The sequence below is a fragment of the Pseudomonas sp. RL_105y_Pfl2_101 genome (genome assembly GCF_963970585.1).
Classification (GTDB): domain Bacteria; phylum Pseudomonadota; class Gammaproteobacteria; order Pseudomonadales; family Pseudomonadaceae; genus Aquipseudomonas.
This window is the reverse complement of the sequence record NZ_CAXAPG010000004.1, coordinates 57,672-114,626: the sequence shown is the minus strand read 5'-3', so window position 1 is coordinate 114,626 and position 56,955 is coordinate 57,672. Positions and strand designations below refer to the sequence as shown.

Annotated in this window: 53 protein-coding genes and 1 pseudogene (2 of these 54 running past the window's edge); 23 read left to right on the top strand and 31 right to left on the bottom strand. The window is 60.7% G+C overall.

Annotated features, from left to right (window positions below):
* The 5 genes from AACY31_RS06890 to AACY31_RS06870 all read right to left on the bottom strand — a co-directional run.
* On the bottom strand, positions 1-762 hold the 5' portion of the coding sequence (locus AACY31_RS06890; protein WP_339479343.1) for an HlyD family type I secretion periplasmic adaptor subunit. Its footprint begins 573 nt before the window's first position; 762 of the gene's 1,335 nt are visible here — the first part of the coding sequence; its start codon is at positions 760-762; the stop codon falls past the left edge of the window.
* Positions 759-2,558, bottom strand: a complete 1,800-nt coding sequence (locus AACY31_RS06885) for a type I secretion system permease/ATPase (RefSeq protein WP_339479342.1) — start codon at positions 2,556-2,558, stop codon at positions 759-761. Before AACY31_RS06885 ends, AACY31_RS06890 begins: the two co-directional genes overlap by 4 nt.
* A gap of 139 nt (positions 2,559-2,697) precedes the next feature.
* Positions 2,698-3,120, bottom strand: coding sequence for an AprI/Inh family metalloprotease inhibitor (locus tag AACY31_RS06880; RefSeq protein WP_339479341.1), 423 nt, complete (start codon positions 3,118-3,120; stop codon positions 2,698-2,700).
* 146 nt (positions 3,121-3,266) lie between these two features.
* The gene (locus AACY31_RS06875) at positions 3,267-4,724 is read right to left on the bottom strand and encodes a serralysin family metalloprotease (RefSeq protein WP_339492930.1); all 1,458 of its coding nucleotides are present in this window, start codon (positions 4,722-4,724) and stop codon (positions 3,267-3,269) included.
* Positions 4,725-5,056: 332 nt separating this feature from the next.
* A complete protein-coding gene (locus tag AACY31_RS06870; protein ID WP_339504205.1) occupies positions 5,057-5,962 on the bottom strand; it encodes a LysR family transcriptional regulator in 906 nt (301 codons plus the stop codon).
* 132 nt (positions 5,963-6,094) lie between these two features.
* Between AACY31_RS06870 and AACY31_RS06865 the strand changes: the two genes are divergently transcribed.
* Complete coding sequence (locus tag AACY31_RS06865) at positions 6,095-7,558, top strand: MFS transporter (RefSeq protein WP_339479335.1); 1,464 nt, start codon at positions 6,095-6,097, stop codon at positions 7,556-7,558.
* Positions 7,559-7,749: 191 nt separating this feature from the next.
* Complete coding sequence (locus AACY31_RS06860; protein WP_003201764.1) at positions 7,750-8,028, top strand: DUF1652 domain-containing protein; 279 nt, start codon at positions 7,750-7,752, stop codon at positions 8,026-8,028.
* Between the two features lie 431 nt (positions 8,029-8,459).
* On the opposite strand, the gene AACY31_RS06855 is transcribed toward AACY31_RS06860, so the two are convergent.
* Positions 8,460-9,068, bottom strand: a complete 609-nt coding sequence (locus AACY31_RS06855; RefSeq protein WP_339479334.1) for an FMN-dependent NADH-azoreductase — start codon at positions 9,066-9,068, stop codon at positions 8,460-8,462.
* 129 nt (positions 9,069-9,197) lie between these two features.
* On the opposite strand from AACY31_RS06855, the gene AACY31_RS06850 reads away from it, so the two are divergent.
* Both AACY31_RS06850 and AACY31_RS06845 read left to right on the top strand, forming a co-directional pair.
* Entirely contained in the window at positions 9,198-10,106 is a 909-nt protein-coding gene (locus AACY31_RS06850; RefSeq protein ID WP_339479332.1) for a LysR substrate-binding domain-containing protein, read from the top strand.
* Entirely contained in the window at positions 10,103-10,453 is a 351-nt protein-coding gene (locus AACY31_RS06845) for an MmcQ/YjbR family DNA-binding protein (protein WP_339479330.1), read from the top strand. Before AACY31_RS06850 ends, AACY31_RS06845 begins: the two co-directional genes overlap by 4 nt.
* A 4-nt stretch (positions 10,454-10,457) precedes the next feature.
* Here the strand turns inward: AACY31_RS06845 and AACY31_RS06840 are convergent, their stop codons facing one another.
* Complete coding sequence (locus tag AACY31_RS06840) at positions 10,458-10,877, bottom strand: DUF1294 domain-containing protein (RefSeq protein WP_339479327.1); 420 nt, start codon at positions 10,875-10,877, stop codon at positions 10,458-10,460.
* Entirely contained in the window at positions 10,874-11,704 is an 831-nt protein-coding gene (locus AACY31_RS06835) for an undecaprenyl-diphosphate phosphatase (protein WP_339479325.1), read from the bottom strand. The genes AACY31_RS06840 and AACY31_RS06835 overlap by 4 nt, the downstream gene beginning before the upstream one ends.
* A 272-nt stretch (positions 11,705-11,976) precedes the next feature.
* Here AACY31_RS06835 and AACY31_RS06830 point away from each other — a divergent pair, with 272 nt between their 5' ends.
* From AACY31_RS06830 to AACY31_RS06790, 9 genes are all read left to right on the top strand, one after another.
* Positions 11,977-13,611 carry a methyl-accepting chemotaxis protein gene (locus AACY31_RS06830; RefSeq protein WP_339479324.1) on the top strand — a complete coding sequence of 545 codons (1,635 nt, stop codon included), beginning with the start codon at positions 11,977-11,979 and terminating at the stop codon, positions 13,609-13,611.
* Between the two features lie 203 nt (positions 13,612-13,814).
* Positions 13,815-14,378, top strand: coding sequence for a nicotinamide riboside transporter PnuC (gene pnuC, locus AACY31_RS06825; protein WP_339479323.1), 564 nt, complete (start codon positions 13,815-13,817; stop codon positions 14,376-14,378).
* Complete coding sequence (locus AACY31_RS06820) at positions 14,375-14,899, top strand: AAA family ATPase (protein ID WP_339479451.1); 525 nt, start codon at positions 14,375-14,377, stop codon at positions 14,897-14,899. The genes pnuC and AACY31_RS06820 overlap by 4 nt, the downstream gene beginning before the upstream one ends.
* Positions 14,900-15,220: 321 nt before the next feature.
* Complete coding sequence (locus AACY31_RS06815) at positions 15,221-15,667, top strand: hypothetical protein (protein WP_339479320.1); 447 nt, start codon at positions 15,221-15,223, stop codon at positions 15,665-15,667.
* Between the two features lies 1 nt (position 15,668).
* Positions 15,669-16,247, top strand: coding sequence for an adhesin (locus AACY31_RS06810; protein ID WP_339479318.1), 579 nt, complete (start codon positions 15,669-15,671; stop codon positions 16,245-16,247).
* A 59-nt stretch (positions 16,248-16,306) separates the two neighbouring features.
* Complete coding sequence (locus tag AACY31_RS06805) at positions 16,307-17,293, top strand: heme utilization protein (protein WP_339492935.1); 987 nt, start codon at positions 16,307-16,309, stop codon at positions 17,291-17,293.
* Between the two features lie 100 nt (positions 17,294-17,393).
* On the top strand, positions 17,394-18,074 hold the full coding sequence (locus AACY31_RS06800; RefSeq protein ID WP_339479315.1) for a C39 family peptidase: 681 nt from the start codon (positions 17,394-17,396) through the stop codon (positions 18,072-18,074).
* A gap of 59 nt (positions 18,075-18,133) precedes the next feature.
* The gene (locus AACY31_RS06795) at positions 18,134-18,880 is read left to right on the top strand and encodes a hypothetical protein (RefSeq protein ID WP_339479313.1); all 747 of its coding nucleotides are present in this window, start codon (positions 18,134-18,136) and stop codon (positions 18,878-18,880) included.
* Between the two features lie 46 nt (positions 18,881-18,926).
* Positions 18,927-20,210, top strand: a complete 1,284-nt coding sequence (locus AACY31_RS06790) for a hypothetical protein (protein ID WP_339479312.1) — start codon at positions 18,927-18,929, stop codon at positions 20,208-20,210.
* A gap of 159 nt (positions 20,211-20,369) precedes the next feature.
* Here AACY31_RS06790 and AACY31_RS06785 read toward each other — a convergent pair whose 3' ends face one another.
* Positions 20,370-21,695: a sigma-54 dependent transcriptional regulator gene (locus AACY31_RS06785; protein ID WP_339479311.1), complete on the bottom strand. Its 1,326-nt coding sequence runs from the start codon at positions 21,693-21,695 to the stop codon at positions 20,370-20,372.
* A 341-nt stretch (positions 21,696-22,036) separates the two neighbouring features.
* On the opposite strand from AACY31_RS06785, the gene AACY31_RS06780 reads away from it, so the two are divergent.
* Positions 22,037-22,303, top strand: coding sequence for a hypothetical protein (locus AACY31_RS06780; protein ID WP_339479310.1), 267 nt, complete (start codon positions 22,037-22,039; stop codon positions 22,301-22,303).
* Positions 22,304-22,670: 367 nt separating this feature from the next.
* Complete coding sequence (gene nhaA, locus AACY31_RS06775; RefSeq protein ID WP_339479307.1) at positions 22,671-23,879, top strand: Na+/H+ antiporter NhaA; 1,209 nt, start codon at positions 22,671-22,673, stop codon at positions 23,877-23,879.
* An 80-nt stretch (positions 23,880-23,959) separates the two neighbouring features.
* On the opposite strand, the gene AACY31_RS06770 is transcribed toward nhaA, so the two are convergent.
* Genes AACY31_RS06770 through gnd form a run of 3 tightly spaced genes read right to left on the bottom strand, consistent with a single transcriptional unit; the run spans position 23,960 to position 27,299 of the window.
* Complete coding sequence (locus tag AACY31_RS06770; protein WP_339479306.1) at positions 23,960-24,781, bottom strand: HAD family hydrolase; 822 nt, start codon at positions 24,779-24,781, stop codon at positions 23,960-23,962.
* On the bottom strand, positions 24,778-26,298 hold the full coding sequence (gene zwf, locus AACY31_RS06765) for a glucose-6-phosphate dehydrogenase (RefSeq protein ID WP_339504202.1): 1,521 nt from the start codon (positions 26,296-26,298) through the stop codon (positions 24,778-24,780). The genes AACY31_RS06770 and zwf overlap by 4 nt, the downstream gene beginning before the upstream one ends.
* A complete protein-coding gene (gene gnd / locus AACY31_RS06760; RefSeq protein ID WP_339492940.1) occupies positions 26,295-27,299 on the bottom strand; it encodes a phosphogluconate dehydrogenase (NAD(+)-dependent, decarboxylating) in 1,005 nt (334 codons plus the stop codon). Before gnd ends, zwf begins: the two co-directional genes overlap by 4 nt.
* 250 nt (positions 27,300-27,549) lie before the next feature.
* Between gnd and AACY31_RS06755 the strand changes: the two genes are divergently transcribed.
* Together AACY31_RS06755 and AACY31_RS06750 are read left to right on the top strand one after the other, a co-directional pair.
* Positions 27,550-27,723, top strand: coding sequence for a DUF6026 family protein (locus AACY31_RS06755; RefSeq protein ID WP_339479303.1), 174 nt, complete (start codon positions 27,550-27,552; stop codon positions 27,721-27,723).
* A gap of 380 nt (positions 27,724-28,103) precedes the next feature.
* Complete coding sequence (locus AACY31_RS06750; RefSeq protein WP_339492937.1) at positions 28,104-29,843, top strand: phosphoethanolamine transferase CptA; 1,740 nt, start codon at positions 28,104-28,106, stop codon at positions 29,841-29,843.
* A gap of 23 nt (positions 29,844-29,866) precedes the next feature.
* Here AACY31_RS06750 and AACY31_RS06745 read toward each other — a convergent pair whose 3' ends face one another.
* The 4 genes from AACY31_RS06745 to AACY31_RS06730 all read right to left on the bottom strand — a co-directional run bounded on the left by AACY31_RS06745 (position 29,867) and on the right by AACY31_RS06730 (position 32,811).
* Positions 29,867-30,361: a GNAT family N-acetyltransferase gene (locus AACY31_RS06745; protein ID WP_339479301.1), complete on the bottom strand. Its 495-nt coding sequence runs from the start codon at positions 30,359-30,361 to the stop codon at positions 29,867-29,869.
* Between the two features lie 57 nt (positions 30,362-30,418).
* Positions 30,419-31,540 (bottom strand): cell division protein ZapE, encoded by a 1,122-nt coding sequence (gene zapE, locus AACY31_RS06740; RefSeq protein WP_339479299.1) that lies wholly within the window; start codon positions 31,538-31,540, stop codon positions 30,419-30,421.
* A gap of 161 nt (positions 31,541-31,701) precedes the next feature.
* A complete protein-coding gene (locus AACY31_RS06735; protein ID WP_339479298.1) occupies positions 31,702-32,043 on the bottom strand; it encodes a nuclear transport factor 2 family protein in 342 nt (113 codons plus the stop codon).
* 51 nt (positions 32,044-32,094) lie between these two features.
* Positions 32,095-32,811 (bottom strand): helix-turn-helix transcriptional regulator, encoded by a 717-nt coding sequence (locus AACY31_RS06730; RefSeq protein ID WP_003202404.1) that lies wholly within the window; start codon positions 32,809-32,811, stop codon positions 32,095-32,097.
* A gap of 281 nt (positions 32,812-33,092) precedes the next feature.
* Between AACY31_RS06730 and AACY31_RS06725 the strand changes: the two genes are divergently transcribed.
* Positions 33,093-33,563, top strand: coding sequence for an LEA type 2 family protein (locus AACY31_RS06725; protein ID WP_339479296.1), 471 nt, complete (start codon positions 33,093-33,095; stop codon positions 33,561-33,563).
* On the opposite strand, the gene AACY31_RS06720 is transcribed toward AACY31_RS06725, so the two are convergent.
* Complete coding sequence (locus AACY31_RS06720; protein ID WP_339479294.1) at positions 33,564-34,487, bottom strand: carbon-nitrogen hydrolase family protein; 924 nt, start codon at positions 34,485-34,487, stop codon at positions 33,564-33,566.
* A gap of 86 nt (positions 34,488-34,573) precedes the next feature.
* Here AACY31_RS06720 and AACY31_RS06715 point away from each other — a divergent pair, with 86 nt between their 5' ends.
* Positions 34,574-35,482 carry a LysR substrate-binding domain-containing protein gene (locus AACY31_RS06715; protein WP_339504200.1) on the top strand — a complete coding sequence of 303 codons (909 nt, stop codon included), beginning with the start codon at positions 34,574-34,576 and terminating at the stop codon, positions 35,480-35,482.
* A gap of 3 nt (positions 35,483-35,485) precedes the next feature.
* Here AACY31_RS06715 and AACY31_RS06710 read toward each other — a convergent pair whose 3' ends face one another.
* Entirely contained in the window at positions 35,486-35,740 is a 255-nt protein-coding gene (locus tag AACY31_RS06710; RefSeq protein WP_339479291.1) for a hypothetical protein, read from the bottom strand.
* Between the two features lie 160 nt (positions 35,741-35,900).
* Here AACY31_RS06710 and AACY31_RS06705 point away from each other — a divergent pair, with 160 nt between their 5' ends.
* Positions 35,901-36,218, top strand: coding sequence for a DUF883 family protein (locus tag AACY31_RS06705; protein WP_014338130.1), 318 nt, complete (start codon positions 35,901-35,903; stop codon positions 36,216-36,218).
* A gap of 181 nt (positions 36,219-36,399) precedes the next feature.
* On the opposite strand, the gene AACY31_RS06700 is transcribed toward AACY31_RS06705, so the two are convergent.
* From AACY31_RS06700 to AACY31_RS06690, 3 genes are all read right to left on the bottom strand, one after another.
* Complete coding sequence (locus AACY31_RS06700) at positions 36,400-38,277, bottom strand: feruloyl-CoA synthase (RefSeq protein WP_339479290.1); 1,878 nt, start codon at positions 38,275-38,277, stop codon at positions 36,400-36,402.
* A gap of 141 nt (positions 38,278-38,418) precedes the next feature.
* Positions 38,419-39,867: an aldehyde dehydrogenase gene (locus AACY31_RS06695; protein ID WP_339479289.1), complete on the bottom strand. Its 1,449-nt coding sequence runs from the start codon at positions 39,865-39,867 to the stop codon at positions 38,419-38,421.
* Positions 39,868-39,974: 107 nt separating this feature from the next.
* Positions 39,975-40,805, bottom strand: a complete 831-nt coding sequence (locus tag AACY31_RS06690; protein ID WP_339479287.1) for a p-hydroxycinnamoyl CoA hydratase/lyase — start codon at positions 40,803-40,805, stop codon at positions 39,975-39,977.
* Positions 40,806-41,018: 213 nt separating this feature from the next.
* On the opposite strand from AACY31_RS06690, the gene AACY31_RS06685 reads away from it, so the two are divergent.
* On the top strand, positions 41,019-41,504 hold the full coding sequence (locus tag AACY31_RS06685) for a MarR family winged helix-turn-helix transcriptional regulator (RefSeq protein WP_339479286.1): 486 nt from the start codon (positions 41,019-41,021) through the stop codon (positions 41,502-41,504).
* A 180-nt stretch (positions 41,505-41,684) separates the two neighbouring features.
* Here the strand turns inward: AACY31_RS06685 and AACY31_RS06680 are convergent, their stop codons facing one another.
* Complete coding sequence (locus AACY31_RS06680) at positions 41,685-42,992, bottom strand: OprD family porin (protein WP_339492888.1); 1,308 nt, start codon at positions 42,990-42,992, stop codon at positions 41,685-41,687.
* Positions 42,993-43,302: 310 nt separating this feature from the next.
* Between AACY31_RS06680 and mhpT the strand changes: the two genes are divergently transcribed.
* Positions 43,303-44,526 carry a 3-(3-hydroxy-phenyl)propionate transporter MhpT gene (gene mhpT / locus AACY31_RS06675; RefSeq protein WP_339479283.1) on the top strand — a complete coding sequence of 408 codons (1,224 nt, stop codon included), beginning with the start codon at positions 43,303-43,305 and terminating at the stop codon, positions 44,524-44,526.
* Positions 44,527-44,851: 325 nt separating this feature from the next.
* On the opposite strand, the pseudogene AACY31_RS06670 reads toward mhpT, so the two are convergent.
* From AACY31_RS06670 to AACY31_RS06640, 7 genes and pseudogenes are all read right to left on the bottom strand, one after another.
* Positions 44,852-44,914: pseudogene (locus AACY31_RS06670) on the bottom strand (nucleoid-structuring protein H-NS); the annotation flags it as partial.
* Between the two features lie 87 nt (positions 44,915-45,001).
* Positions 45,002-47,422 (bottom strand): efflux RND transporter permease subunit, encoded by a 2,421-nt coding sequence (locus tag AACY31_RS06665; RefSeq protein ID WP_339504198.1) that lies wholly within the window; start codon positions 47,420-47,422, stop codon positions 45,002-45,004.
* Positions 47,423-47,474: 52 nt separating this feature from the next.
* Positions 47,475-48,578: a WD40/YVTN/BNR-like repeat-containing protein gene (locus AACY31_RS06660; RefSeq protein ID WP_339504196.1), complete on the bottom strand. Its 1,104-nt coding sequence runs from the start codon at positions 48,576-48,578 to the stop codon at positions 47,475-47,477.
* A gap of 69 nt (positions 48,579-48,647) precedes the next feature.
* A complete protein-coding gene (locus AACY31_RS06655; RefSeq protein WP_339479278.1) occupies positions 48,648-50,009 on the bottom strand; it encodes a DUF1329 domain-containing protein in 1,362 nt (453 codons plus the stop codon).
* Positions 50,010-50,024: 15 nt separating this feature from the next.
* Positions 50,025-51,674: a DUF1302 domain-containing protein gene (locus AACY31_RS06650; protein WP_339479277.1), complete on the bottom strand. Its 1,650-nt coding sequence runs from the start codon at positions 51,672-51,674 to the stop codon at positions 50,025-50,027.
* 88 nt (positions 51,675-51,762) lie between these two features.
* The gene (locus AACY31_RS06645) at positions 51,763-52,530 is read right to left on the bottom strand and encodes a coniferyl-alcohol dehydrogenase (protein WP_339504194.1); all 768 of its coding nucleotides are present in this window, start codon (positions 52,528-52,530) and stop codon (positions 51,763-51,765) included.
* A gap of 70 nt (positions 52,531-52,600) precedes the next feature.
* Positions 52,601-54,073 carry a benzaldehyde dehydrogenase gene (locus AACY31_RS06640; protein ID WP_339479273.1) on the bottom strand — a complete coding sequence of 491 codons (1,473 nt, stop codon included), beginning with the start codon at positions 54,071-54,073 and terminating at the stop codon, positions 52,601-52,603.
* A gap of 284 nt (positions 54,074-54,357) precedes the next feature.
* Between AACY31_RS06640 and AACY31_RS06635 the strand changes: the two genes are divergently transcribed.
* Positions 54,358-56,133 (top strand): sigma 54-interacting transcriptional regulator, encoded by a 1,776-nt coding sequence (locus AACY31_RS06635; protein WP_339479272.1) that lies wholly within the window; start codon positions 54,358-54,360, stop codon positions 56,131-56,133.
* Here AACY31_RS06635 and AACY31_RS06630 read toward each other — a convergent pair.
* A complete protein-coding gene (locus AACY31_RS06630; RefSeq protein ID WP_339479271.1) occupies positions 56,130-56,429 on the bottom strand; it encodes a hypothetical protein in 300 nt (99 codons plus the stop codon). The genes AACY31_RS06635 and AACY31_RS06630 overlap by 4 nt on opposite strands.
* An 11-nt stretch (positions 56,430-56,440) precedes the next feature.
* Positions 56,441-56,955: the 3' portion of an AraC family transcriptional regulator gene (locus tag AACY31_RS06625; protein WP_339479269.1), read on the bottom strand. It continues 388 nt past the right edge of the window; only the last 515 of its 903 coding nucleotides appear in the window; its start codon lies off the right edge, out of view — the gene reads right to left on this strand; it ends in the stop codon at positions 56,441-56,443.

Here is a 56,955-nt window from a genome sequence, read left to right as displayed (position 1 = left end):
CTTCAAGCGCGACTCGACGATCCCCTGCTCCACTCGCCCACTTTCGCCACTGTTCTGCGCCAATTCCTGCTGCACTTGCGACAGCTGGCGTTGATAGTCCAGCAGGCGGTTGCGCGGGATGTAGCCGTTGTCGGCCAAGGGTTGCAGGTTGCCAAGTTGCAGACGCAGGGATTCGGCCTGGGCGGTCAAGTCGCCGCGGGCCCGACGCATGCCCGCCAATTGCGCCGTGGCACCCTCGATGCTGGCGCGCAACGCCGCCTGCTCCCGGGCGAAGGCTTCGCGGCGGCTGCTGAACAGTTGCCGCTGGCCTTCAAGCACCAGGGCCAGGCGTGGATCGGGATCGCGACTCAGCTCAGCCGGGAAACTCACCTGCAACAGGTTGTCCCGCTCGCTTTGCCAGCGCGCCAGGCTCGCCCAGGTCATCCGGTACTGTGCCTGCAGTGATTGCACATCGGCGGCGGCCTGGGTCTGGTCCAGGCGGAACAGCGGCTGGCCCTGCTTCACCGCTTCGCCTTCGCGCACCAGGATCCGGCTGACCACGCCACTGCTCATCGATTGCACCGCCTTGCGCTTGCCTGAAACCACCACGGTGCCTTGCACGGGGATGCCCTGGTCCAGCGGTGCCAGGCTGGCCCAAGTGAAAAAACTGCCCGCGCCAACGAGCGCCAGTGCCCAGCCCATGCGCGTGAAGAAACGGGCGTCGCGCTCCGAGTGCTCAACGTCCTGAGAATGTTCAAGATTCATGTCGCGCTCCTTGCTCATACGCCACCCGGTTTGCTGGCAGCCTGATACTGGCGACTCATGCTCAGTCCGTTGGGGGTCGCCTGGGGACTGTTCGGCGGTGAGCTGCGCGACGCGTTGTCCTGTGAGCCCGAGTGGCCGGAAAGCGCCCGCAGCACTTGCTGGCTGGGGCCGAAGGCTTGTAGCCGGCCTTCGTCGAGCACCAGCAACTTATCGGCCTGGGCCAGTGCCGAGGAACGATGAGTGACCAGCACGACGCTGGTACCCTGGGCCTTCATCTGCGCGATGGCACTGGCGAGCGCCGCTTCGCCAACCATGTCGAGGTTGGAGTTGGGTTCGTCGAGCACCACCAGGCTCGGCCGGTCGTACATCGCACGGGCCAGCGCAACCCGTTGTTTCTGCCCGCCGGACAAACCGCCGCCGTCCTCCCTCAACACCGTGTCATAACCCTGGGGCAAGCGCAGGATCAACTCATGGACCCCGGCCTGCTGCGCGGCGGCGACGATTTTTTGCGGATCGGCTTGGCGAAACCGGGCGATGTTCTCGGCAATGCTGCCGCTGAACAGCTCGATGTCCTGGGGTAGATAGCCGATGTGCGGGCCGAGTTGCTCGCGATTCCAGCGATGAATGTCGGCCCCGTCGAGGCGCACCGTACCCGCGAGGGTCGGCCACACACCCACCAGGACTCGGGCCAGGGTGGACTTGCCGGAGCCGGACGCCCCCAGCACACCGAGCACTTCCCCGGCAGCCAAGCTGAAGCTGAGCTGCTGCAGCGTCGCGTGGCGTTGCCCTGGTGGCCCTGCGCTCACTTGTTCGAAGCTTACCTGGCCCTTGGGTGCTGGCAGCGTCATGCCGTCATCCTGGGGCGCAAACGCCTGCAACAGCGCGTCGAGACGACGGTAAGCCAGCTTGGCGCCGCTCCACTGCTTCCACACGGCGATCAACTGGTCGATGGGGCTCAATACCCGTCCCATCAGGATTGAGCCGGCAATCATCATCCCGGCGCTCATGTCGCCCTTGATCACCAGCAGTGCCCCCAAGCCCAGCACCAGCGATTGCAGGCACAGGCGAAGGGTCTTGCTCAGGGAACTGATTAGCGCACCGGTGTCGCTGGCCTGGTTCTGCTGGCCGAGAAACCGTGAGTGCACGGCAAACCAGCGGCTGCGCAGCGCGCCGAGCATGCCCATGGCCTGGATCGTCTCGGCGTTGTGCAAATGGCTGGTAGCCAGTTGAGTGGATTGTTGCGAGTAGACGCTGGCCTGCCCCAAGGCTTTTTTGGTCATGGCCTCGTTCAGGCAGGCCAGGCCGATCAGCAGCAGCGTGCCGACGGAGGCAAACACACCGAGCCACACGTTAAACAGGTAGATCACCAGCAGATAGATGGGAAACCACGGCGCGTCGAAGAACGCGAACAACGCCGGCCCGGTGAGGAATTGGCGAATATGCGTGAGGTCGCCCAGCGATTGCCCGGCATTGCCTTCACCCTGGCGCAGATTGCGCTCGAACGCGGCCTTGTAGACCTGGAGATTGAAACGTCTCTCCAACTGGCTGCCGATGCGGATGACCACGAAGCTGCGTACCATTTCCAGCAGCCCGATGAATACGAAGAAGCCGACGACCATCAATGACAACATCGCCAGCGTGGTCTCGTTCTGCGATGACAACCCGCGGTCATACACTTGGAGCATATAAATCGAAGGCGCGAGCATCAGGACATTAATCAGCGCGGTAAAACATCCGACACTGATCAGAATATTTTTGTAATCGCCCAGCGCTTTAAACAGCGGCGCCGCCGCAACGCTCCCTACCCTATTCATGATCTTCCTTGCTGTTGGCTTCACCCGCGAACGGACCGTTATTCAACTTACCAATCTTTGTTTTTCAATTCGGCCCACACCGAAACGCACGCCTGCTTAAACAAGCGCACTCTAATCAAGACTCAGCGGTACTCACTCGTTAATGAGCACTCTGGGATTTATTGCGCTCAAGCCTGAGTATCAAACCGGACTTCAACGTCATCTGATAATGATCTCCCTGATGCAACCCCAAGTGCGTTCGGGAGTTTTGTTTACCGATCAGGGAAAGTCCGTCGGGTTCGGTAAACCAACGCACCGGCTCATCCCCCAACCATTGACCCAGGCAATCGGTTTGCCCGCCCAGGGTCTGGTCCGCCTTGAGTTCGACGAGGCAACTGTTCGACGGTTTGTCCTGCATCGCCTGGGTTTGCGCATTGTCCTGCGGGCTCGACAAAACGGCCTGCCACTGACCGGCCAACTGCGAGGGTTCTGCTAACAACAGGCTGCGTGCCATGGCGACTTCTCCACAAAACATCATCAGCGTAGCGAGTAACCCGGCGGTTGCCTGGACGCTACTGGGCATGAATTTTCTACGCCTTTTTTTATCCTGGCCCGGGTCCTGTAGGCGCTGTCGAGCGAAGCGAGGCTGCGATCTTTTCGCTTGAGACTCAGGTGCCTGGGGAAAGATCGCAGCCTCGCTTCGCTCGACAGCGCCTACAGGGTTTGGCATCAGGCCACGATATCCGAGAACGCTGCCTGGCCAACGGTGGCGACCAGGAAGTCAGCCACGCCATGCCCGGAGAAGTCCACCGACAGCAGACTGTTGCCACCCGATGTCGACAACACCGCATCGCCCGCCGCACCGGTGAACGCGCTCACGAAGTGCAGGCCCGCGCCCTGGGTGATACCGGTCAGGTCGATCTTGTCCAGGCCACTCACAAAATCGAGGATCTGGTCCATCGTCCCCGGTCGCGAATCGGAACTGGCGGCGAACACGAACGTGTCCGCCCCCGAGCCACCCCAGAGCTTGTCTGCACCGCCGCCGCCCCAAAGGATATCGTTGCCCGCGCCGCCCTTGAGTTCGTTGGCCACCGTGTTGCCGATCAGCAAATCGCTGCCCGAGCCGCCGATAGCGTTTTCGATGACGGCCCCCTTGGCGATGGATACGTTGCCTACCATGCCGCCAACGTCGGAGAACGAGGCGTCATTTAGGTTGATTTTCTGGTTCTGGGTGAAACCGGAGAAATCCAGGGTATCGCGGCCGCCCGCGTCCCACACCGAAAACACCACTTTGTCCGACGACGAAGACGCGCTGAGAAAATCGCGACCGGTGTTGGAGTTGAAACCATAGGTCGAATCGCCAGTACGGGTCGTGGTGTTGGCACCGTAGAGTTTCTGGATGGCCGCGATGTCATCCATCAGCGGACCGGAGGCGTAGGCTTCAACGCCGCCCTTACTGAAGTTCTGATTGGTATTGCTTTCGCTCCAGTAGCTCATGATGCTGTAGCCACGGGTGTCCTGACCATAAGTGGCGTCATCGTAGGTCGGGCTGCCTTCGCCTGCGTTGTAGTCACCGGGGTGGGCCAGGCCGAGGCTGTGACCGATTTCGTGGGTCAGGGTCTGGCGGCCGTAGTTGTTCAGCTCCGGGTTCTTGTTCTGGGTGTAGCTTCTGTTGATCAGGTACCAGGAGGTCCCGTCATAGCCGGCTCCCGTCCCCGGCAGATAAGCGAACGCCGCCGCGCCATCCTGGCCGCCGCTGTAGTTGCCGAAGGTCATGTGACCGTCGCCGCCGCTGGCTTTTTCGGTGAAGGTGAGATTGGCCACGTCCGCCCAGGATTGCATGGCCAGGACCGCCTGGCCTTTCTGCTGGGCACTGAACTGACTGAAGCCGCTGATCCCATGCTTGTACATGGTGCTGGAAGAGGCGGAAGTCAGGAAGGTGTAGGTCAGCTCGATCTTGCCGCTGCCGTCCCGGTCCTGGTAAGCCGCGCCGTCGCGCAGCAACTGAGTGGCCGCCTCGTCGACAGAGTACGACGGTTTGCCGTTGACGGTCAGGTTACCGCCTCGGTCGTATTGGTGGCTGAAACTATTGATCTGGTTGAACGCATTACTGGCCGCCGCCAATGATTGCGGTGCCCAGAGGAGTTGTTCTGCAGAATCAATAGCGCTGCTTTTGAGTTTCGACATAAACACACTTCCTTGTTTGCAAATGGAACAGTTTTAGTCAGACAGACAATCTCTGGCGAGATCGTCCTATCACTCGCCCAATGAGGACGTAAGAAACCTGACACAATTGGAAATCAAACGTCTAGCACTTTTTTTCATTCAATTTCACGCCCTGCCCTTAACGCCCACAAACAATAGGGTTCTGCCTCGTTAGTGCCAACACCCAACTTCAAGAATTGAGGATTGTCGGACAAAACTCTATTTAAATATTAAATATCGATAACTATCAATTTGCGGACGGTGTCGCACTTTCACCAACTAAGTGCCAGCGAAGTGCCATTAACCGACATCAACTAAACCTCTACGGTTTTACGTGCGCACACTTCCCGTAGGCAACCTCGGAGCCAACGATGCACAGGGTCGGCATCCATTCGCGGATGCCAGAGCATGGCGATCGTGAACCCAGGCACCGCAAACGGCAGTGCAAAACTGTACAGGCCCGTCCGCAGGCTTGCGGTGTAGCGTTCAGGCACGCTAGCGATCAGTTCACTGGAGCGGGCCAGCCCCAGCGCCGAGGAAAAACCTGGCACGGTGGTGACGATTTCCCGCGACAGATTCAACGCCGCCAGGGCCTGGTCGATGAGACCATGATCCAGGCCTCGCATCGACACACCCACATGCCCGCCTGCGGCATAACCGGCGGCACTCACCGCTGCCTGGCTCAGCGGGTGTCCCGCGCGGACCACGCCAATCAAGCGGTCGCTGAACAACGCCTGGGTTCGCAGTTCGGGGCTGGTGCCCTTGTCCACGACGGCGGTCTCCAGGTCCACGGCGCCTTCACGAAGCGCCGTGCTGTCCCGGTCAGTTTTTTCCACGAAACGCAGCCGCACGCCGGGCGCTTGCTCATGGATGCGAGTGATCAGGTCAATGGCAAAGTTCTCCACGAACCCTTCACGGGTGCGCAACGTGAACGTTCGGCTCAAGCGCCCGAGATCCGGGGTCGTCACTGGCCGCAGCACCGCCTGGGCCTGTTGCACCAGCTGGCTGACCTGTTCGCGCAACTCGAGCGCGCGGGGTGTCGGTACCAGCCCTCGCCCGGCCCGCACCAACAGGGGGTCGCCGGTGGTTTCACGCAACCGCGCCAGTGCCCGGCTCATGGCCGACGGGCTGAGCTGCAATCGCCGGGCGGCCCGGGCCACGCTACCTTCCGAGAGCAGCACATCAAGGGTGACGAGCAAATTGAGGTCAGGCGAGGACATAGCGGTATCTCGAATCGAACAGATGGCGTTTGTTGCAGCTATAACGTGCAAATGCTGCGTCTTCCGCCATGTTATGCCCAGGCGTAACGTTCTGACAGCTCCGTTTCGAGCGCCATGGATACAGGTGACACGATGAAACCCGTCAACACGCTACAAAACCGGCCGGCAACCGCGCCCGCACACCCACGCCTTTCACCTCGCTGGGCCCTGACCAGCCTTGGGCTCTCGACGCTGCTGGCCTCCCTTGGCGCCAGTGTGGCTGCGGTGGCGCTGCCGACGCTGGCCCATGCGCTGGGAGCCTCTTTCCAGCAGGTCCAATGGGTGGTGCTGGCCTATCTGCTGGCAATCACTACGCTGATTGTCAGTGTCGGCCGCTTGGGAGACCTGATGGGCCGTCGCAAGCTGCTATTGGCGGGTATCGCCCTGTTCACCTTGGCATCGGCGGTATGCGGCCTGGCGCCTTCGTTTTGGCTGCTGGTCGCAGGTCGGGCGCTGCAAGGCCTGGGGGCTGCCGTCATGATGACGCTGACCCTGGCACTGGTTGGCGAAACGGTCGTTCAGGAAAAAACCGGTAGCACCATGGGGCTGCTGGCAACGCTGTCGGCAGTGGGCACAGCCCTTGGACCGTCCTTTGGCGGCATGTTGATCAGCGGGTTCGGTTGGCCGGCCTTGTTCCTGGTCAACATCCCCCTCGGCCTGCTGACGCTAGGGCTGGCGTGGTACTCACTACCCGTGCGTGAAGTGCCGCCGAAGCCCGAAGGAGCCCACTTCGATGTAACCGGTACATTGCTGTTGGCAATGACGCTCGCCGCCTATGCCTTGGCCATGACCTCCGGTCGCGGGAGCTTTGGCGGATTGAACATTGCACTGCTGCTGATCGCGCTTGTGGGTGGCGGACTGTTCATCCGGGCCCAGTCCCGGGCCGCATCGCCGCTGATGCCCTTGACAGTGTTTCGCGACAAATCATTGGTATCAGGCCTGGCGACGAGCGCCCTGGTCGCGACGGTCATGATGGCGACGCTGCTGGTGGGGCCGTTTTACTTGTCCATCACCCTCGGACTGCCGGCGGCCTTCGTAGGGTTGGCGCTGGCCGCAGGGCCGTCGGTGGCGGCGCTGGCCGGAGTGCCTGCCGGACGCCTGACGGATCGCTTCGGTGTGCAGCCCATGCGGCTCGCCGGCCTGGCCACCATGGTCCTCGGCTGCCTGATGCTGTCACTGGTTCCCCCTGCCCTTGGCACCGTCGGCTACCTCACAGCGATCGTGGTAACGACCCTCGGCTACGCGTTCTTCCAGACGGCCAACAACACGGCAGTCATGGCCGATGTAGCGGCTCAAAGGCGAGGTGTCATCGCCGGGCTGCTCAACCTGTCGCGCAACCTGGGTTTCTTCACCGGCGCCTCCCTGCTCGGCGCGGTGTTTGCGGCGACGGTGGCGACGAATGACATCACCCGTGCCAGCCCTGCGGCCGTGACGAACGGCCTGCACATCACCTTCGCCGTCGCCTTGGCGATGGTGACCCTGGCCCTGCTCATCACCTGGAAAGGCCGCGAGCCAGAGGCATCGCCCAAGCCCCAGGACAACCCCAGTCAAGCGTGATGGCATTCTGGACATTACCGCTTAAGTCGTGATCCAGATCAAAAAAAGTGAACCAATCGCAAAACGGACTGAAAAAACCCGCATGAGTTTCATTTGCAGGTGCTATTTTTAGTTCTCACTGGTAGAGCCATGAAGGCTCTTCCTTCCTGACATGAGCAAAAGGAAGCGCTCGATTGAAGAAGGCGGGCAACATGAATAAAGGATCTTTCAGCAAGGTTACGTTCCCCAACGCTTGCCAGTTGATGCGCTGGCACTTCCATCCCATGGGATTCGAAGCGAGCATGGATGCGCCTGGCAGCATGGTTGCCCGGTTGTTTGACCGCGCCAGCGGCGAGACCATGATCGCCATTGCCGGTATCCCCTGCGCGACCGTGATGAATGCCCCGGATGTTGAACGAATAATCGAGGCGGTAGAGGCCGAACTGGAAGCCTTCGTACCACCAGTGGGGCTGCGGCGGTTTGCCTCTTAAGTCCACTTCATGTGGCTATACCGTTCACCTAGGCTCCAAAAGCGGCACCTCCTTTTTTCCAAGAGCAGGTGCCGTTTTTTTGAAAAGGCTCGGGATTGACTTGCTTTGGCGTGTATCTCCGTTGCTGCGGTAACGGCGGCTCAGGGTTGCGCCCATGCGACGGGTCACTTTGGGAAGAGCCGGGAGCCGGACCATCCAAAAGTGACCAAAAGCGCCTCTGCCCCACCACTCGACACCTCGCTCCAGATCAAATCGTCCACCTGCACCCGCGTACGGGAAGGCCCCGTCGATCGCCGTCTTGGCCGTCATGACCTGCGCCATAAAGCCCGGCGCCGAATGCAGTAAAACCCTGCATCCTAGCCCTCCAATGACGACGAGAATGCAGGGTTTCACGAAGGTTGCCCGAATCGCTCGGCGCCTTTACGCAAGCCTTACGCAGCGGCGAACTGTTCGCCGATCTGCGCCTGGGCTTCGTTCATGCCTTTGGAACGCATGTCGTCACCCTTGGCGAGCCCCTCTGCACGAACGAATTCGATATCGGTGATGCCCAGGAAACCGAACATCACGTTCAGGTAATCCTCATGGCCTGCGCCACTCGGCTGGCCGGCATGCAAGCCGCCCGCGGTGGAAACGATCACCAGTTTCTTGCCGCCGCACAGCCCTTCGAACCCGGCTTCGGTGTAGCGGAACGTCTGGCCAGCCACGGCAATGCGGTCGATCCAGGCCTTGAGTTGGGTCGGAATGCTGAAGTTGTACATGGGGGCTGCGATAACCAGCGCGTCCGCCGCTTGGAATTCTGCCATCGTCTCAGCGCTCAGGTCGGCTTCGTACTTGAGAGCGGCGTCGCGCAATTCGGCGCTGGTACCGGCGGCAACCAGCGTCTGGGCGGAAAAATGGCTGATGGCATCAGCGGCCAGATCACGGTAGGTCACCGTGATGCTTGGCTCGGCAGCTTTCCAGGCTTCAACCACTTCACGGCTCAATTGGCGGGAAGCGGAGTTGTCGCCGAGGATGCTCGAATCGATGTGCAGCAGTTTCATGTCAGTGCTCTCCAAGTGAGGACCGCAACTAGGCGATCAGTTGGCGACAATCCTACCGATGAAGCCAATGATCGATAAGTCAGCATAAATGCGATAGTTTGTCCCACTGACAGGACAATCGAGTTGAACATGCAAGACCTCAATGACTTGTACTACTTCGCCAAAGTCGTCGAAGCCGGCGGTTTTGCTGCCGCCGGGCGCTTGCTGGGCATTCCCAAGTCACGACTGTCGCGGCGTATCGCCGAGCTGGAAGAACGCCTCGGCGCCCGGTTACTCCAGCGCACCACCCGCCAGTTGAAATTGACCGCGGTCGGCGAACGTTATCTGCGCCATTGCCAGGCCATGTTGCTGGAGGCCGAGATGGCCGACGAAGCGGTGGCGAGCATGTCCAGCGAACCCCGTGGCCGATTGCGAGTATCGAGTCCGGTGGGCCTGGCCCACCAGTTCCTGCCAGCGATAATCGAAACCTTCCTGGTGAAATATCCTTTGGTGCAACTGGAGATGACCCTGCTCAACCGGCGTGTGGACTTGATCGGCGAAGGCATCGATGTGGCCTTGCGCGTTCGCGACCTGGGGGACGAAGACCCATTGCTGATGACCCGGCGCCTGCGTCAGGCGCGGCTGATGATCGTTGCCAGCCCGACCTTTGTCGAAGGACGGCAGATCGAAACCCCGGACGATCTCAAACAGCTGCCGGTGCTGGGGGCATTGGAGCCCGATCGCCAGGTGCACCTGCGCCTGGTCAGCGCCGATGGGCAGCGTGTGGAACTGAGCCTGGAAGCCCGCCTGGGCATCGACGACTTCATTGTGCGCCGCGCGTGCACCCTTGGCGGGCTGGGCTTCACTTTATTGCCGAGCATGTATTGCGAGCAGCAATTGCAGGACGGCACACTGGTGGAGCTCCTGCCTGGATGGTCGTCGCCCGATGGCTGGCTCCAGGCGGTCTATCCGCATCGGCGCGGCATGCTGCCAGCGGTGCGGGCATGGATCGATCATTTGGTGGAAGCCTTCGAGGGCAGTGGAGATAGAACGATATGAGGTTGAGCGAAGAGGATGTCGCGCAGTTTTGCCTGGGCCTGCCCGGCGCCAGGGAGGACTACAAATGGGGCGGCGTGCGAGTGTTTTCCATTGCCGGGAACAAGATGTTCGCCCTGCAGGGCCTGCGAGGCGACTCGCTGGCGTTCAAGGTCGACAAGGATCTGTTCCTGGGCCATTGCGACCGGCCGGGCGTTCATCCCGCGCCTTATCTGGCGCGGGCCCAGTGGGTCATCATGCAGGTGCCCTACCCGCTGGGTGCCGAAGAGCTGCGTGGCCTGCTGCAACGCTCACATCAATTGGTGGTCAGCAAATTGCCCAGGCGCACGCAGGTAGGCTTGTTGCTCTAGTCATTCAGAACAGATAAATGCCCAGGAACAACTGGTCGATCCAGAACACCTGGTGCAACAGCACGATGAACCAGAACACGACCTGAAACGATACTTTGCGGGTCTTGTGGCGAAACAGCTGCTGGGCCAGCAAGGCCCCGGGCCAACCGCCAGCCAGCGCCACCGCATGCAACACGTTCTCCGGGGTGCGCCAGGCGTTGGTGCGTGCCTTGCGCTTGTCGTTCCAGTACAGCAGGAACGCCACCACGCTGACAGCCCCATAGGCCACCATCGGCACCCACGACACCGCCCGCAACCCGAACAGCAGCGAACCGAACAGCGGCAAGGCGCAGACCAGCGCAAATACCGTCAGTTTGAGCCGCAGGTACTGCACGGTGCCTTCGGCATTGCGCCCGGCGCGTTTGCGGCTGCCTGAGTTGTTCATGACTTGGCAGCGGTCCAGTCCACCCAGCCGAACTGCCAGGTTGCCAGGATCAACAAGCCAAAGGCGATTCGATACCAGGCGAACACGGCGTAGCTGTGGCTGGCGATGAATCGCAACAGGCCCTTGACCGCAATCATGGCAAAAATGAACGCCGTGACGAAGCCAATGGCGAACACCGGGAAATCCGCCGGGACGAACAGCTCACGGTATTTGTAGCCCGAATAGACCGCCGCACCGACCATGGTCGGCATGGCCAGGAAGAACGAAAACTCGGTAGCGGTTTTACGCGACAGCCCGAACAGCAGGCCACCGATGATGGTCGCTCCGGAACGGGAGGTGCCTGGGATCATCGCAATGCATTGGGCCAGGCCGACCTTCAGTGCATCCTTCCAGGAGATCTCGTCCACCGTTTCGGCGTGCACCTGGTGCTGGCGTTTTTCCGCCCAGAGCATCACCAGGCCGCCCACCACCAGCGCTGCGGCCACCGTGATCGGGTTGAACAGGTAGTGGTGGATCAAGTCGGCAAACAGCACGCCCAAGACCACCGCGGGCATGAAGGCGATCAGCAGGTTGGCGGTAAAACGGCGGGCGCTGGGTTGCGTCGGCAGGCCCAGCACCACGTCGAATATCTTGCGCCGGAACTCCCAGACCACAGCCAGGATCGCGCCGAGCTGGATAATAATGTTGAACGCCATCGCACGTTCGCCACCGAACTCAAGCAGGTCGGCAACAATGATCTGGTGCCCGGTGCTGGAAACCGGTAGAAATTCCGTCAAGCCTTCTACTACGCCAAGAATCAGTGCCGAAAAGGCGGTCCACAAATCCATTCATCCCCCAAAAAAGACGCAGCTCATGCAGGTCTTATCAATATTCAAGTGTCATGCAGGTGCCCCGCGGCGGCTGCACGATAACCGCGACCTTTCAAAAAAAACCAATGAAAAATGAGAACCGGCTCAGGTTTTGCGCTGCGGGGCCGAAATCCTATCAGACAAGCCCTGATAACGCTGCCGCGTTGTGACTCAGGTCAATTACGGATAGCTGGCGGGCGCTACAGTGCCGGCCGTCGATATGACAAGAATAAAAACCGGAGTGACAGCGTATGAATAGCTTGCGCAGTGTGTCGATCAGCCGACGCTTATGGCTCATCCTGGTCGTGTCCATCGTGATGTTGTTCACGCTCGGCGCGTTGATGCTTAAACAGATCCACACCGACCTCTACCAGGCCAAGGTGCAGAAAACCCAGCACGTGGTACAGACCGCCAGTGGCCTGCTGACCTACTATCACGGCCTGGAAACCGCTGGCACCCTGACCCGCGACGCTGCGCAAAAGCAGGCCCTCAGCGCCGTACGTGGCCTGCGCTATAACCAGAGTGACTATTTCTGGATCAACGACCTGACGCCGGTCATGGTCATGCACCCGACCAACCCGAAGCTTGAAGGCCAGAACCTCTCGGCCATCCGTGACCCGGACGGCTATGCGCTGTTCAACGAAATGGTTGCCATCGCCAAGTCCAAAGGCGCTGGCATGATCAATTACCTCTGGCCGAAGCCTGACGCCAAGGCTCCGGTGGCCAAGACTTCCTACGTCCAACTGTTCGAACCTTGGGGCTGGATCATCGGCTCAGGCGTGTACGTGGATGACGTCCAGGCCGAGTTCCAATCCCAGGTGATCAAGGCCTCCGTGGTCGGTCTGGTCATCACCCTGCTCATGGGCTTGCTGTTGACCCTGATCGTGCGCAGCATCGTCGGCCCACTCCAGGAAACGGTCAACGCCATGGCCAACATCGCCAGCGGCGAGAGCGACCTGACCCGCACCCTCGACACCCACGGCCAGGATGAAGTCACTCAACTGGCGCGGCATTTCAACGCCTTTACCGCCAAGTTGCGGCAAGTGGTGACCCAACTGCAAGCTTCGGCCAGTGCACTGGGGCAATCCTCCAGCGAATTGGGCAACGATGCAGCGCAGGCTCAGGAACGCAGCCAGCAGCAGTCGCAACAAATGGAGCTGGTGGCTACCGCGATCAATGAAGTGACCTATGGTGTGCAGGACGTGGCCAAAAACGCCGAGCACGCGGCCAGTGAGATGCGCGACGCCGAATCCCAGGCCCAGCAAGGCCAGGTCAACATCGATGGCAGCTTGCAACAGATCGACCACCTGTCCCAGACCATCGACCAGGCGGTGGAAGTGATCCGCACCCTGGCGAGTGAAAGCACCCAGATTGGCAGCGTGCTGGAGGTGATTCGCTCCATTGCCGAGCAGACCAACCTGCTGGCCCTCAACGCCGCGATTGAAGCTGCCCGTGCCGGCGAACAAGGCCGGGGCTTTGCGGTGGTCGCCGATGAAGTGCGGCTGCTGGCCCAGCGTACACAGAAGTCCACTGCAGAGATCCAAGCGATGATCGAGCGCCTGCAAACCCATTCCGAAGCCGCTGTGAAAGTCATCAGCGACAGCAGCCGTGCCTCACAACTGACCATCGAACAGGCCGGCCTGGCCGGTGCCAGCCTCAACGCCATCGGCCAGGCCCTGCGCAATCTCAACAGCCTGAACGCCTCCATCGCCAGCGCCACCCTGCAACAGGCCCACGTGGTGGAAGACATCAACCAGAACGTCACCCAGGCAGCCGGACTGTCCCACAGTACCGCCATGGCCGCCGAGCAATCCAGCCAGGCAAGCACCCGCCTCAAGGCGCTGAGTGAACAGTTGAACGGGTTGCTCACGCAGTTCCGGGTCTAAAGATCGGTAGACCACCCTGTGGGAGCGGGCTTGCTCGCTCCCACATTGGTTCTGTGTTGGTCTCTGGATTGGTGTTCACCGCAAATCCCTTGTGGGAGCGAGCCTGCTCGCGATAGCGGCGGCACATTCAATATTGGTGTTGGAGCTCTCCACACCATAGCGTTTACAATCGCTGCCCTCTTCTTTTTCCCCAAGGAACCGCCATGTCCGGGCTTGAACTGTTTGCCGCAGCCCTCGGCGTGATCGCTGTCTGGTTGACCGTCAAGCAGAACCCCTGGTGCTGGCCGATCGGCCTGGTCATGGTGTTGCTGTACAGCTGGATTTTTTTCGAGGTGAAGTTGTACTCGGACATGCTGCTGCAGGTTGTCTACGCGGTGCTGCAACTCTACGGTTGGTGGCAATGGACCCGTGCCGGGCACAATCATGATGGACGCCAGGTCAGCCGTCTCGGCGGGTCGTCAGTGCTGTTCGGCCTGGCTATCGGTGCGGCAGGCAGCCTGCTGTTGGGCGCCGCCATGGCCCACTGGACCGATGCCGCCCAGCCCTGGCTCGATGCCGCACTCACCGGTTTCAGCCTCGTGGCTCAGTGGTGGATGGCGCAAAAACGTGTGCAATGCTGGCCGCTGTGGATTGCCCTGGACGTAATCTTCGTCGGCCTGTTTATCTACAAGGGCTTGTACCTGACTGGCGCGCTCTATGCCCTGTTCACCCTGCTGGCCGTGCAAGGCTGGCGGGAATGGCGCGTCGACCCGGCCCTGCGCGCATGAAAGTGGTGGTGCTGACCGGCCCGGAATCCAGCGGCAAGAGTTGGCTGGCGGCGCAATTGCAGGAACACTTTGGTGGCGTGCGGGTGGATGAGTACGTGCGCCATTTCATGGAGCAGACCCAGCGCGATACTTGCCTGGCCGACATCACCGACATCGCCTCTGGCCAACTGGCTTGGGAAGATGAGGCGCGTACCCGCCGTCCGGCGCTGTTGATCCTCGACACGCACCTGCTGAGCAACATCCTCTGGAGCCGGACCCTGTTCGGCGATTGCCCGGATTGGCTCGAGCAGGCCCTGCTGGCCCGTCATTATGATCTGCACCTGCTGCTGAGCCCCGAGCAGGTTGAATGGACCGACGACGGTTTACGTTGCCAGCCCGAGCTGGGAGAGCGGCTGGCATTTTTTGAAGCGATCGAGGCTTGGCTGAACCGACACCAACAACCTTTCCAGATCATTGAGGGTGATTGGGTACAACGCAAACAACAGGTATTCACCGCCATTTTCCACCTGTTTGAAGCCTGACCGAAGGCTGAGCTGTTCCATTGCTGAAACAGCCCGGTCGCACCAAACCCCGATCCAAGCCGCTTTTCATAATTGCCATCAAGACTGTCAAGCTTCTGAAACACCCGACCAAAAGCCTGGATCCAGAGCCCTGGAACAGTAGGTGGCCGGATGGTCGCCATGCCCTTTGTCTCCGTGCTGAAACACTCCCCGCTCCTGGCACGCCATCAAAAAAATACAACCCATTGAATTAAAAGGCATATCAAAACTCGGCACGACATCTGCTGTGCCCCACTTCACAACGCTGACTAGGGCCAGCGTACCGAAGAAGGAGTCGATGCCATGGGGATTTTCGATAGGGGCATGACCTGTCTGCTGTTGATCGGCTGCGCCGCCAGCGCAACGCTCAGCCTGCCAGCGCAGGCCGAGGGCAACGGCGTCATTGTGCTCAGCCGTGACGTACAGCCCATCGCAATTGGTCGCAACGGTGGCAAAGACCCCTACCCGACCACCGTCAATGCCAACCCCTCCGAACGAATCAACCAGGCGACCGCCAGCACCGAACTGAGCGATGGCGAGTTCGCCAGCGTGGCCAGCGGCTCGTCGATCCGCAACACCATCAACCCGAACACGGGCGTGCAGGGCCTGAACGTCGTGACCAATCCCAACGGCATGCCGGGCATGAGTGCCGGTCACGGGGGGGGGAGCGGCGGCGCGATCTCCGGCACCATCAACCGTTCGCTGAGTTCAGGCCTGGCCCCGCTAGGTCGGCTGACGGGAGGCCAGTGAGATGAAGCGAGTCCTCTTTCTCCTCGCCCTGTTAAGCCCTTGCGTGGCACTCGCCGATTCGTCCGTGGCAGTGGTCAGTAGCGCCAACCTGCAGGATTCGGGCAGCCATTACACCGGCAACTTCAACGTCAACCAGGCCGCCGGTGACCAAACCCAGCAAACCAACGCCCGGGCCATCGCCATTGGCAGCCACGCCCAGGCCAGCACCCGCGTGCAGCAACGCGTCGACACGCCGGCCGACCCTTCCATGACCGCCACCGCCCGCATCGGCGGTCACTCCTTCACCAACGGCAACGGTGTGCTGGGCGTCAACCAGTCCGCCGGGGCCAACAACCAGATGGCCAATGTCATGCGGGTGGGCATCAGTGCTCATCCGCAGAGCATTGATGACAGCGCCCTGTCTCAACAGAACGTGGCGTTGCTACCGAACTCAGGAGCAACTGGCGCCCCAACCGGCAGTCGCCAGGTCGTTACCAGCGACCAGGCCTTCACCGGCAGCCGAGGGGTAATCCAGGTGAACCAGAGCGCCGGGGTGGGGAACCGTATGGCTAACACCCTGAGCATCCGGGTTGTTGATTGACCCGGAGGCTACATAAGAAAGTACCAACACTTAACCAACGACACGCAAGGAGAAACACCATGAAACCTACAATGGCACTCAAACCATTGGTTTTCGCTCTCGCCGCTGTCATGACAATGGCTGCACAGGCCGATGGGAACGGGCGTGGCAACGGCCACGGTAACGGTCACGGCAATCAAGGCCCAAGAGGTCCGTCGTTCGAGCAACTGCTCTCGATCACCGCCGGGGCTGGCGCAGCCGTGCTGGATGTGCAGAACAGCGACGGCAACGTCGTGACCAACCAGGCCACCCGCAACACCGCTGAGGCCACTGACTCGCTCAACGGCAGCAACGGCAATATGGGCGCCAACATCGCGGCCGGTGATGGTAACCAGCAAGACAACGCCGCAGCGCTGGCCACCGCCGACGAAAACTTCATCTTCGGTTCGGCTGTCGCTGTTTCCAGCGCCACGCAAGTCAATAACAACAACTACGTCAAGAACAACTCGACGCAAAACAACGCCTCGCTCACCAATGCGGGCAACAGTGGCTCCGGCAACATCGGCATCAACGTGACCGCCGGCAACTTCAACCAGCAGAAAAACAACCTGGCCATTGCCGTATCGGGTGGCCGCGTCGCAGAAGCCGCCGCCTCGGCAGACCAGTCCTCCACCGGCCTTGTGGTCGACAACAAAGGCGTGCGGACTTACAAGACCGACACCCTCACCGGAACCTACAGCGCCGCCGGCACGTTCAAGGCCAAAGGTACCGGTACCGCCGAAGACAATGATCACGGCGGCTGGGGCAACAAAGGTGGCGGCTACGGCGGCGGTCACGATGACGACAAGTTCAAGTTCTCCGCCGTGGGGACCTTCGAACTGGCCGGCAGCAACACCCAGCAGGTGCTGACCCGCGACGGTTGGAAAAACCCTGTGATCAACAACGCCACCATGACCAACTCCATGAACGGCTTCTCCGGTAACGGCGGCGCCAACGTGTCGGCTGGCGTGGGCAACCAGCAGAGCAACTCGCTGTCCATCGCGGCCGGCTGCAGGGCTTGCATGTAAAAAAGTTCCCTGTGGGAGTGGCTCTGCAGGAGCAGTGCCTGCTCCCATGGACCCGCTCCCACAGGGGCTTTTTCCCGGATGTCCACTAGGTGTATTGATCATGCGTGTCACTGCCGTTTCCCTGCTGCTCTGCCTGGCCTGCGTGGCCGAAGCGGCGCAGATGCCGGTCGCCGCCCTGCCTGGCGGCATGCTGGTCTACAAGCAGGTACAAAGCGTACGCGAACGTAAGTTCAGCGACATCGTCGAGCAGAAAACCGATTTCAGTTGCGGCGCCGCCGCCCTGGCCACAGTGTTGCGCCAGGCCTATTGGCTTGACGTCGATGAAGAGCACGTCATCAAAGGCATGCTGGTCAATGCCGACCAGGACCTCGTTCGTACCCAGGGGTTTTCCATGCTGGACATGAAGCGCTACGTGGAAGCTATCGGCATGCGCGCCCGAGGCTACCGGATACCGCCAGAGAAACTCGAAGCGGTGACGATTCCGGTGGTGGTCCTGATGGAAATACGTGGCTACAAGCACTTCGTGGTGTTGCAGCGGGCCGACAAGCAATGGGTCTACATCGGCGACCCGGTGCTGGGCCACAAGCGCTACGCCCATGATGATTTCGTCAAAGGCTGGAACGGCATCGTCTTCGCGATCGTCGGCCCGGGCTATGACAAGACCAATGCACTGCGCAGCCCTCCTCAACCCCTGACAGCCCGTAACAAGCTGGACGGTTTCAACCCAGTCAGGGATGCGGAACTGATGGATTTCGGCTTCATACAGAGCGACTTTTTCTAATCGCCGACCCACTGCCAACAATAAGTACAAAAAGGAGCAGGACGCTCCGGGAGCAGCACATGAAAACCTCACACTGGCTGTCGCTGGCCTGCCTGCTCGCGACCGCCTCGGGATACGCCCATGCGGGCTTCAAACCCATCGAAGTCAAGGACCAGGAGCTTGCCGAGCTGCGCGGTCGTTATGTCATGCCCGGCCGAGTCATCAGTTTTGGCATCGTCATGAGCAGTACCTGGCGCAACGCCAGCGGCGACTTGATCGGCGCCACCAGCTCCATGCAGATCCAGGCTGCCACCGTCAAACCCGAGTTTTATGTCTCCACCGTCAAGCAAACCGGCAACGGCAGCGTCCCGGAACAGGGCAGCGGCAACATTACCGGTGGCGCAGGCCTTGGCACGAGCCAGGGCGTGACCCAGAGCGTGCGTGCTGCCGGTGACGGCAACACGGCCTACAACAACGTCAACATCAATGTAAGGGAGAGCCACCAGGCACCAGCGCTTGTGCCCTCCCAGGGCCAGCTGCTGACCAAGGGCCAGACCATCAGCGGCAGCAACGCCGCCGGCAGCGTCGCGGTTACCGCTACTGGCAGCGGCGTGCAAATGGCGATCCAGGCCAGCCACAACCAGGGCGGCACCCTGCAACAAGTGGCCCAAGGCGGCTTGCTGCAAAACACCCGCCTGCTGGGCAACAGCAACCTGGTCAACAACATGACGCAACTCAACGTGGTGCTGAACAATAACGGTCCCAGTGCCGGGGCATTAGACTGCAACCTGACCCAACTGCGTGGCCTGCGTAACCTCGGTTATTGAACTACGCTGATTTCCGACCATCGGGCAAATAGGGACGGAATATTTCATGTATCGATCCGTATCGTTACGCGCTGTGATGTGTTTAAGCACGTTGTTACCAGCGGCCGTGCTGCACGCGGCCCCGGATCCGGACATCGAGGCCCTGAAACAGGAACTTCTTGAGCTCAAGCAACGATATGAGGTCCAGCAGAGGGCCCTGGCAGTGCTTGAACAGCGGGTTCGCCAGGTGGAGGATCAACCCGCCGCTCCAGCGCCCAAGCGCCTGGCCAAGTCTCCAGCAGACATGAAAGGCAACCAGACCGTGGCCGGCGGCGGTGCGGCAACGGCTGGCGGCAGCGGTTACGGGCAATCCCTGAGCGATGATTCCCAGCCGGCCCAGAGCGTTTCCAACCTCTATGACGAAGCCAGCGGCTTCTTCGGCGGCGGCAAATTCAGCTTCGAGACCGGCGTGACCTATTCGCGCTACGACACGCGACAACTGATCCTCAACGGTTTCCTGGCCCTGGACTCGATTTTCCTGGGCAACATCAACCTCGACCGGATCAAGGCCGACACGTGGACGCTGGACCTCACCAGTCGCTATAACTTCGATAACCGCTGGCAGTTCGATCTCAACGTCCCCGTGATCTACCGCGAATCCACCTATCAGTCAGGCGGCGCGAACAACGGCGCAGCCGGTGTCACCAGCGAAGAAACCGTAACCCGCGACCCGACTATCGGTGACGTCAACTTCGGCATCGCCTACAAGTTCATGGATGAGTCGATCAACTCCCCGGACGCGGTGGTTACCCTACGAGTCAAGGCCCCCACCGGCAAAGACCCGTTCGGTATCAAGCTGCGCCAATCCCAGGCCAACACCAACCTGTTCGTACCTGACGACCTGCCCACCGGCAACGGCGTATGGTCAATCACGCCAGGGCTTTCGCTGGTCAAGACCTTCGACCCGGCGGTGCTGTTCGGCACCCTCTCCTACACCCATAACTTCGAAGAATCGTTCGACGACATCAGTTCCACGGTCAACCAGAAGGTCCCGGGCAAGGTGCGCATCGGTGACAGCTTCCAGCTCGGCGCGGGCGTCGCCTTTGCCTTGAACGAGAAGATGAGCATGTCGTTCTCGGTTTCTGACCTGATCCAAAAGAAAAGCAAGCTCAAACAGGACGGCGGCGACTGGGAGTCGGTGACCTCCAGCGACGCCAACGCCGGCTACTTCAACATCGGCATGACCGTCGCCGCGACCGACAACCTGACCATCGTGCCTAACCTGTCCATCGGACTGACCGACGATGCGCCAGATTTCACCTTTAGCCTGAAGTTCCCGTATTACTTCTGATGCCCTCAGGGATATGTGATGAGCACATACTCCAAGGGCACTGCCAACCACTGTGGGAGCGGGCTTGCTCACGAAGGCGGAGTGTCAGGTTAATCAATATCATTGACACACCGCTTTCGTGAGCAAGCCCGCTCCCACATTGAATTGTTGCAGGCAGTTCTAGCGAATCTGATGCTTGTGCAACAACCGATAGAAAGTCGGTCGGGACACGCCCAGCACCCTGGCAGCCACGCTCAGGTTGTCGCTGTGACGGTTGAGCACATCGCTCAGGGCCTGGCGCTCGGCGCGGGTCTTGTACTCCTCCAGGGTGCCCATCGGTGCCGCGACGCCCGGGTGACTGGCCAGCCCGAGGTCAGGGGCTTCGATTTGTCGCCCTTCGGCCAACACCAAACCGCGGCGGACACGGTTGGCCAGTTCCCGCACATTACCCGGCCAGTCATGCATGCCCATCGCCACCAGCGCATCTTCGCTGAAGCTGCGGGGACGGCGACCGGTTTCCCGGCTATAGAAATGGGAGAAGTGGCTGGCCAACATCGCCAGGTCACCATGACGCTCGCGCAGCGGTGCCATCGCTACTTGCAACACGTTCAAGCGGTAATACAGATCCTCGCGAAAACGCTTTTGCTCAATGGCCGCCTCAAGGTCCACATGGGTGGCCGCCAAGACCCGCACATCGACCGCAACCGGCTGGCTGCCACCGACCCGCTCAACGTGTTTTTCCTGCAGGAAACGCAGCAGATTGGCCTGTAGCTCCAACGGCAGGTCGCCGATTTCATCTAGAAACAAGGTGCCACCGTGGGCCGCCTCGATCCGCCCGATCTTGCGTTGGTGAGCCCCGGTGAACGCGCCCTTCTCATGCCCGAACAACTCGGACTGGATCAGGTGCTCCGGGATGGCACCGCAGTTAATGGCGATGAACGGGTTATTACGACGGTGAGATTGACAATGCAGGGTGCGCGCCACCAGCTCCTTGCCGGTACCGCTCTCACCTCGAATCAATACTGGTGACTCGGCGGGCGCCAGCTTGCTCAACAATTTGCGCAGTTCGCGAATCGGCTTGCTGTCGCCCAGCAATTGATGTTCGGGCTGATCAATGTGGATCGATCCCTGTCCCCGCAGGCGCGCCATGCCAAACGCCCGGCCCAGTGTCACTTGGACCCTGGACACGTCGAAGGGCAAGGTATGGAAGTCGAAAAACCATTCGCAGACAAAATCACCGACATTTTGCAGGCGCAACACTTCCTGGTTGAGCACAGCGATCCATTCGGTGCCGCTACGGCTGATCAACTCCTTGACCGCTTCCGGGCGCTCCAGATGAAAAGGCTGCAATCGCAAAAGGCCGACGTCACACGTCCGATCGCTGGCGTGTTCAAGGGCACAACTGTCCACATCCCAGCCAATGGTGCGCAGACCCGGCAACAGGCGATGGCAATCATCGCAGGGATCAACCACGAGCAGACGACGTGACGTACCGGCTTCGATCATGACTGATCCTTGGCGCCAAAATAAGGAAATATGATTAGAAACAGGTGTTTGGCAAACCTGCATGTAACAGTAGCAAGAAGTTGACGCGTCCATGTATCAATTGATTATTGAGATCGCGTCAAACTGGTTATAAGCAAGCGTTTCCTTAGTTATTGCAGGCTTGTTTCTTTCAAGGTGCTTTCAAACAAAACCCAAAAAGCCTGGTCTGAAAGAAAATCGAAATTTATTTAAATAATGTGTGACCCGCCTGCCGGTTCAGGACATCAGTACAAGTAACCAGCCGCACGGTACGCCCAACCGACGGCACATCATTTGTTTGGGCAAACTTAAGAGAAAACGCCATGAACGCCCCGCTCCGTATCAACGAAGCTCTTTTGATTGCCGACCGCGCATTCCGTCCTTTCCAATGCGTGGCCTGGGCTCCACAAGACGGTAACGGTGAACTCAGCCTGACCGTCATCGACCGCACCAATGCACGTATTGGCCGCACCCAGATTCCAAGCAGCGCCTATACCGACCCGATCAAACTGGCTGACCTGTTGAAACAGGCCCGCGCCGAACTGAGCCAGGAAGGCTACACATTGCAATCCTGGTCGATGCCTGAATAACTCCCGGTCAAGCCAGTTGTTGTTTGCTGGCTTGGCGTTGGAATTGAGAGGCCATTTTTCAAGCAACCGAAGAACCGGGCAGCTATGCACTGCCAGTGCTCAGGGATTGAATGCTGGCCTCTTCGTCTCATCGACGATTTTTTCAGCGCTTTGGTCTTTTCACCAGACCGTTATGGCCTCCATTCCCACCCGCACCGACACAACCGCCCCCTGAACAGTTTTGTCATATTTAGCAATGAATGTGGCAACACTGGCCCTTGCGGTATGCTGGTTGTGTAGAATAGCCGCGAGGGTGTCACCGCAACAACGCGGCAGGACAGGTTGAATCTAGCGAAGGTCGGGCCGCCAGCGCGGAGTAGTCGTGCCTATGAGTGCAGAACCGTCGCGCCCGAGCAAAACCCAGAACAATACCGAGTCAGCGTCCGCCCGAGCTTTTCTATCCAGATTTTTCGCCGCAGAATCAGCAGGTGGCCTTGTCTTGATGGGAGCCGCGCTGGCCGCACTCCTGGTTGCGAACTCTCCTTGGTCAGCCGATTATTTTGCGTTGCTGAAGATCCATGCTCTGGGGCTTTCGATCGAGCATTGGATCAACGACGGCCTTATGGCGGTGTTTTTTCTGCTGGTTGGCCTTGAGATCAAGCGTGAGATGCTGATGGGCCAACTCTCAAGCTGGAACCAGCGCTCTCTTCCTGGGTTCGCCGCGCTTGGCGGGATGCTGTTGCCTGCCTTGATCTATAGCCTGGTCAATTGGGGCAACGCCCAAACCATGGGCGGGTGGGCCATTCCAGCGGCCACGGATATCGCGTTTGCGTTAGGCGTGTTATCGCTGCTTGGCAAGCGCGCCCCTGTTGCCCTGAAGGTTTTCCTTTCCGCCCTGGCGATTCTCGATGATCTTGGGGCTGTTCTCATCATCGCGCTTTTCTACGCCAGCGATTTGTCCGTCAACATGCTATTGGCTTCGCTGGGGGCGACTGCCTTGCTGGCAGTGCTCAATCGCTGCGGCGTGAGGAGACTACTCCCCTATTTAATCGTGGGTGCACTGCTGTGGTTCTTCATGCTCAAGTCCGGCATCCACGCAACATTGGCTGGTGTCATTCTTGCGTTCTTTATTCCGCTGGGTAACCCCCTCGATGAACGCAAGTCACCGCTTCTCTACCTTGAGGAGAAAATGCATCCGTGGGTCGCTTTTGCGATTGTACCCATCTTCGGTTTCGCCAACGCAGGCGTATCGCTCGCCGGAGTTTCGCCGAGCAACCTGATCGATCCGGTTCCGCTAGGGGTTGCTCTGGGATTGCTGCTCGGCAAACAACTTGGGGTGTTCGGCCTGACAACACTGGTCATACGTTGCGGCCTGGCCAGGCTACCTGAAGGCGTCAGCTGGCTTCAGCTCTATGGGGTGGCCTTGCTCTGCGGGATCGGTTTTACCATGAGTCTGTTCATAGGTGCGCTAGCCTTTCCAGGCGCGCCGCATTTGGTAGACGAAGTTAAAATCGGAGTGCTTTTGGGTTCTACCCTGGCAGCCATCCTGGGAGTCATCGTTTTGATCAGTGCCAACTCTCGATCATCGCGAAACTGAACCATCCGCCCAAAATATCCGGGTGCGAACCACCGTGTGCGCACCCGGATGAACCTGGACTTGAGAGCAACAGCCGAATTTCAGCGGGACAGGATGTACCGCTCGATCGCCATAGCCGCACCGTCCTGGATGTTGGCCGCAGTGACAACATCAGCCTGACGCTTGATCGCCTCTTCCGCCTGCCCCATCGCAATGGACAGCCCCGCACGATGGAACATCGCAGGATCGTTACCACCATCCCCCATCGCAGCAGTCTGCTCCAATGGCACGTTCAGAAACTCAGCCAGAGTGGACAGTGCTTCGCCCTTGTTTGCCTTCATCGCCGTCACGTCCAGATAGATCGGCTGCGAACGCGACACTTGGGCCTGGCCTTTGAGCAGCGGATGCAAGCGAGCCTCCAGCTCGACCAGCAACTCAGTGTTGGCGCTGGTCGCGACGATTTTGTCGATGCGCTCCAAGTAGGGTTCGAAGCTCTGCACTTCGATGGGCGGATACCCCAGGCCTCGCGTCTCCACCGGCACCATAGGACCGTTGGCATCGCGCACCAGCCAGTCGCCATCGGCAAATACCCAGACTTCGATGCCGGGCTGATCGGCGTACAGGGCCAGTGTGGCCAGCGCTGCCTCGGGGGGCAGGTAGTGGACGGCAAGAAAGCTGCCATCGGGATGAACCAGCGTGCCACCATTGAACGCCGCCGTGGGCAGGTCGACACCTAGCGCCTCGATCTGCTGCAACATGGCCCGCGGCGGTCGCCCGGTGGCGAGGCTGAACAGCACACCGGCCTCACGCAATGAGCGAACCGCCTCAATGGTGCGCTGGTTCAGACTGTGGTCGGGCAACAGCAGTGTACCGTCCATGTCGCTGAGCAAGAAACGGATGGGGGGCTTCACCAGATCGCTCATCCAAGACCATGCCAGACGCGGCTATCGCGGGTCAGCAAGTCATTGGCGGCCGCAGGGCCATCTTCACCGGCCTTATAGGGCTGGAATGCCGCGTCCTGCTGCCAGGCATCAAGGAACGGCTGCACGGCGCGCCAGCCGTTTTCGATGTTGTCAGCGCGCTGGAACAGCGTCTGGTCACCGGTCAGGCAATCGTAGATCAGGGTTTCGTAACCCGTGGACGGCTGCATTTCGAAGAAATCCTTGTAGGCAAATCCCAATTCGATATTGGCCATGTCGAGTGCCGGCCCCGGCCGCTTGGCCAGTAGATCGAACCACATGCCTTCGTTGGGCTGGATCTTAATTCTCAAGTACGTAGGCTGCAGTTCGTCGATGTCGGTGTCGCGAAACTGCGCATAAGGTGCTGGCTTGAAGCAGATGACGATCTCCGTGTCCCGCACGCTCATGCGCTTGCCTGTGCGCAGGTAAAACGGCACACCCACCCACCGCCAGTTATCGATCATGACCTTGAGGGCGACGTAGGTCTCGGTGCTGCTGTCGGGAGCTACGTTGGCCTCCTGGCGATAACCGTTTACCGCCTTGCCGCCGACTTCACCGGCAGAGTACTGGCCGCGAACCGAATTTGCCCGGGCCTGCTCCACCGACCAGGGCCGGATCGCCCCCACGACCTTGGCCTTTTCCCCACGCACTGCGTCGGCAGCAAACGCCGCTGGCGGCTCCATGGCCACCATCGCCAGCAGTTGGAAAAGATGATTGGGTACCATGTCCCGCAGGGCACCGGTATGTTCATAAAAACTGCCACGGGTTTCCACGCCGACCGTTTCAGCGGCGGTGATTTGTACGTGGTCGATGTAGTGGTTGTTCCAGAACGCCTCGAACAGGCTGTTGGAGAAACGGCTGACCAGAATGTTCTGCACCGTTTCCTTACCCAGGTAATGGTCGATGCGATAGATCTGTTTTTCGCTCATGACCTTGAGCAGGCAGGCGTTCAGCGCTTCGGCGGTATGCAGGTCGGAACCGAACGGCTTTTCGATCACCACCCGCCGGAAGGCCCCCTCCTGCTCCTGAAGCAGCCCGGCCGCACCGAGGCGGCTGACCACTTCACTGAAAAAGCGCGGCGCGGTCGCCAGGTAGAACACCGCGTTGCCAGTGCCGCTGGCAGCGATTTTCGCCGCCAGCGCCTGGTAGGTGCTCTCATCGAGGAAATCGCCCTGGACGTAGCTGATGCCCTGGGCCAGCTTGGCCCACAGCACCGGATCGAGCGCCCGGTCGGCATCCCCGCCCTTGCTCGCCGCTTCGTTACGGATGAAGTCCTCGAGTTTCTTGGCAAAATCCACATCGCTGATGGCGTTGTGGTCAACTCCGATGATCCGCAGCCCATCGCCCAGCAAACCGTCGCGACTGAGGTGGTAAAGCGCCGGCATCAGCAGACGCTTGACCAGATCGCCATGGGCGCCAAACAAAAACAACGTGGTCGGCGGCGCGGGTTCTGCCTTGGATTTGCTGCTGATCGAGGTCATTTTTTGGGTGTCTCCACGTGGCCGCCAAAGCCGAAGCGCATGGCCGAGAGCATTTTGTCACCGTACGTGCTTTGCTGACGCGAGCGGAAACGGGCAAACAGCGAACTGGACAGGACCGGAACCGGAACCGCTTGCTCAATGGCAGCCTCGATGGTCCAGCGCCCTTCACCGCTGTCGGCGACTTCGCCGGAAAAACCGTCCAGCTTCGGATCGCTGGCCAACGCGTCAGCGGTCAAATCCAGCAACCAGGACGACACCACGCTGCCACGACGCCAGACTTCAGCGATATCAGCCACGTTCAGGTCGAAGCGCTGCTCTGGTGGCAGGCTTTCGCTGGATTTGGTCTTGAGGATGTCAAAGCCCTCGGCAAAGGCCTGCATCATTCCGTACTCAATGCCGTTGTGGATCATCTTCACGAAATGTCCCGAACCGGCCGGCCCCGCGTGGATGTAGCCACGTTCGGCGCGGTCATCGTCGGATTTGCGGTCACGGGTGCGCGGGATGTCGCCCATGCCTGGGGCCAGGCTGTCGAACAATGGGTCCAGGCGCTTCACCACGTCGACACCACCGCCAATCATCATGCAATAGCCGCGCTCCAGGCCCCAAACGCCGCCGGAGGTGCCGACATCGATGTAGCTCAGGCCTTTTTCCGACAGGGCCTGGGCGCGACGGATGTCGTCCTTGTAGTACGTGTTACCGCCGTCAATGATCACATCACCCGGCTCCAGCAGTTCGCTGAGGACGTTGATGGTGTCTTCAGTGGGTGCGCCGGCCGGCAGCATGACCCAGACCGCCCGTGGTTTCTCCAGCCCAGCGACCAGTGCCGGCAGATCGGTCACGCCCGTGGCGCCTTCCTGGCGCAGGTTTTCGACAAAAGCGGCATTGCGGTCATAGACAACGGTGGCGTGCCCTTTGAGCATCAGGCGCCGCGCAATATTGCCGCCCATGCGGCCCAGTCCAATGATCCCGAGTTGCATGTGCTGATGCTCCCTACTACAAATAAAGGTGTGTCATAGATTTAACGCTATCGACTAATGGAGGTTAGTCCAGAGCAGTGCTGCATAGTTTCCGGGTAATTCGAGCGATCACAAGGGATAACGCTCAAGATCCGGCCGAAGACACAGCGACCATGAAAAATAAAAAAGTTCCAATCACGAGCAAAAGAAATCAGAATCGGCGCCGATAGTAGAGGTGTCGACCAAAAACTGGCGACATCTCTACAGTTGATGTACGCCATTTGCGAGGTGAGCAATGGACCCTGTCGTTACCGCACGTCCCCCCCAAACCCTTTATGTAACCATTCGTCGCGACGAATTACGCCTACTCAAGGAAGAGCGTGATCTGCTGCTCGATGAAGTGACGCAGTTGCGCATGCAGTTGCAACACGCCCAGTTGCCCCACCAGAGCCAGTCCCTGGCTCGGTAACCGCCCAGAGGTAAGTAGGAGCTGGCGAAGCCTGCGATCTTTTGATCTTGATCTTTCTCTTGAGACTCAACTGTCTGGGACAAGATCGCAGCCTCGTTGCACTCGACAGCTCCTGCACAGTTCCTACACAGCTCACAGTTCCTTGAGCTCTTGTAGAGCTCCTACAGGCGCAGGCCAGCGGGAACTCCCTCGCCACAGGATGGGAGTCTCTTCGCCTGTCTCGCTATCGGCTTGTTCCTTTCCCCGCGTTTTGTAACCGAAAAACTCACGAACTTTTCACGAATGGTTCGTGATACTCCCCGCCTTTAAGGTTGCTTGGCGTGTGCCTGCGGCCACCAATCCGGTGCCCACAGCGTCGTCGATAAAGGCTGGAGCGATTGATGAGTTTGTTCAAACGCAGCAAAACGACTGCGAAAGGTTTCGACTGGGCCGGGTTTGGCTGGCTGTTTCTGTTCTTCTGGTACTTCTCGGGCATCACCCAACTGCTCATTCTATTGAGCGACACCTCCGGCTTCACCGGCTTTCGCCAAGCGTTCGTGATGAGCGCCGTGTGGTTGGCGCCCATGCTGCTCTTCCCCGCCCGCACGCGGGTGCTGGCCGCCTTGATCGGCGTGGTGCTGTGGGCCTGTTCCATGGCCAGCCTGGGCTACTTCTTCATTTATCAGCAAGAATTTTCCCAGAGCGTCATCTTCATTATGTTCGAATCGAACGTGTCTGAAGCCAACGAGTACCTGACGCAGTATTTTGCCTGGTGGATGGTGGCGGCGTTCCTGGCCCACACCGCCGTCGGCTATTGGCTCTGGACCCGCCTGCGCCCGGTGTACCTGCCCCGGGGCCAGGCCATGGTCGCAGCAGTCGCCATTGTCTTGGCGGTGGTCGGTTATCCGCTGATCAAGCAGACCCAGCGCACCGGCAGCTTTGCCGCAGGCCTGGAAAAATTCGAAGATCGCATCGAGCCTGCGGTGCCTTGGCAGATGCTGGTGGCGTATCGTCGCTACGGTGAACAGCTGGAGAACATGCAAGGCATGCTCAACAGCGCCAGCAAGATCGCCCCCTTGCGCAATCTCAAGGATGCCACGGCCAACGAGCCGGCAACCCTGGTGCTGGTGATCGGCGAATCCACCAACCGCCAGCGCATGAGTCTCTACGGTTACCCGAGGGAAACCACGCCTGGGCTGGACAAGCTCAAGGACCAGCTGTCGGTGTTCGATAACGTCATCACCCCGCGCCCCTACACCATCGAAGCGCTCCAGCAGGTGCTGACGTTCGCCGACGAACAGAACCCGGACCGGTACTTGAGCACCCCGTCGCTGGTGAGCATGATGAAGCAGGCCGGCTACAAGACCTTCTGGATCACTAACCAGCAGACCATGACCAAACGCAACACCATGCTCACGACTTTTTCCCAACAGGCCGACGAGCAGGTGTACCTGAACAACAATCGCAACCAGAATTCCGCACAGTACGATGGCGATGTGATCGAGCCGTTCAACAAAGCCCTGGCCGACAGCGCCCCGCGCAAGCTGATCGTGGTGCATCTGCTCGGCACCCACATGAGCTACCAGTACCGGTATCCGCCGACCTTCAACAAGTTCACCGACCGCCAAGGCGTACCGGCAGGCCTGCGTGATGATCAGGTCCCGACCTACAACAGCTACGATAACGCGGTGCTGTACAACGACTTCGTCGTGTCCAGCCTGATCAAGGACTACGCCAAGACCGACCCCAACGGCTTCCTGCTGTACCTGTCGGACCATGGTGAAGACGTGTTCGACTCCTCTGGCCACGGCACCCTGGGCCGTAACGAGGGCAAGCCGACCGCGCCGATGTACACCATCCCCTTCATGGCTTGGGCATCACCCAAGTGGCGCGAAAGCCATGACTGGAACTTTGCCGGCGACCTGTCACGGCCGTACAGCAGCTCGCACTTGATTCACACCTGGGCGGACATGGCTGGCTTGAATTTTGATGAACTGGACCACAGCAAGAGCCTGGTCAGCACGGACTTCAAGGCTCGCCCGCTGTTGATTGGCGACCCCTATCAAACCCCACGCAAAGCCCTGATCGACTTCAGCCTGATGCAACCCAAGGCACCGCTGGCGGCGGTCGTCAAGAAATAACCGGAGCCACCAAGCGCACGCTTTTACAGGGGCTTGATCCAGAACTCCATAGGGCCGTGGGCCGGGTCGAACATGCCAGCGGCAAAGCCGAACTTGGCGTAGCTGGCCTGGGCCACGGCATTGCCCTCGAGCACTTCCAGGGTAATCTTGCAGCAACCACGCTGGCGGGCGATGTCTTCGACCTTCTGCAACATCCTCTGGCTCAGCCCGAGGCCGCGAAAGTCCTTCATGACCGCCACGTCGTGGATGTTCACCAGTGGCCGACAGGCAAAGGTGGAAAAACCTTCGAAACAATTGACCAGCCCCGCCGGTTCGCCGTTGACGAAAGCCAGCACGCTAAAGGCATGAGGGCGCTTGGCCAGTTCCTCGGGCACGTGCAGCAGCACCTCGGCCGGCAATGGATGTCCCCCGCCCATCGGGTCCTGGGCATAGCCATTGAGCACATGACAGATCGCTTCAGCGTGGACCGGGTTGGTGTAGCTGGCTTGCAGTACAAGGATGTCCTTTGCTTCTTCCATGACCTTCCATCTCTCTTCGTTAGTGTCGCCGGCTCGAAGCCGTCGGCGGGATACAGATCAGGCTTGCTGACCAAAACGTTGCATTTGCATTTCCTGCAGGCGGCTGAGGGTTCGGCGAAACGGGAATTGCAGATAGCCCTCGGTATACAACTCATCCATCGGCACCTGGGCCGAAAGGCATAGCGGCACCTTGCGGTCATAACATTCGTCGACCAGGGCGATGAAACGCCGTACGCCATCATCGTGGATCGACAACTGCGGCAATTCGCGATCACCGGCCTCGACCCGTTCGACACCGTCTTCGGTGCCACGGGCAATGCGCCCTTCGCGCTGTTCGGCGCTCAGGCACGGCACGTCACTGAGCAGGATGACACGGAAACGGTCGCACAACGCCATGAAATCCAACGCTGAAAACGGCTGCTCGCACAGGTCGGGGTAACGGCTCCAGAGCACGGTATCGCTGGCCTGGAGCGGTTCAAGCAGGCGATGACCAACCTTGATCGGCGCGCTGTTCGACGCTTGCCCGGCGGTCAACTCGATGAAGACATTGCCCAGCGGATCACATTGCCCAAGATCGCGCAGCCAATAACGCTGCTGTAATTGACCTGGGTGCTGGCGATGGTCTTGCCAGCCGTTCACCGGCACGACCTGCATGTATTGCTTGATCGCGGTGATGGTTGGCAGGAAACGCTCACGGTTGTGGCCGTTGGCATAGAGTTCATCCGGCGGCAGGTTGGAGGTACTGACCACCACCATGCCCAGCTCGAACATCACCTGGAACAGGCGCCCAAGGATGATTGCATCGCCAATGTCGTTGACGAACAGCTCGTCGAAACACAGCACCCGTACTTCAGCGCTCAACTCCCGGGCCAGGGCTTGCAAAGGGTCCGGTGTGCCAGTGAGCTGGAATGAACGCCGATGCACCCACGCCATGAAATGATGGAAGTGTTGTCGGCGGGCCGGCACCTTGAGGCTTTCATAAAAACGGTCCATCAACCAGGTCTTGCCACGCCCCACCGGGCCCCAGAGATAAACGCCCGTGATCGACTTGCGACCTTCGTGCAACGCCTTGTGGCATTGCTCCAGTGTCATGATGGCCAATTCCTGGGCCTCGTCCTGGACGAAACCGTGGTGTGCGATGGCATGCTGCCAGGCACTCAAGGGGGAGTCGAAGGTCATACGGCCCGGGTCCGGAAAACGAAGGTGGGGAGTATGCCATGGCAGGCGATTACAGGAACCCTGCACAGAACTGTGGCGTGGAGGTTTATCTGCGGGAGCAAGGCTTGCCCCACACATAAATCCCTCGCCACAACAACGCTCACCTTTCAGGGTGCAGAACTTTAAATCGAGATATCCAACCGGCTGATCTTCCCCTGCTCATCGAGCCGGAAGGTATAGCGCAACTCCAGTGGGCTGCCGGGAAACGTCCCGGAAATCAGGTTGTGCACCAGCACCTTGCCAGTGCGTTGCTGCACATTGAGGACTTCCACACGTGGCTGGAAGCGTCGGGCGGTGTCTTCCATCCATTGGGCGATGGCCTGGGCGCCAACACGGTGCTGGCCTTCATCGAACACGTTGGCATCCTCGGCGAAGAAACGCGTCACCGCCGAACTGTCACGGGCATTGGCGGCCGCAATGTAGCCGGCGATGGCAGGGGCCAGGGAAGAGACGGGATTAGACATGGTACGGCTCCTTGTTTTATCGATCTGGCACCATGCTAGAACAGCGCTGTGTCAGTTTTTGTCAGGAGTGAAACGCCCGGTTTCGTCCAGCTTCATCAGCGCAAACCAGTCACGCAGCAAGTCGCTGCGTCGGCCAGGATAACGCTCGCCCTGCTCGGTGGCAGAGGCAATCCGGTCAGTGCGAAACGTCCGATAGGCGCCGCGCAATTCACACCAGGCCACCACCACCCGCGCCTCATTGAAAAAGCCCAGGGCCAGTGGCCAGATCAAGCGTTGGCTCGGGGTCTTGTTCACGTCGGCGTAATCGATGTGCAGCTTGGCCTGGGCGCGAATGGCCTGACGGTACACATTCAGTTCCACCGTGTTCTGCGGATAACCATAACCCGGTGGCCCGGGCAGTACCGTGGGGTTGCGCAAGGCGTCTCGCACATCGGGGGCCAACACTGCAGCGACCTTCGCCAGGGCGTCGGCGGCGGCCTTGCCCAGCACCTCGTCGGCGCGCTGATCGACGTAGCGCAGGCCCAGCACAATGGCCTCGATTTCATCAGCGGTGAACATCAGGGGCGGCAAGAACAGGCCGCTGCGTAATACATAGCCAATGCCCGCCTCGCCCTGGATCGGCGCCCCGAGGGCGGTGAGTTCGGCGATGTCGCGGTACAAGGTGCGCTCAGAGACGTTCAGTTCGCCCGCCAATGTCGCAGCGGTGACCGGGCAACGCTTGCCCCGCAAGACTTGCAGCAAAGTGAGCAACCGAGAGGTACGCGACACGATGGACGATCCAGAAAGAAAAAGTTGACGCAGAATAGCAGAGGCTGGTGTCAGAAATTGTCAGGAGCCATGAACCTTGTTTGGACCGAGAGCAGGGTGGACTTTGCCCCGCAAGGCTGTGGGAGCAATGCTTGCTGGCGAAACAGACACCTCGGTTGCGGAAAGCTTCATCGCAGGCAAGCCTGGCCCCCACCAGGTGGTTTGCCGTTTCGATGGGGCCGATGTGGGTTATCGTACTCAACAGTCTCCCGAGCTTTCCTTCATCCTTTGAGAGTGTATCCATGCGCAGAATCCTCGGCCTTTCCGTTTTCCTGATACTGCTCAGCCTGAGCGCCTGCGCCCTCTTCCCCCACCGTGATCCGCTGAATATCAACGTGGTCGGCATCGACCCCTTGCCCAACCAGGGCCTGGAGGTGCGTTTCGCCGTGAAACTGCGCGTGCAGAACCCCAACGAAACCGCCATCGACTACAACGGTGTGGCGCTGGAGCTGGAGGTCAACGGCCGTACGCTGGCGACGGGGGTCAGTGACCAGACCGGCTCGATCCCGCGCTTTTCCGAGGCGATTCTCAGTGTCCCGGTGAGCATTTCGGCGTTTTCGGTGTTGCGTCAGACCTTGGGCCTGAGCCAGACCCAAAGCCTGGACAATCTGCCCTATGTGCTCAAGGGCAAGCTCGCTGGTGGCGTATTCGGCACCCTGCGCTTCGTTGACCGCGGAACCCTCGACTTGCCGGGCGCCGCAGCCACCTGGTGATCAGCCGGTGAAGCGCACGCCGGGCTTGGCGCGCTCGTCCACCACCAGTTCGAACACATCCGGCCTGGCGTAATGCCCGACCACGTCATAGTCGTAGCGCGCCCGCACCAGTTCATCGGTATCGATTTCAGCGGTCAGCAACCCCGCCGTGTCTTTCAGCGGCCCGGCCAGCACATCGCCCATGGGCCCGACAATCACACTGCCACCGGCGATCAACGGCCGCTCGGCCGGCCAGTGCGCGACCTCAATACCCAGAGCCTGAGGCGAGGCCTGGACCTGACAGGCACTGACCACAAAGCAGCGACCTTCGTGGGCAATGTGGCGCATGGTCACCTGCCACATCTCTCGCTCATCCACCGTTGGCGCACACCAGACTTCCACGCCTTTGGCGTACATCGCGGTACGCAGCAGCGGCATCATGTTTTCCCAACACACCGCGGCGCCGAGCCGGCCGACCTGGCTGTCGATCACCGGCAAGGTCGAACCATCGCCTTTGCCCCAGATCAACCGCTCGGTGCCGGTGGGCATCAACTTGCGGTGCCGGGCCACCAGGCCCGCATCGGGCTCGAAATACAGCGCGGTGCAATACAGGGTGCTGCCGACACGCTCGATGACGCCCAGCACCAGGCTCGCCCCCGTACGCGCCGACAGCCCGGCCAGCGCCTCGGTTTCAACGCCGGGCACATCAATGGCATTGGCAAAATAGCGGGCAAACGCCTCGCGCCCCTCCGGCAACCGGTAACCCAACTGAGTCCCGAACCCCTCGCCCTTGGGGTAGCCACCCAACAGCGCTTCAGGCATCACCACCAGCCGCGCACCAGCCTCGCGAATGGCCTGTTCGTAGGAAAGGATCTGTGCCAGGGTCTCGTCCTTGCCGCCAGGCAATGAACCGATCTGCAGGACAGCCACAATGGATTTTGGCATGGTTTTTCAACTCCTTGATCATCAGGTGTTGCTGATTCTCAGGCAGCGGCTGATCATGAATAAAGCCCAGAATGCTGCTAAATGATATGAGCCTTATGAATATCACCAACATCGACCTCAATCTGCTCAAGACCTTCGAAGCCCTGCATGATGAATCCAGTGCCAGCCGCGCTGCCGTGCGCCTGGGCGTGACCCAGTCGGCCATCAGCGCCGCGCTGCGCAGGCTTCGCGGTTTGTATGACGATCAATTATTCGTGCGCACCGGCCGGGGGCTGGCGCCGACGCTGCGGGCCAATCAACTGAAGCCTGTGATCAGCGAGGCGCTGGATAAATGCCGCCAGAGCCTGGCGATGGTCGACCCGGACGCCAGCCATTACGAAGGCCGTTCGGTCATCGTCGGCCTGTCGGACGATTTCGAGATTGCCCATGGGCGACGCCTGATCGACGACGTGGCCCGACGCGCGCCTGGTCTGCGGTTGATTTTCCGCCAGACCCACAGTCAGATCGTCGGCAGGGCCCTGATGGAGCGCGACCTTGACCTGGCGATCACGGCGGGCGGTTTCGCGCAGCGATTGCTCAGCCGCCAGGTGTTGGGCGAAGGCGATTACGCCTGCCTCCTGGACCCAGCGAGCCTGGCGCAAGACCAGCAATCCCTCAGCCTGGAGGCGTTCGTGGCCCGTGAACATCTGTTGGTGTCTTCGGGTGGTTTCATCGGCATCACCGATGAAGGGCTGGCCGGGCTTGGCCTGAGTCGGCGAGTCTGTGCCTCGACCACCCACTTTGCCGCGTTGCCGTTCCTGCTCAAGGGCAGCCAGGCCGTGGCGACCATCCCGACCCATGCCGCCCGGGCCATCGCCGACCTCAGCGACCTGGCCTTGCTGCCCTGCCCCCTGGCCTTGCCCCGCTACCCCATCGAACTGGGATGGCGAACCCACACGCAAATGGAACCGACAATGCTCAAGGTTCGCGAAGCCATTACGGCAACATTTGCCTAAGGCTTACTTGTTGGCGGCCATCAGTCGATTGACTTCACTGCGCACCATGTTGGCGTACTCCGGCGGCGACATGCCATCGAGTTCGGTACGCACCCACTCGGCCCACTTGCCCTTGCGTTTGGAGCGCTCGCCGAACAAGCGCGCAGCATCGCCCTTGGCTTTACCCAGGTTGTTTTGCCACAGTTCAAAAAGTCGGGATTTTTCGTCTTCCAGCGCGGCCCGCTCGGCCAAGGGCTTGTCAGCCAGATTGAAGCTCATGGGAATTACCTGTTGCGTAAATAGGCGCCATCTTACACCTTGCAGGGAAACGTCTTAACCACGATTTGTGATGGGCTGCGCGGACAAGGCCAAACGTTGCAACTTTTGCACATGCGCAGCACTCCATTGTTCAATGCCATCATCAGCAAGGAGTACTTCAATGGCCCGTAAAAGCACCGTGCAAGCGAATGGAGAACAAATCAAGGATCAAGCCTTCAGCGAACTGAAGGCGTTGATCGAAGAATCGGAAAAGCTGCTCAAAAGCAGTGCCTCACTGGTGGGTGAAGAAGCTGACGACCTGCGGGGCCAGATCTCCCAAAAACTGCAGCAAGCGCTTGATTCGGTCGCCAGCGCACGGGAGCGCACCCGTCCCATGGTCGACGCCACTGAGGTCTATATTGGCGGCCACCCCTGGCAGACCGTGGCGATTAGCGCTGGTTTCGGGCTGGTGGTGGGCTTGCTGCTGGGACGGCGTTAAGTAACAGCCTCCAGCCCCCAAGAGATTTTGTGAGGGGTTAAAACTGTGGGAGCGAGCCTGCTGGCGATAGCGGTGTGTCAGAAACATCACTGATGCTGAACCACCGCTATCGCCAGCAGGCTCGCTCCCACAGGAGTTTGTGGATGAGCCTGGCATTTATGAACATCCACAAGATCTTGCTTTAAGCCACAGGTCCCGCCCGCAGGATCGATGCATCCTCCCCGCGATACAGCGCCTCGACCTTCCCCGCCCGCCACTGCAACACCGCCCGTTGGTTGATCGAGCCCTTGTCGGTGATTTCACCGCGGTCGATGGAGGCTGGCTCATCGAGCAAGGCAATCCACTCCACGCGACTGGCGTTGCCGCTGGCTTCGCGGTTCAGGCGCTGCAGCCAGTCGACGAACCATTGACGTACCACCGAGCTGGCAAGGACCTGGGCGTCACTGACGTCCGCGCCCAGGCCTGACAAGCGCCGGCACTCAGCAAGCCGTGGGAACACCAGCGCACCCAGGCACTCACGATCCGGTGCGGTGATCACCAGGTCCTGGACGTAGGGCGTGCCCTCCAGCACCGCCCGGTTGCGCAACGGCCCGACGCTGACGAAGACACCGGAAGACAATTTGAAATCCTCGGCGATCCGCCCATCGAACATCAGTCCCAGTTGGGGATTGCTGGCATCGGCCAGCTTGATCGCATCCCCCGAACAATAGAAACCCTCCTCATCGAATACCTCGGCAGTTTGCTGCGGCGAGCGCCAGTAGCCAGGCATGATGTGCGGCCCGCGAAAACGCCCCTCGAACTTGCCGTCCACCGGCACCAGGCGCACCTCGCAGCCAGGCGCTGGAAGGCCAATGTAGCCGGCCATGGACAACGGCCCGGTGGTAAAGGTGCAGGACGGCGCCGCCTCGGTCATGCCCAGGCCTGCCATCATGCGGATACGTTCGCCGCAATGCTGTTCGGCGACCTTGTCGAGCCGGTCCCAGGTGCTTTGGGACAAACCCGCCGCCGCAAAGAAGAACAGGCTGATGCGCTTGAAGAAGCGCTCGCGCAACTCCCCATCCCGCTCCAGGGCGTTGACCAGTTCCTCCCAGCCCTTGGGCACGGTCAGGTAGGCGGTCGGCGAAATTTCCTTGAGGTTGCGCAAGGTTTCGGCGAAGCCCTGGGCAGTGGGTTTGCCGTCGTCCAGGTAGAACGTGCCGCCGTTGTACAGCACGATGCCGACGTTGTGGCTGCCGCCGAACGTGTGGTTCCACGGCAGCCAGTCCACCAGCACCGGCGGCACCTCGCCGAACACCGGAAAGGTCTGCAACAGCATCTGCTGATTGGCGCAAAGCATGCGCTGGGTGGTGATCACCGCCTTGGGCAGCTTGGTGGAGCCTGAGGTAAACAGGAACTTGGCGATGCTGTCCGGGCCGGTGGCGGCGAACGCCTGCTCGGCCTCGACGCCGCCGGGTTGGGCCAGCAGGCTGGCGAAGCTTGTCCTCGACCGACCAGCTATCTCCCCACGCACGGTGATCAAGGGCACGTCCGCCGGCAATACGGCGGTGATCGCTCGCTCGAACGGTGCAGCTTCGCTGACAAACACCAGCCCCGGCTGCAACAGATCGCAGACGTGACGCAGCTTGGCGTAATCCTGGGACAGCAATGAATAGGCCGGTGACACCGGGCAATAGGGAATACCGGCGTACATCGCGCCGAGGGCCATTTGCAGGTGCTCGATGTCGTTGCCGGAGAGCAGCGCCAAGGGTTTTTCAGCCGACAAACCGTAACCGAGCAGGCTTTGGGCGATGGCCCGGACACTGTCGAGCATCTGCGCGTAGCTGACTCGACGCCAGTCACCCCCGGCTTCACGGGCCGCGATAAACGTCTGCTGTGGGCGCACCTCGGCCCAGTACACCAGGCGCTCGAGCAACCGCGCCGGTAGCGGGGCCAGCGGCTCCAGGGAGCGCATGTGCAAGATGCCACGCTCTTCCAGGACTTCGACGGCAGGATGACCAATCGACACCTGACGATACCGCCCGGCCTCGGGTCGGGAGGACGATCTAGACTCGGAACTCACGTACATTTCCTCCACCAAGGCACGCTCGGGTCGCAATGCGAACGGAGCGTAGCAGCACCGGGCTGCGGCCTTGTCATTGTTATTCTGGCCTGCATCGGGGCGGCGGCTTTCAAGGCTCGACCGCCCGCAATGCGACGGGTTTCAGATCGGGTAATGCCGGGGACCGTTCTGCAAGGTCACCCAACGCAACTGGGTGAAATGCTCGATGGACGCCTTGCCGCCAAAGCTGCCGTAACCGCTGGATTTGACTCCACCGAAAGGCATCTGCGCCTCATCGTGCACAGTCGGCCCGTTGATGTGGCAAATGCCCGACTCAAGCCGCTGGGCCAAGGCCAGCGCACGGGTGGTGTCGCGACTGAAGATGGCGGCCGACAGACCGAACTCGGAGTCGTTGGCCAGGTGCAGCAGCTCTTCATCGCCGTCACCGCGCAGCAGTACCGCCACCGGCCCGAAGGACTCTTCGCGGTACAGGCGCATGTGCGCTGTGACGCCGTCGAGCAAAGTCGGCTGCAGGATGCTGCCTTCCAACTGCCCACCTGTGACCAGCGTTGCACCTTTGGCCAGGGCATCGTCGATCAACCCCTTGATGCGTTGACCGGCACTGACATCGACCAACGAGCCCAGCACCGAATCAGCGGCCGCCGGATCACCGGCGCGCAGGGTGGCAATCTTGGCGGTCAAGCGGGCGATGAACTCATCCGCCACACGGGCATCGACGATCAATCGCTCGGTGGACATGCAGATCTGGCCCTGATTGAAATAGGCGCCGAAGGCCGCCGCTTGCACCGCGGCGTCCAGGTCGGCGTCGTCCAGCACCAGCAGCGGCGCCTTGCCGCCGAGTTCCAGCAAGGCCGGTTTGAGGTGGCGCGCCGACAGTTCGCCGACGATGCGCCCGACGTGGGTCGAACCGGTGAAATTGACCCGGCGCACCGCCGGGTTGGCGATCAACCGCTCGACAATGGCCGGCGCATCCGTGGGGGCGTTACAGATCACGTTGACCACACCGTCACCCAGCCCTGCGTCCTGCAACACCTGGCCGATCAGCCGATGCACCGCCGGGCTTATTTCAGAAGCCTTGAGTACCACGGTGTTGCCGCAGGCCAGGGGCATGGCGATGGCGCGGGTGGCGAGAATCACCGGGGCGTTCCAGGGGGCGATGCCCAGCACCACGCCGCAAGGCTGACGCAGGGCCATGGCGAAACTGCCAGGCACGTCCGAAGGAATGACTTCGCCGTTGATCTGGGTCGTCATGGAAGCGGCTTCGCGCAGCATGTTCGCCGCCAGGTGCACGTTGAAACCGTACCAATTGGCCATGGCCCCGGTCTCGCCGGCAGCGGCGACAAATTCGCCACTGCGGGCCTGCAACTGCTCGGCCGCACGCAACAGTCGCGTGCGACGTTCGTTGGGCGCCAGCGCGGCCCAGGCCGGAAACGCCGCTTGGGCGGCGGCCACGGCGGCGTCGGCATCTTCCAGGGTGGCGGCGGCCACACGAGATACCACCTCACCAGTCACCGGGTTGCAGCGTTCGAAGGTCCGGCCGTCACGGGCCGGGCACGACTGGCCGCCAATCAACAGGGGCACGTCCAGCATGGTGATTCCTCTTTTTGTCTTTATCGGGAATACATCGCAGCGGTTTAACAGTAGCGCCAGGGCGACGCAGCGAACAGCGGGATGCGGCCCGCCATTCGCCTTTGGTTTCAGCGCTTATAGGTTTGCAAGCCAGGCTTGATGCTCTTGTCGTCCAGAAACTGCTTCATGCCCTGCTCGCGACCACCTTCGGTGTCGAGCAGGCGCGACTGGTCGAGCTTGGCGTACAGGTAATCCTCGTTCTGCTCCCAGGTCAGTTCGCGGCAGCGTTTGAAACCATGCTTGGCGGCCCGCAGCACCACCGGGTTCTTCTCAAGCAGGTTGCGCGCCAGTTCCACCGTGACTTCACGCAGTTGCGCCAGGGGAACGCTTTCGTTGACCAGGCCCATTTCGGCGGCTTTCTGCCCGCCAAACGTCTTGCCCGTCATGATGTAGTACAGCGATTGGCGATGGCCCACGGTATCGGCCATGGCTTTGCTGACGAGGTTGCCCGGCGGGATGCCCCAGTTGATTTCCGAGAGCCCGAAGGTCGCTTCGTCGGCGCAGATCGCCAAGTCGCACGCCACCAGCGGACTGAAACCGCCACCAAAACACCAGCCGTTGACCATGGCGATGGTTGGCTTGGCGTACATGCGCAGCAGCTTCCATTGCCATTGCGAGGCTTCGCGACGGATTTTTTCCTGAAGGATTTCCGGTCCGGCATCCACTTCGCGGAAATACTCCTTGAGGTCCATGCCGGCGGTCCAGGCATCACCAGCCCCGGTCAGTACCAATACCCCAGCGGCCGGATCCTGCTCCAGCGTCTCGAGCACGTCGATCATCTCGCGGTTGAGGGTGGGGCTCATGGCGTTGCGTTTTTCCGGGCGATTGAGGATGACCCAGGCGATGCCCTCCTCGATATCGACCTTGACCGTCTTCCAGCGACCTTCGTAATTGCTCATGATGCGTGCTCTCTTGTTCTTGACTGAAGATGATCAAAAACTAAACTGGAAAATTAGTTATGTCAATTAACTATTAATCGATTTATCTGTACTTTTCTGGGCCTGGATCGAAGGTTACACATCACGAATATGCGCGTGCCCATAGCCAGGTGGCCGCAACCCCGGCAAACTGGATAGCCTTGTTAATCACTTACCTTGAGGAAGTTCACTTCGATGGCCAAGTCTTCCAAGCTTGCCGAACCCGCCGAGCCCCTGGCCGCCGGTACCGACGCGCAGGCGCCGCTGGACTCTGCGCTGGATGACCTGATCGGTTACGCCCTGCGCCGCGCCCAGTTGAAATTGTTCCAGAACCTGATTGGCCGACTCGCCGTCCACGATCTGCGCCCTGCCCAGTTCTCGGCCCTGGCAATCATCGACCAGAATCCCGGTCTGATGCAGGCCGACCTGGCCAAGGCCCTGGCGATCGAACCACCGCAAGTAGTGCCGCTGCTGAACAAGTTGGAAAGCCGGGCCCTGGCCGTGCGTGTGCGGTGCAAGCCGGATAAACGCTCCTACGGGATTTTCCTGAGCAAGACTGGCGAAACCCTGCTCAAGGAACTCAAGCAGATTGCCGCCCAGAGTGACCTTGACTCCACGGCTACCCTCTCCGGGGCCGAGCGTGAGGCGTTGCTGCGGTTGTTGAAGAAGGTTTACCAGTAGCGAAGCAAGCGTGCGCTGAATTCTGTAGGAGCTGGCGAAGCCTGCGATCTTTTGATCTTTTGATCTTTTGATCTTTCGCTTGAGATTCAAGTGTATTGGGAAAGATCGCAGCCTCGTTGCACTCGACAGCTCCATGGCACCTACATGGCGCCTACAGGCTCAACGGGCGTGCCGTAGGTATCACCAGATCGGCACGCTGTACGTCACCAGGAACCGGGTCTGGTTCTCGTCGCGAAACGCCGCCGTGCCCGGGAAGTTGTTGCGATAGATCGACTTGCGCGCCAACAGCCCGACGTTTTTTAGCGGACCTTCCTGGATCACGTACCCCAACTCCATCTGGAACTCGCGCTCCTTGCGGTCCTCGGCGTTGAGGGCCACCAGCTCGATGTGATCGCCACGCACATAACGCAGTCGAGTCCGCAGGCCCGGCACGCCCACGGCGGCGAAATCATAGTCATGGATCACCTGCCAGGTGCGTTCCTTGGCATTGAGAAAATCTGAGCTCATGGTCATTTCGCTCAAACCCACCAGCTCGGAGCCAGACACATAAGGCGTGGCCGTATCGCCGCTGGAATGCATGTAGCCCAGGCTCACGCGATGGCCGCCCAGACGATAACCGACCAGCGCCGAGACATTGCGGTTGTCCACCTTTCCAGCCTTGGCCGCGCCCTCTTCGTCGCTGAAAAAGCTGCGCAGGTCGGTGGTCAGGACGCCATCGCCCAGGGGCAGGTTATGCAACAACGCCAGGGTGTTCTGTTGGTACAGGTCTGCCACTTCGGCGTGGTAAGCCCGCAGGCTGAGGTCTTTGTTGACCTGGTAGTCGCCGCCCACATAAGCCATATGGGAAGAAGTCGCCGCTCCGTTGAAACGACGGTTGGGTGAGGCGATGCTCATCGCCTGGTAGTCGGTGGAGTCGCGCCGGTTGATGCGATCGATGTAACCGGTGTTCAGCGTCAGCCCGTCGATGTCCTTGGAACTGAGGGTCGTCCCGCGAAAGGTCTGCGGCAGCAGCCGGGACGGGCTGGCAAAGGCAAACGGCAGGAAGATCGACACATCGCCGGTCTTCACCGTGGTCTGACCCAAGCGCAGCTTGCCGGTCAGTGCCAGGCGTGAATACTCGTCCGCGGCGCGCTTGTCGCTGCTGGACACTGGCAACAACTCCGTGCCGCTGCGATCCGGTGAAGAATCAAGCTTGACCCCCACCAACCCCCGAGCGTCCAGACCGAACCCAACCGTGCCGGGGGTAAACCCCGACTCCACGTTCATGATGAGGCCTTGGGCCCACTCCCTGGCCGCGGTCTTGGCACCGTCGTCCTTGTAGTCGCGGTCGATGTAGTAATTGCGCAGGGTCAGGGTGCCGTGGCTGTCGTCGATGAAGCCCTCCGCCCGCAAGGCGGGAGCCCCCAGGCTCAGCCCGAGACAGGCCAGCAGATGGACGAGCGATAAAACAGGGCGCGCCGTCACGGCGTCCCGAGCAAGGTTTGGCATGTTCGATGTCCACTTATTGTTGTTTTTGATCGGCCCAGCCTGGGTGATGGGGGCCGCGCGAACCAAGAATGGAAACCGCGCGGGCGCTTCGTCAATCCAGAATGATCGATAATCGAACATTAATATAAATAACTAATTTACCAATTGGTCTGATGCCTTCTACCAACTAACTGATTTTTCTAATGATTTTGTTAGCTACTGGCCCATCATCGACCACCTTCATTTTTTAGTTAGCTTTGTTAATCTTAAATGCACCGACCGGCTATCCTCCGAGCCGGTGTCCCTCACAAAAACAATAAGAGGATTTACCATGAACCATCCGGCGCGTCGTGCGACGCTGACCATCGCCTTGTGTTTCATCGTCGCGTTGATCGAGGGTTTCGACCTTCAGTCAGCCGGTACCGCAGCCGCAGGGCTGCGACAGACGTTTGCCCTCGACCCGAAAATGATGGGTTGGGTATTCAGTGCCGGGGTCATCGGGCTGTTGCCAGGTGCGTTCTTCGGTGGCTGGATCGCTGATCGCATCGGTCGCAAGAAAATCCTCATCACCGCTGTCTTGCTGTTCGGCGTCTTTTCCCTCAGTACCGCTTATGTCGAACACTTCTCAAGCCTGTTGCTGGTGCGTTTCATGACCGGCCTGGGCTTGGGCGCCGCCCTGCCGAACCTCATTGCCCTGTGCGCCGAAGCCGTGGGCGAGCAGCGCCGGGGCACGGCCATCAGCGTGATGTATGCGGGCGTTCCCTTGGGCGGTGCGTTGGCGGCAGTGGTTGCCATGTTGTTTGGCGAGCACTGGCAGATGACGTTTTTCATCGGAGGGCTGGCGCCCTTGCTGGTGGTTCCGCTGATGCTCCTGTGGCTCCCCGAATCCAGCGCCTTTCGCCAGGCGCAGGATGGCGACTCATCGCGCGGCTCCACCGCTCAGGCACTGTTCGGCGAGAGTCGCGGTCGTACCACCTTGGCGCTGTGGCTGAGTTATTTCTTCACCCTGACGGTGATGTACATGTTGCTCAACTGGCTGCCGTCGTTGCTGCTGGAACAAGGCTTCAGCAAACCCCAGGCCGGCCTGGTGCAGATGCTGTTCAACATCGGCGGAGCGCTTGGTTCGTTGCTCGGTGGCCTGTTGCTGGACCGTTGCAACGGCATCAAGGTGGTGCTGTTCGTCTATGCCGGTCTGATGAGCGCCCTGGCCGGGGTCGGGTTGTCCGTCGGTATCGTGCCGATGGCCATTGCCGGATTCGCCGCTGGGTTGTTTGTCATGGCTGCGCAATTGGTCCTCTATGCCTTGGCTCCGCCCTCCTACCCTACGGCTGTGCGTGCGACGGGGGTTGGTGCAGCGGTGGCCATCGGGCGCCTGGGATCGGTGGCCGGGCCTCTGGCCGCCGGACAGATTCTGGCGGCTGGGGGTGGGACCCCTGCTGTATTGCTGGCGACTTCGCCTGGGTTGGTGGTTGCGACGTTGGCTGTTGTTAGTGTGATTCGCTATTCGTCAGGGCCGCGGTTGGGTGCTTCTGAACCGGTCGCTGGGAACTCCTGACTTGGTGTGTATATCCGTTATTTAGGTAACGACGGCTTATGGTTCCGCCCTGACGACGGGTCACTTTCGAAAAGCGGGAATGCGGCCCAGGCGAAAGTAACCGAAGCGCTTTATGCCCCACCACTCGGCACCTCGCTTGGGCTCGCTCCCACACTGGATTCTCGGCAGACACATAACTCATGTGCCCCCAGTCTCCTCTGTGGGAGCGGGCTTGCTCGCGAAGAGGCCGGCACATCCAACATCTTCATCGACTGTGACACCACCTTCGCGAGCAAGCCCGCTCCCACAGGAGAAACGCGGTCCCCATCAAGAACCAGGTCGGCTGGTAGACGTTGATCTCGGGCGCCCCGTTAACCACGATGGCCGAACGCAGGCATTGTGGCGTGGGCCCACGGAGCAATGCCGGGGTGAGGGCGGAACCATAAGCCGCCGTTACCTAAATAACGGATATTCACCCACCCCAACAAAGCTCCCCTCACCCCCGAACCCACCGCTCCCGTCGACTCAACTCAGGCTTTTTTAAAAACACCCTCTGGGGCAGCAACAACCAGGCCAAGGCCGGCAGCAGAATCAAGGCCCCCAGCATATTCACCAGAAACATGAAGGCCAGCAAAATCCCCATGTCAGCCTGAAACTTGATCGGCGAAAACGCCCAGGTCGACACCGCCACCGCCAATGTCATACCCGTCAACAACACCACCTTTCCCGTGAACAGAAGCGCCTGGTAATACGCCTGGGCCAGGGTGTCGCCGGCACGCATTCGCGCCAGGATCACGCTCAACACATAGAGCGCATAATCGACCCCGATGCCCACGCCCAGTGCGATGACCGGCAGTGTCGCGACTTTCACCCCCATGCCCAGCCCCACCATCAGCGCCTCGCACAGGATCGAGGTGAGCATCAGCGGCAGCATCGCGCACAGGGTTGCGCGCCAGCTGCGGAAGGTCAGCAAGCACAGCAGACTGACCGCCCCGTAGACCCAGAACAGCATCTCGCGCATGGACTTCTTGACCACGATATTGGTCGCCGCTTCGATCCCCGCGCTACCGGCCGCCAGCATGAACTTGACCTCTGGCATCTGGTGCCCTGCGATAAAGTGTTCACTGGCCTCCACCACCCGATTCAAGGTGTCAGCCTTGTGATCGGCCAGGTACACGTACAGCGACAACATCGAACAGCCCTGATTGAACAGTTCTCGCGGGGCGCGGGTTTGCACGGCACCCAGTGCGCCATCATTGGGGATCAGTTCATACCATTTGAAGTTACCTTCGTTATAACCGACCGTGGCGATCTTGCTCAGCGCCGCCATAGAGGTGGTCGATTCCACGCCGGGCAATTGCTCCAGTTGCCAGGCCAGCGCGTCTACCGCGGACAAGCTGGCGTAACGGGTGCATTGATCCTCGGAGGTCTTGATCATGACCACGAAAATATCCGAGCTGGCCGCATAGTTCTGGGTCATGAACAACGCATCGCGGTTGTAGCGCGAGTCGGCACGCAACTCTGGAGCACCGGGGTCCAGGTCGCCGATTTTCAGGTGCAGGCTCACGGCAAAACCAAACGCGGCCAACAGCAACCCAGTCAACATGGCGCCCGTGGCCCAGCGTCGCTGGGTGAACAAATCGAGTACACGCCACAGGGGATGCTTGATCTGCGCCTGCTGTTCGGTGGTTTCCGAACTCAGGCTGCGTTGCGCCGCCGCCGGGCTGACGCCGATATAGCTGAGCAGGATCGGCAGCAGAATCAGGTTGGTGAAAATCAACACCGCCACCCCGAGACTGGCGGTGATTGCCAAGTCCTGGATCACTCGAATGTTGATCAGCAGCAACACCGCGAAGCCCACCGCATCGCAGAGCAGAGCGGTGATACCGGCGGCGAACAGTCGGCGGAAGGTATAGCGCGCGGCAACCACCCGGTGGGTGCCACGGCCGATGTCCTGCATGATGCCATTCATCTTCTGCGCGCCATGGCTCATGCCAATGGCGAACACCAGGAACGGCACCAATGCCGAGTAGGGATCCAGCTCATAACCAAGCAAGGCTAGCAACCCCAGTTGCCAAAGCACCGCCGCCAGTGAACAGATCACCACCACCAAGGTGCTTCGCGCGCAACGGGTGTAACCGAACAGCACCAATACCGTCACCAGTACCGCCACCACGAAGAACAGCAGTACCTGGGTCATTCCCTCGATCAGGTCGCCGACGATCTTGGTAAAGCCGGTGACATGAATCCGCAGGTCATCGGTCTGGTACTTGTCTCGCAGCGCCTCCAATTGCCGGGAAAACTCGCCATAGTCCAGCGCCTTGCCCGTCTGCGGATTGATCTCCAGCAATGGCACGAAGATCACGCTGGACTTGAAGTTGCCGGCGACCAATTGGCCGACTTCCCCGGAGCGGGCCACATTGGTCCGCACCTGCTCGAGGCTGGTGGCCGAGCCATCGTAGTCATCGGGGATCACCGTGCCGCCGTCGAGCCCGTCTTCGGTCACGGCGGTCCAGCGCGTGGTCGGCGTCCATAATGATTTCATGTAGGGACGGTCGACGCCCGGCAGCAGATAGACCTCGTCGTTGAGCCTGGCCAGGGTGTCGAGGTAGTCCTTGGTGAAAATGCTCCCCTGCTTGACCTCCACGGCGATGCGCAGCGAGTTGCCCAGGCCGCTCAGTTCCTTGCGATTCTCCAGGAAGTTGGCGACGTAGGGATGCCCCGTGGGGATGGTCTTCTCGTAGCTGGCATTGATGCCGATGCGCGTGGCTTGCCAACCGAGCACCAACGTCACCAACAGACACAGCAAGATCACCAGCGGTCGATGGTTGAAGATCGCCCGCTCAGCGAAGTTGCCTGACGCCCGGTCAAAGTCTTCCTGGCGGCCGATCACGGTTTGGATTCTGTCGTCTTTCAAGTTTGACTCCTGTTGCACGAGCCGTGGCCCGATAGCGCTACACCGTGAAATTTCAAGGTTGACCGGAGACCCGCGGATCCTGGTCGGCGGCCACACCGGTCAAACCGACACTGGTCAGGCTGCCGTCGACCGCCTGTTGCACGGCAGCGACGGTCCCGCCACTGCGGCTGCGACGCTTGTCAAAGCTGCGCCCCTGGTCATGACTGAATAGAAGCTCACCACTTTGGCTGGCCAACAGCAGGCTGCCGTCGCGCAGTTGGAGGGCGCTCGTCAGTGTCGATTCGAGACCGGTATCAAGGCGTCGCCAACGGTTGCCACGATCACCGGACCACCAGGCGTTTCCGCGCAAGCCATAGATCACCAACGCCCCATCACGGGTGCCGAGCAGGCCGAAGAAGCTGCCCTCATACGGTGACTTCAAGGCCTGGAATGACTGCCCGGCGTCGGTCGAACGCAACAACAGACCGCGCTCCCCCACCAGCCACAGATCGTTACCCAAGGCGCGGATGCCATACAGGTTCAAGCCCTGCGGATTGTCCACATGCTGCATCCACGGCTGCCAGCTTCGCCCGCCATCGTCGGTACGGTAGATCTGGTTGTAGGCGCCAACAACGTAGCCGTGCAGGCGGTCACTGAAGTACAGGTCGAGAAACGGTTTATCCGGTCCGTCATCGAGCATGCGCCGTGCCTGCACCAACTGGCTGGCACCGCCCGGTTGATTGGCATCGCGTTCAGCGAGCTGCACCGCCAGGGCGATGGCACGCTCACCGTCGAGTTGCTTTTGCCAGGTTTCCCCGCCGTCCTGGGTGTGCAGCACCACACCCAGGTGACCGACCGCCCAGCCCTGCTCGGCATCGACGAATTGCACCGCCGTCAGGCTGACGCTGACCGGCACCCTGGCCTGGCGCCAATTGACGCCAGCGTCATCGGAGAGCAGCACGACCCCGCGCTCACCGACCGCCACCAGGCGCTCGCCGGCCCGGGCCAGCCCGAGCAACACCGAGCGCGGGGCCTTGGCGGTCAGTAATGCCGGCTGTTGTAGCACTGCCAATGTCGCGGTCTGTGCAAGCAAAGGCACGCTCGCCAACAGGCTCCCCACCAAGGCGCAAACACCCCATAACGGACTGCGACGCGCAAAGAATTTTTCAACGTTCATATCGTTATTCCGCCTGGAAAATCGTAAGCGACCGCAGCAAACCTCCTCCTCGCCACGGTCGCCACAGGTTCAACGCATGTTTTCGTTGGCCATGGCATCCGGCGTGAAATAGGACGCCGAAGGTCTCGCGATCTTCTGGTACTGAACCGCCAGGTCATTGCTCGATGCGTTGAGGAAGTAGGCCCCGGTGTCGAGGTTGTAGCTGCCCCACATGACCTGTGCAGTGAGGACCGGCATATCCGGCGCCAGCAGCGTCAGCGAATACATCTGCCGGCCGAGCTTGCCCTGAGCGTCATAACCGTCGGCCATCAGGATCTGCCAAGAGTCTTCGTCGACGTAGTAGGTCCGGCGCGGCACGACATGGCGTTTGCCGGATTTGAGCGTGGCCTCGACCACCCAGACCCGATGCTTCTCCCAGCGCACCAGCTCAGGATTGAGGAAGTTCGCCTTGACCAGGTCGTCGCTCTTGGCCAGTGCGGCGCGGTTATTGTTGTAGCCGACGATCAGCTCTTTCTTGCCCACCAGCTTGAGGTCATAGCGATCGGTAGGCCCGAACAGCATGAACGCTTCGTCGAACAGGCCGACGCCGGAGGTCACGAAGTCCGGCGTGTCATAGGCAATGTTTGGCGCTCGGCGAACCCGGCGCTGGCCGACCAGATATTGCCAGGCCGCCCGTTTGGCCGGGTCCATGTCCCAATGGGTCATCAGGCCTTCGCCGGCCTTGGATGACGGCAACTCAGTCAACAGCTTGCCCACCTGGTACTTGCCAGCATAGTTTTCCAGGCTGCCGCCATCGAAGTAGTAGGGGAACTGATAGGAGAATTGGGCCCGTGTCGCCTGGACTTTCTTGCCACCGGCGGTCATCAGCCAGGTATCGAAAGGCGCGCTAATGGTGTCGCCACCCTGCCAGGACAACCGGTAATTCCACAGCACTTGGGCACCGTTTTCCGGGATCGGGAACGGGATACCGCCATAGGCGTTGGAGACTTTCTCGCTGTCCACGTCCAGTGTGGCGCGGGTGGCGTTCTTGCTGGTGTTGTCATACACCCATTGCGGCGCGGCGGCCGAGCGATGAGTCGGGTAAACGTCCAGGCGATAGTCCGGGTATTTCTTGAGCAGTAGCTTGCTACCTTCGGCCAATTCGCTGGCGTACTGCTCCATGTTGGCGGCGTTGATCGAATACAGCGGTTTCTCGCCGGCGAATGGATCGGCACGTTTATCACCCGGTTTATAGCCGGGCGTGACCTGGGTATAACCGCCCTGCCAAGCCGGGATACTGCCATCGGCATTGCCGGCGCGCTCGCCACCCAGGGGGGTCAGATCGGTTTTCAAGCGCGCGGCCTGCTCAGGCGACACCGCCGCCTGCGCCAGCCCCATGCCAGCAAGGGCCAGGGTCAGGACGCATGTGTTCAAAAATGCTGTGTTCTGCATGGCGAATCCACCTTATTAGAATGAGGTTTTCACGTAGAGCGAGACGAAGTCGCGATCGGCCAACGACTGTCCATAACTGAAATTGCCGTCCTCGCGCAGCCCGGCTTTCGGTGCGCCGAAGAAGTTCACGTAATTGAGGCCGACATCCCAGCGTTGCAGATAGGTGGCTTTGAGCCCGACACTCCAGTCGCCGGAATGGGTGTTGCCAAAGCCGGATTTGTTAACCGCCGATGAGCGTCCATCGAGCACTACCCCCATGCCGATCGGCACGGTCAGGTCGATTCCGTCGACAATCTGGAAGTACGCCGGCTCTATCAATACCCGCAGCGCGGTGGCATCGCGGGTGGTATTGGAGTCCAGCGCGGCAGCGTTCTTGGTCACGCTCAGGGTGCGGTTCCAGGCCAGTTCGGCGAGGGCCGATCCGCCGTCCCAGAACGCGGTGGGTGATAACAGGTAGATCGCCGACAGGTTGGCGTGGGCGGTCTTGCCCCTGGCGAACAACTCATTGTCGCCGCCATCGGCCGCCATGCCGGGGGTCACTACTTGCAGATTACTCACCAGCGGTGCGTTCCAGCGCACCGACGTTTCACCGGCAAAGTTGAACGGACCGTAGGCTGTGGAGAAGCTGACGCCGGCGGTCTTGATGTCTTCGGCATAGACCTGACGATAGGAACCCAGGATGGGCAACCCGGTGGCAGCCGCCGCCGCACCGTCCAGGTACGCGTACAACCCAATCGGCGCTTTATCGTGATACTGAGCTGCGTAGAAACCCAGCTCCAACTCAGTGCCGCTCGGTTTGAAACGGATCTGCATGCCGCCCTGCCCCGAATTGCGCGGCTTCAAATCGCCGCCATTGACCGTGTCATTGCCAAACACTTCGCGCAGAGGGCCACTGCCGTAGCCGATGGCATCGACATCACTCAGGTAGCTGCCGGCGCCGGGCAGATTGGAACGTTCCCACTCAAACTGATAGTAAGCGCCCACCGACAGTTGCGGGCTGATCTGCAACTGCCCGGAGATCTGATTGACCGGGCGCAGAATCTCCTTGAACTGAGTCCCCGGCACGCTGAGCAGCTTGACGACGTCGGTCGGGCCCTGGGCATTGGCAATGCCGTTGCCACCGTAGAACAGGCTTTCCCCATAGATCAGGCTGTGTCGGCCCACGCGCACCACGCCCTGGGAGTCTTCACCGAGCTCCCCGCGCAAGAACACGAAGGCATCGAGAATTTCCGCGTCGCGACCGTGAAGCTTGCGGGTTTCACTGAGGAAGTGCGTTTGCTCGCTGCTGTCGGTGTCCTGGTTGTAGATATCGTCGTACCAGGCGGCGCCGCTCACGCGCAGCCCATAGTTTTTCCGACTCAAGTCCATTTCGGAAAACAGGTCCAGGCGGTTGGAGACCAGGCCCCGGCTGAAGTTCTTATCGCCCTGGCTTTGGATCGAGGGGTACAGGCCGTTGGCCGTTGGCGCATTGACCAAGCGGCTGTCCTGTCCCTGCAGACGCCAGGCCTGGCTGTACTTGATGGTGTTGTCCCAGCGCAGTTTCCAGTCGGAGTCACCCAGGTCTATTTGCATGGCCTGGACTCTTTCGACCATCACACCGGTGCTGCATAACGCCAGGAACAGGGCGCAATGCTTGAAACCAAAGCAATCTTTGAGGTTATCCATGGACGCTTCTCATTATTGTTATTTTTGGTATGGCTTTGCAGCCAACACGCTCGGGTAGTGGCTTTCACCGCTGTCTACGGGTGCACCTTCAGATGTAAGTGGAGGCTAATCCACCATCGACCGGCAGGTTGACGCCGTTGATCCAGCGCGACTCGTCGGCACACAGGAAAGCGATCACTGCCGCCACCTCATCGGCGTAAGCGGGACGTTTCATGCGATGGGCATCGGCCTGGGTCCGGGCCTCGCCGAGCATGCTCACGAAGTCGTCGAGGATGGGCGTGAAAACCGGGCCGGGCGCGACACTGTTCATACGCACCGAATGCTCAAGAAACCACGGTTGGGCCTGCAGATAGTTCCAGACGATCAAGGCTTCCTTGAAGTACTGGTAGCAGGTCTGGTCCGGCACCGGGTGGTCGGCCAGCCAGGCTTGCGCGGCGGCAAAATCTTCGATGCGCGCCAGCGCCTTGTGCTGTTCCAGGCGCAACGGCCACTCGGCGCCAAGGATCGAGGCGATATTGACGATGCTGCCGCCCGCGTTGATGCGCGGCAGCAGCGCACGGCTCAAGTGGCGTAACCCAAGGTAGTTGACCCGCGCCAGCAGTTGCGGGTTTGCGGTGCCCGGCACCCCGGCGATATTGCACAGGCTGTCGAGCCGTGCGGGCAGCTGTGGCAGCAGCCGTTCGATGTTTTCGGCGCTACTCAAATCGCCCTGCACAAAACCGTCCAGGGTCATGTGCGGCGCCTTGAGGTCGACGCCAATCACGTGGGCGCCATGAGTGCGCAGCAGGCTCGCCGTGGCAGCGCCAATGCCTGACGAGACACCGGTTACCAGCACAATCTTGTTGTCGAGTTTCATGTTGAGTCCTCTTATTATTTTTGTGTACTCGCCGGGCCATCAGCTCATCGGGCCCTGTAAAACCTGCCTGTCAGAAGGGATAGACCGGCGCCTTGTCCTTGACCGTCACCCACTGCCATTGGGTGTATTCGTCCCAATCCGCCGGGCCGCCGACACTGCCGCCATTGCCCGAGGCGCCGCGTCCGCCGAACGGGTTGACGCAGTCATCGGCGACGGTCTGGTCATTGATGTGCAACATGCCGCACTGCAATCGCTCACCGATGGCCATGGCCCGACCCACCGACGGCGAAATGATCGCCGCCGCCAAACCGTACTCGGTGCGGTTGGCCAACTCGACGGCTTCATCATCGGTGGCGAAGCTGACCACCGTCGCCACGGGCCCGAAGACCTCCTCGTCGAAGGCCCGCATGCCCGGTTTCACGCCGCTGAGCACGGTGGCCTGGTAAAACAGCCGATCGTGCTCGCCGCCTGCCTCCAGCCGGGCGCCGGCGCGCACGGAGTCGCTGACGATGTCGTGCACCCGTTTCAGCTGTCGCTGATTGATCAGCGGCCCCAACGCGGCTTCGCCCTGGGCGGCGTTGCCTACGCTCAAGGCCCGGGCCTTTTCCACCAGTTTGCGGGTCAGTTCTTCGGCGATGGATTCATGGGCGAGGATCAACCCGGTGGCCATGCAAATCTGCCCTTGGTGCAGCCAGGCGCCCCAGGCCGCGTTACGGGCGGCGAGGTCGAGGTCGGCGTCTTCAAGAATGATCAGCGGGTTCTTGCCACCCAACTCCAGCGCGACCTTCTTCAGGTTGCGCCCGGCCACCTCAGCAACCTTGCGCCCAGCGCCGGTGGAACCGGTGAAGGCGATCATGCGCACGTTAGGGTCACGGCACAGCGCCTCACCGGCATCGGCCGCACCGGGCAACACTTGCAACAAGCCCTTGGGCAGCCCCGCTACCTCGAACAACCGAGCAATGAGGAAACCACCGCTCACCGGGGTCTGCGGATCCGGCTTGAGCACCACCGCATTGCCCGCCGCCAGGGCTGGCGCGACGGAGCGCATGGACAGCACCAGGGGAAAGTTGAAGGGCGAAATCACGCCGACCACGCCATGGGGCTGGCGCCGCGCATAAGACAGGCGCCCCGCCTCGCTGGGCAGGACCACCCCATGGGCCTGGGACAGCAGGCCGGCAGCCTGATGCAACAGGACGATGGCTTCGCGCACTTCGTGTTGGCCCTTGAACAGCGCGGCGCCGGTCTCCCGGGCCACGTACAGCGCCAACTCTTCAAAGGCCTGCTCGGCCGCATCAGCGGCCTTGCGGAAGATCGCCGCGCGTTGCCGCGGGCCCAGCGCCGCCCACGCCGGCTGCGCCAGGGCGGCGTCGCGGCTGGCCTTGGCAATGTCGGCGGAGTCGGCCGTGGCGCTGCGCATCAGCCGCTCACCGGTGGCCGGCTCAATGATCGATTGCAGCGGCCCCGACGCAGGCACCCAGTCACCGTTGAAGACACATTCCGACTCGATCACCTGGGACAACAGGTGGCTTTTGGATGCAGACATTTAACACTCCCGGCTCTTTGTTGTTGTCATCGTTTGCCGCACCTGGAAGGTACCGACGCAAACGCCGTGTAAGTGCTTGAGCAAGCGCTGTGCCGGTTTTGCCCGCGCACGTTGATAAACCTGACGCAGGGCTCTGGATCAATGTTCTGCGTCGCACACGAGATTCATGGAGCCTCTGGCGACGTGGCCGTTGGCCAGCTGCCGCTTGTTCATTTGATAAAGTTATGCTTAATAACTATCTCGCCAGATGATCATTTCGATCACCCGCCATCAGGGGCATAACAATGAATAATCCCCACTGCCAGTTGCCGGATCACCAGATCGCCACCGAGCACTTCCGTCCACGGGGTGACAGCAACGAGCTGACCGACAGCAGTTCGCCCACAACGGCCGAGCTCACCGCGTGCCTGTTTTTCTCCCCTGACGACGGCCGTATCTGGCTCAACGACCAGCGCATGTTACTGCTGCACAGCTCATCCTTCGGTGCGTTGCGCCGGGAAATCATCGAGCGCCAGGGGCTGGAACAGGCCCGTGGCATGCTCACCCGCACCGGCTACTCCTCCGGTGCCCGGGACGCCCGGCTGATTCGCGAACGCTGGCCCCACGCCGATGCCGCGGCGGTATTTCGTGCTGGCACGCATTTGCACACCCTTGAAGGCATGACCAAGGTCGAGCCGCTGCATTTCAAGTTCGATGCCGACTCGGGGTTCTATGAAGGGGAATTTCTCTGGCACCACTCCTGTGAGGCCGACGAGCATGTCGCCGCCTATGGCACCGGACAGGATCCGGTGTGCTGGACCGAACTGGGCTACGCCATCGGTTTCGTCAGCGGGCTGTTCGGGCAACTGGTGATCTTCCGCGAAGTGGAATGCCGAGGCATGGGGCACGAACGCTGCCGAGTCGTCGGCAAGACCGCCGAGCAATGGGGTGATGTCGAGCAGGACCTGAATTACCTCAACGCCTCACCGCCAGCGGTCGCCACGCGTACCGACAGCCAGTGCGACAATGTTGCCGGAACCGCCCCGCTGCCGGGCAGCGAACAGCCGCTGATTGGTGCCAGCGCCGCCTTCAACGCCGCGACCCAGGCCTTGCAACGGGTGGCCTTGACCCCCGCCACCGTACTGGTCAGCGGCGAATCCGGCGTCGGCAAGGAGATGTTCGCCCGCCAGTTGCATCAACTGAGTCGCCGATGCGATGGTCCGTTTATCGCCCTCAACTGCGCGGCCATCCCCGACAACCTGATCGAGGCCGAACTGTTTGGCGTCGAACGTGGTGCCTATACCGGGGCTACCCATTCACGCCCAGGTCGTTTCGAGCGAGCCCATGGCGGCACGTTGTTCCTGGATGAGATCACCTGCCTGAGCCTGGCCGGGCAAAGCAAGTTACTGCGCGCCTTGCAGGAGCGGGAAATCGAACGGGTCGGTGGTGGTCACGGCATCAAGGTCGATGTGCGAGTCGTGGCGGCCACCAACATCGACCTGCGCAAGGCCGTGGCCGACGGTACGTTCCGTGAAGACCTGTTCTATCGGCTCAACGTCTACCCCATTGCCCTGCCGCCCTTGCGCGAGCGTCGCGATGACATACCGTTGCTGATCAATGCCTTCCTCAAGCGTTTTTGCCAGGAATACGGCCGCACCCCGATGGGCCTGACCATGCGCGCCTTGAAGGTCCTGCTGCGCTATGACTTTCCGGGTAACGTGCGCGAATTGCAGAACCTCATCGAGCGCGGCCTGATCGCCAGCGAAGAAGGCCAGGCGATTGACCTGGTCCACCTGTTTCGTAATGAGCAACTACCGCTGGATGCGTATTCCGTGGACCTCCACGGTGGTCTCTCACCGATGGGCCTGGCCGCTAACGACGCCGCGGAAAAACCGGCGCTGCTCCAGTCCCTCAGCCAACTGGAGTCGGACTTCTCCATTGACGGCCTGGAGTCACGGCTGATCAACGAGGCCCTGCAACTGAGCGGCGGTAACCTGGCTGCGGCCGCACGCTCATTGGGGCTGAGCCGGGCACAGTTCGCGTATCGGTTGAAGAAGCATCAACGGGGTGTCCCGGACTAACCCCCGAACCTGAGGTCTACCACATTAGTTCCTGGGTGACGGCAAGGTCTGCAACTCAATCCGTCGTGCTCGCCGCCAGTACGGTCCAGTGGCGTGGCGACGGTCTTGCTCAAATCCCAATCCATGGTGGGGGGCGCAGCCTCGGTATAGCGCGGGTCCACAGCCTGACGATGAAGCACCTCATCAGCCGCATCACTCGCCTCAGGCACAAGCACCAGGAAATCGAAGGCACAACCGGGCTTTTCCATCCGCTGGCGCAGGAATGCGCTGGCTTGCTGATCCACGATGCGCAACATGACAGCCTCCATCAAGCGGGGGAAAAAGCGCCCCGCCGGTACTCGCTGGGGGTCTGGTTCATCTCTATCCGAAAATGCCGGTTGAAGTTGGAGAGGTTGTTGTAGCCCACTTCAAAACAGATATCGGTTACGGGCATTTCGCTCTGCAACAGCAAGCGACAGGCGCGCTGGACCCGCAGCTTGCGCATCAGGTCGATGAAGCCGTGCCCGGTGATGCGCTTGAAAAACCGCGAGAAGCCCGGCTCGCTCATGTCCAATTGGCGGGCGATCACCGACAGGCGCAGGTCGCCAGTGAGCTCGGCTTGCAGGTATTCGAAAGCTTTATGGATGCGCTCGGAGCTGCGCGCATCGAGGGTCGGCGCGTAGCAAGGGCTTGCCAGGTTCAAGGCCTCGTCGCCAGGGGCTTGGTTGAGGGTGTGAAGCAGCTCCAGGAACAGCGCCAATCGCGCCAGGCCCTGGGCCGGGCCGATGGCTTCCAGCAGCTGCGCAGCCTGCCGTGCGGTGTCGCCGCCGAAGACCAGGCCAC

Coding starts and splice junctions, on each gene's coding strand:
- AACY31_RS06885 (WP_339479342.1), bottom strand. CDS start 2,558: ATGAATAGGGTAGGGAGCGTTGCGGCGGCGCCGCTGTTTAAAGCGCTG.
- AACY31_RS06880 (WP_339479341.1), bottom strand. CDS start 3,120: ATGCCCAGTAGCGTCCAGGCAACCGCCGGGTTACTCGCTACGCTGATG.
- AACY31_RS06875 (WP_339492930.1), bottom strand. CDS start 4,724: ATGTCGAAACTCAAAAGCAGCGCTATTGATTCTGCAGAACAACTCCTC.
- AACY31_RS06870 (WP_339504205.1), bottom strand. CDS start 5,962: ATGTCCTCGCCTGACCTCAATTTGCTCGTCACCCTTGATGTGCTGCTC.
- AACY31_RS06865 (WP_339479335.1), top strand. CDS start 6,095: ATGAAACCCGTCAACACGCTACAAAACCGGCCGGCAACCGCGCCCGCA.
- AACY31_RS06860 (WP_003201764.1), top strand. CDS start 7,750: ATGAATAAAGGATCTTTCAGCAAGGTTACGTTCCCCAACGCTTGCCAG.
- AACY31_RS06855 (WP_339479334.1), bottom strand. CDS start 9,068: ATGAAACTGCTGCACATCGATTCGAGCATCCTCGGCGACAACTCCGCT.
- AACY31_RS06850 (WP_339479332.1), top strand. CDS start 9,198: ATGCAAGACCTCAATGACTTGTACTACTTCGCCAAAGTCGTCGAAGCC.
- AACY31_RS06845 (WP_339479330.1), top strand. CDS start 10,103: ATGAGGTTGAGCGAAGAGGATGTCGCGCAGTTTTGCCTGGGCCTGCCC.
- AACY31_RS06840 (WP_339479327.1), bottom strand. CDS start 10,877: ATGAACAACTCAGGCAGCCGCAAACGCGCCGGGCGCAATGCCGAAGGC.
- AACY31_RS06835 (WP_339479325.1), bottom strand. CDS start 11,704: ATGGATTTGTGGACCGCCTTTTCGGCACTGATTCTTGGCGTAGTAGAA.
- AACY31_RS06830 (WP_339479324.1), top strand. CDS start 11,977: ATGAATAGCTTGCGCAGTGTGTCGATCAGCCGACGCTTATGGCTCATC.
- pnuC (WP_339479323.1), top strand. CDS start 13,815: ATGTCCGGGCTTGAACTGTTTGCCGCAGCCCTCGGCGTGATCGCTGTC.
- AACY31_RS06820 (WP_339479451.1), top strand. CDS start 14,375: ATGAAAGTGGTGGTGCTGACCGGCCCGGAATCCAGCGGCAAGAGTTGG.
- AACY31_RS06815 (WP_339479320.1), top strand. CDS start 15,221: ATGGGGATTTTCGATAGGGGCATGACCTGTCTGCTGTTGATCGGCTGC.
- AACY31_RS06810 (WP_339479318.1), top strand. CDS start 15,669: ATGAAGCGAGTCCTCTTTCTCCTCGCCCTGTTAAGCCCTTGCGTGGCA.
- AACY31_RS06805 (WP_339492935.1), top strand. CDS start 16,307: ATGAAACCTACAATGGCACTCAAACCATTGGTTTTCGCTCTCGCCGCT.
- AACY31_RS06800 (WP_339479315.1), top strand. CDS start 17,394: ATGCGTGTCACTGCCGTTTCCCTGCTGCTCTGCCTGGCCTGCGTGGCC.
- AACY31_RS06795 (WP_339479313.1), top strand. CDS start 18,134: ATGAAAACCTCACACTGGCTGTCGCTGGCCTGCCTGCTCGCGACCGCC.
- AACY31_RS06790 (WP_339479312.1), top strand. CDS start 18,927: ATGTATCGATCCGTATCGTTACGCGCTGTGATGTGTTTAAGCACGTTG.
- AACY31_RS06785 (WP_339479311.1), bottom strand. CDS start 21,695: ATGATCGAAGCCGGTACGTCACGTCGTCTGCTCGTGGTTGATCCCTGC.
- AACY31_RS06780 (WP_339479310.1), top strand. CDS start 22,037: ATGAACGCCCCGCTCCGTATCAACGAAGCTCTTTTGATTGCCGACCGC.
- nhaA (WP_339479307.1), top strand. CDS start 22,671: ATGAGTGCAGAACCGTCGCGCCCGAGCAAAACCCAGAACAATACCGAG.
- AACY31_RS06770 (WP_339479306.1), bottom strand. CDS start 24,781: ATGAGCGATCTGGTGAAGCCCCCCATCCGTTTCTTGCTCAGCGACATG.
- zwf (WP_339504202.1), bottom strand. CDS start 26,298: ATGACCTCGATCAGCAGCAAATCCAAGGCAGAACCCGCGCCGCCGACC.
- AACY31_RS06755 (WP_339479303.1), top strand. CDS start 27,550: ATGGACCCTGTCGTTACCGCACGTCCCCCCCAAACCCTTTATGTAACC.
- AACY31_RS06750 (WP_339492937.1), top strand. CDS start 28,104: ATGAGTTTGTTCAAACGCAGCAAAACGACTGCGAAAGGTTTCGACTGG.
- AACY31_RS06745 (WP_339479301.1), bottom strand. CDS start 30,361: ATGGAAGAAGCAAAGGACATCCTTGTACTGCAAGCCAGCTACACCAAC.
- zapE (WP_339479299.1), bottom strand. CDS start 31,540: ATGACCTTCGACTCCCCCTTGAGTGCCTGGCAGCATGCCATCGCACAC.
- AACY31_RS06735 (WP_339479298.1), bottom strand. CDS start 32,043: ATGTCTAATCCCGTCTCTTCCCTGGCCCCTGCCATCGCCGGCTACATT.
- AACY31_RS06725 (WP_339479296.1), top strand. CDS start 33,093: ATGCGCAGAATCCTCGGCCTTTCCGTTTTCCTGATACTGCTCAGCCTG.
- AACY31_RS06720 (WP_339479294.1), bottom strand. CDS start 34,487: ATGCCAAAATCCATTGTGGCTGTCCTGCAGATCGGTTCATTGCCTGGC.
- AACY31_RS06715 (WP_339504200.1), top strand. CDS start 34,574: ATGAGCCTTATGAATATCACCAACATCGACCTCAATCTGCTCAAGACC.
- AACY31_RS06710 (WP_339479291.1), bottom strand. CDS start 35,740: ATGAGCTTCAATCTGGCTGACAAGCCCTTGGCCGAGCGGGCCGCGCTG.
- AACY31_RS06705 (WP_014338130.1), top strand. CDS start 35,901: ATGGCCCGTAAAAGCACCGTGCAAGCGAATGGAGAACAAATCAAGGAT.
- AACY31_RS06695 (WP_339479289.1), bottom strand. CDS start 39,867: ATGCTGGACGTGCCCCTGTTGATTGGCGGCCAGTCGTGCCCGGCCCGT.
- AACY31_RS06690 (WP_339479287.1), bottom strand. CDS start 40,805: ATGAGCAATTACGAAGGTCGCTGGAAGACGGTCAAGGTCGATATCGAG.
- AACY31_RS06685 (WP_339479286.1), top strand. CDS start 41,019: ATGGCCAAGTCTTCCAAGCTTGCCGAACCCGCCGAGCCCCTGGCCGCC.
- AACY31_RS06680 (WP_339492888.1), bottom strand. CDS start 42,992: ATGCCAAACCTTGCTCGGGACGCCGTGACGGCGCGCCCTGTTTTATCG.
- mhpT (WP_339479283.1), top strand. CDS start 43,303: ATGAACCATCCGGCGCGTCGTGCGACGCTGACCATCGCCTTGTGTTTC.
- AACY31_RS06660 (WP_339504196.1), bottom strand. CDS start 48,578: ATGAACGTTGAAAAATTCTTTGCGCGTCGCAGTCCGTTATGGGGTGTT.
- AACY31_RS06655 (WP_339479278.1), bottom strand. CDS start 50,009: ATGCAGAACACAGCATTTTTGAACACATGCGTCCTGACCCTGGCCCTT.
- AACY31_RS06650 (WP_339479277.1), bottom strand. CDS start 51,674: ATGGATAACCTCAAAGATTGCTTTGGTTTCAAGCATTGCGCCCTGTTC.
- AACY31_RS06645 (WP_339504194.1), bottom strand. CDS start 52,530: ATGAAACTCGACAACAAGATTGTGCTGGTAACCGGTGTCTCGTCAGGC.
- AACY31_RS06640 (WP_339479273.1), bottom strand. CDS start 54,073: ATGTCTGCATCCAAAAGCCACCTGTTGTCCCAGGTGATCGAGTCGGAA.
- AACY31_RS06635 (WP_339479272.1), top strand. CDS start 54,358: ATGAATAATCCCCACTGCCAGTTGCCGGATCACCAGATCGCCACCGAG.
- AACY31_RS06630 (WP_339479271.1), bottom strand. CDS start 56,429: ATGTTGCGCATCGTGGATCAGCAAGCCAGCGCATTCCTGCGCCAGCGG.